The 57,671-nt window shown below is 68.3% G+C and carries 39 protein-coding genes (2 of these 39 cut by a window edge); 22 read left to right on the top strand and 17 right to left on the bottom strand.

The features are described from left to right. Together DB354_RS21990 and DB354_RS11980 are read right to left on the bottom strand one after the other, a co-directional pair. Positions 1–175: the 5' portion of a hypothetical protein gene (locus DB354_RS21990; RefSeq protein WP_146180211.1), read on the bottom strand. 44 nt of this gene lie to the left of the window's left edge; the window shows 175 of its 219 coding nt (coding positions 1–175); it begins with the start codon at positions 173–175; the stop codon falls past the left edge of the window. A 194-nt stretch (positions 176–369) separates the two neighbouring features. Further along, positions 370–1,440: an aldo/keto reductase gene (locus DB354_RS11980; protein ID WP_107835853.1), complete on the bottom strand. Its 1,071-nt coding sequence runs from the start codon at positions 1,438–1,440 to the stop codon at positions 370–372. A 687-nt stretch (positions 1,441–2,127) separates the two neighbouring features. Between DB354_RS11980 and DB354_RS11985 the strand changes: the two genes are divergently transcribed. Beyond that, on the top strand, positions 2,128–3,573 hold the full coding sequence (locus tag DB354_RS11985; RefSeq protein ID WP_107835854.1) for a saccharopine dehydrogenase C-terminal domain-containing protein: 1,446 nt from the start codon (positions 2,128–2,130) through the stop codon (positions 3,571–3,573). Between the two features lie 33 nt (positions 3,574–3,606). Here the strand turns inward: DB354_RS11985 and glpQ are convergent, their stop codons facing one another. Next, positions 3,607–4,623, bottom strand: coding sequence for a glycerophosphodiester phosphodiesterase (gene glpQ, locus DB354_RS11990; protein ID WP_107835855.1), 1,017 nt, complete (start codon positions 4,621–4,623; stop codon positions 3,607–3,609). 51 nt (positions 4,624–4,674) lie between these two features. Next, complete coding sequence (locus DB354_RS11995; protein WP_107835856.1) at positions 4,675–5,748, bottom strand: uroporphyrinogen decarboxylase family protein; 1,074 nt, start codon at positions 5,746–5,748, stop codon at positions 4,675–4,677. A 194-nt stretch (positions 5,749–5,942) separates the two neighbouring features. On the opposite strand from DB354_RS11995, the gene DB354_RS12000 reads away from it, so the two are divergent. From DB354_RS12000 to DB354_RS12015, 4 genes are read left to right on the top strand one after another with little or no spacing between them, the layout of a single operon-like run. Further along, on the top strand, positions 5,943–6,965 hold the full coding sequence (locus DB354_RS12000) for an NAD-dependent epimerase/dehydratase family protein (protein WP_107835857.1): 1,023 nt from the start codon (positions 5,943–5,945) through the stop codon (positions 6,963–6,965). A gap of 8 nt (positions 6,966–6,973) precedes the next feature. After that, a complete protein-coding gene (locus DB354_RS12005) occupies positions 6,974–8,020 on the top strand; it encodes a dihydrodipicolinate synthase family protein (RefSeq protein ID WP_199226843.1) in 1,047 nt (348 codons plus the stop codon). A 5-nt stretch (positions 8,021–8,025) separates the two neighbouring features. Further along, a complete protein-coding gene (locus DB354_RS12010) occupies positions 8,026–9,177 on the top strand; it encodes a M20/M25/M40 family metallo-hydrolase (protein ID WP_107835859.1) in 1,152 nt (383 codons plus the stop codon). Positions 9,178–9,184: 7 nt separating this feature from the next. Continuing rightward, the gene (locus DB354_RS12015; RefSeq protein ID WP_107835860.1) at positions 9,185–9,835 is read left to right on the top strand and encodes a TetR/AcrR family transcriptional regulator; all 651 of its coding nucleotides are present in this window, start codon (positions 9,185–9,187) and stop codon (positions 9,833–9,835) included. Positions 9,836–9,874: 39 nt separating this feature from the next. Here DB354_RS12015 and DB354_RS12020 read toward each other — a convergent pair whose 3' ends face one another. Further along, complete coding sequence (locus DB354_RS12020; RefSeq protein ID WP_107835861.1) at positions 9,875–12,301, bottom strand: hypothetical protein; 2,427 nt, start codon at positions 12,299–12,301, stop codon at positions 9,875–9,877. 216 nt (positions 12,302–12,517) lie between these two features. Here DB354_RS12020 and DB354_RS12025 point away from each other — a divergent pair, with 216 nt between their 5' ends. The 3 genes from DB354_RS12025 (at position 12,518) to DB354_RS12035 (ending at position 19,414) form a co-directional block, all read left to right on the top strand. Beyond that, the gene (locus DB354_RS12025) at positions 12,518–14,842 is read left to right on the top strand and encodes a hypothetical protein (RefSeq protein ID WP_146180212.1); all 2,325 of its coding nucleotides are present in this window, start codon (positions 12,518–12,520) and stop codon (positions 14,840–14,842) included. A gap of 17 nt (positions 14,843–14,859) precedes the next feature. Next, complete coding sequence (locus DB354_RS12030) at positions 14,860–17,118, top strand: right-handed parallel beta-helix repeat-containing protein (RefSeq protein ID WP_146180213.1); 2,259 nt, start codon at positions 14,860–14,862, stop codon at positions 17,116–17,118. 64 nt (positions 17,119–17,182) lie between these two features. Continuing rightward, complete coding sequence (locus tag DB354_RS12035; protein WP_107835864.1) at positions 17,183–19,414, top strand: right-handed parallel beta-helix repeat-containing protein; 2,232 nt, start codon at positions 17,183–17,185, stop codon at positions 19,412–19,414. A gap of 231 nt (positions 19,415–19,645) precedes the next feature. Here DB354_RS12035 and DB354_RS12040 read toward each other — a convergent pair whose 3' ends face one another. After that, on the bottom strand, positions 19,646–20,488 hold the full coding sequence (locus DB354_RS12040) for an AraC family transcriptional regulator (RefSeq protein ID WP_107835865.1): 843 nt from the start codon (positions 20,486–20,488) through the stop codon (positions 19,646–19,648). Positions 20,489–20,679: 191 nt separating this feature from the next. On the opposite strand from DB354_RS12040, the gene DB354_RS12045 reads away from it, so the two are divergent. Further along, complete coding sequence (locus DB354_RS12045) at positions 20,680–21,786, top strand: Gfo/Idh/MocA family oxidoreductase (RefSeq protein WP_107835866.1); 1,107 nt, start codon at positions 20,680–20,682, stop codon at positions 21,784–21,786. 45 nt (positions 21,787–21,831) lie between these two features. Beyond that, complete coding sequence (locus tag DB354_RS12050; RefSeq protein WP_107835867.1) at positions 21,832–22,689, top strand: hypothetical protein; 858 nt, start codon at positions 21,832–21,834, stop codon at positions 22,687–22,689. Positions 22,690–22,954: 265 nt separating this feature from the next. On the opposite strand, the gene DB354_RS12055 is transcribed toward DB354_RS12050, so the two are convergent. The 7 genes from DB354_RS12055 to DB354_RS12085 form a co-directional block, all read right to left on the bottom strand. After that, the gene (locus DB354_RS12055) at positions 22,955–25,069 is read right to left on the bottom strand and encodes a transporter (protein WP_107835868.1); all 2,115 of its coding nucleotides are present in this window, start codon (positions 25,067–25,069) and stop codon (positions 22,955–22,957) included. 48 nt (positions 25,070–25,117) lie between these two features. Continuing rightward, a complete protein-coding gene (locus tag DB354_RS12060; RefSeq protein WP_107835869.1) occupies positions 25,118–26,542 on the bottom strand; it encodes a M28 family peptidase in 1,425 nt (474 codons plus the stop codon). Then, the gene (locus DB354_RS12065) at positions 26,539–28,353 is read right to left on the bottom strand and encodes a hypothetical protein (protein ID WP_146180214.1); all 1,815 of its coding nucleotides are present in this window, start codon (positions 28,351–28,353) and stop codon (positions 26,539–26,541) included. The genes DB354_RS12060 and DB354_RS12065 overlap by 4 nt, the downstream gene beginning before the upstream one ends. Before the next feature lie 19 nt (positions 28,354–28,372). Then, entirely contained in the window at positions 28,373–29,371 is a 999-nt protein-coding gene (locus DB354_RS12070; RefSeq protein ID WP_158277501.1) for a YCF48-related protein, read from the bottom strand. Between the two features lie 106 nt (positions 29,372–29,477). After that, positions 29,478–30,761 carry an aminotransferase class V-fold PLP-dependent enzyme gene (locus tag DB354_RS12075; protein ID WP_107835872.1) on the bottom strand — a complete coding sequence of 428 codons (1,284 nt, stop codon included), beginning with the start codon at positions 30,759–30,761 and terminating at the stop codon, positions 29,478–29,480. Continuing rightward, a complete protein-coding gene (locus tag DB354_RS12080; protein WP_107835873.1) occupies positions 30,761–31,618 on the bottom strand; it encodes a PmoA family protein in 858 nt (285 codons plus the stop codon). The genes DB354_RS12075 and DB354_RS12080 overlap by 1 nt, the downstream gene beginning before the upstream one ends. After that, positions 31,615–34,038, bottom strand: coding sequence for a family 78 glycoside hydrolase catalytic domain (locus DB354_RS12085; protein WP_107835874.1), 2,424 nt, complete (start codon positions 34,036–34,038; stop codon positions 31,615–31,617). The genes DB354_RS12080 and DB354_RS12085 overlap by 4 nt, the downstream gene beginning before the upstream one ends. 312 nt (positions 34,039–34,350) lie before the next feature. Between DB354_RS12085 and DB354_RS12090 the strand changes: the two genes are divergently transcribed. From DB354_RS12090 to DB354_RS12145, 12 genes are all read left to right on the top strand, one after another. Continuing rightward, positions 34,351–35,397 (top strand): LacI family DNA-binding transcriptional regulator, encoded by a 1,047-nt coding sequence (locus tag DB354_RS12090; RefSeq protein ID WP_107835875.1) that lies wholly within the window; start codon positions 34,351–34,353, stop codon positions 35,395–35,397. 66 nt (positions 35,398–35,463) lie between these two features. Further along, positions 35,464–38,508 carry a TonB-dependent receptor plug domain-containing protein gene (locus DB354_RS12095; protein WP_146180215.1) on the top strand — a complete coding sequence of 1,015 codons (3,045 nt, stop codon included), beginning with the start codon at positions 35,464–35,466 and terminating at the stop codon, positions 38,506–38,508. 89 nt (positions 38,509–38,597) lie between these two features. Beyond that, on the top strand, positions 38,598–39,137 hold the full coding sequence (locus DB354_RS12100) for a hypothetical protein (protein ID WP_107835877.1): 540 nt from the start codon (positions 38,598–38,600) through the stop codon (positions 39,135–39,137). Then, positions 39,134–40,789 (top strand): GxGYxYP domain-containing protein, encoded by a 1,656-nt coding sequence (locus DB354_RS12105; protein WP_107835878.1) that lies wholly within the window; start codon positions 39,134–39,136, stop codon positions 40,787–40,789. Before DB354_RS12100 ends, DB354_RS12105 begins: the two co-directional genes overlap by 4 nt. A gap of 230 nt (positions 40,790–41,019) precedes the next feature. After that, positions 41,020–44,055, top strand: coding sequence for a prolyl oligopeptidase family serine peptidase (locus DB354_RS12110; RefSeq protein ID WP_107835879.1), 3,036 nt, complete (start codon positions 41,020–41,022; stop codon positions 44,053–44,055). 31 nt (positions 44,056–44,086) lie between these two features. After that, positions 44,087–44,611 carry a hypothetical protein gene (locus DB354_RS12115; protein WP_107835880.1) on the top strand — a complete coding sequence of 175 codons (525 nt, stop codon included), beginning with the start codon at positions 44,087–44,089 and terminating at the stop codon, positions 44,609–44,611. A gap of 4 nt (positions 44,612–44,615) precedes the next feature. Next, positions 44,616–46,250: a GxGYxYP domain-containing protein gene (locus DB354_RS12120; protein WP_107835881.1), complete on the top strand. Its 1,635-nt coding sequence runs from the start codon at positions 44,616–44,618 to the stop codon at positions 46,248–46,250. A 66-nt stretch (positions 46,251–46,316) separates the two neighbouring features. After that, positions 46,317–47,228 (top strand): ROK family protein, encoded by a 912-nt coding sequence (locus DB354_RS12125; protein WP_107836061.1) that lies wholly within the window; start codon positions 46,317–46,319, stop codon positions 47,226–47,228. A gap of 84 nt (positions 47,229–47,312) precedes the next feature. Beyond that, positions 47,313–49,403, top strand: coding sequence for a heparinase II/III family protein (locus DB354_RS12130; protein ID WP_107835882.1), 2,091 nt, complete (start codon positions 47,313–47,315; stop codon positions 49,401–49,403). Further along, positions 49,400–51,211 (top strand): hypothetical protein, encoded by a 1,812-nt coding sequence (locus DB354_RS12135; protein WP_107835883.1) that lies wholly within the window; start codon positions 49,400–49,402, stop codon positions 51,209–51,211. The genes DB354_RS12130 and DB354_RS12135 overlap by 4 nt, the downstream gene beginning before the upstream one ends. A 2-nt stretch (positions 51,212–51,213) precedes the next feature. Continuing rightward, positions 51,214–52,023, top strand: a complete 810-nt coding sequence (locus DB354_RS12140; RefSeq protein ID WP_107835884.1) for a hypothetical protein — start codon at positions 51,214–51,216, stop codon at positions 52,021–52,023. Further along, positions 52,020–53,255: a DegT/DnrJ/EryC1/StrS family aminotransferase gene (locus DB354_RS12145; protein ID WP_107835885.1), complete on the top strand. Its 1,236-nt coding sequence runs from the start codon at positions 52,020–52,022 to the stop codon at positions 53,253–53,255. The genes DB354_RS12140 and DB354_RS12145 overlap by 4 nt, the downstream gene beginning before the upstream one ends. Before the next feature lie 661 nt (positions 53,256–53,916). Here the strand turns inward: DB354_RS12145 and DB354_RS12150 are convergent. The 4 genes from DB354_RS12150 to DB354_RS12165 all read right to left on the bottom strand — a co-directional run. After that, complete coding sequence (locus DB354_RS12150) at positions 53,917–55,152, bottom strand: DegT/DnrJ/EryC1/StrS family aminotransferase (RefSeq protein ID WP_107835886.1); 1,236 nt, start codon at positions 55,150–55,152, stop codon at positions 53,917–53,919. Beyond that, the gene (locus tag DB354_RS12155) at positions 55,149–55,907 is read right to left on the bottom strand and encodes a hypothetical protein (protein ID WP_107835887.1); all 759 of its coding nucleotides are present in this window, start codon (positions 55,905–55,907) and stop codon (positions 55,149–55,151) included. The genes DB354_RS12150 and DB354_RS12155 overlap by 4 nt, the downstream gene beginning before the upstream one ends. Next, positions 55,904–56,671 (bottom strand): amidohydrolase family protein, encoded by a 768-nt coding sequence (locus DB354_RS12160; RefSeq protein ID WP_107835888.1) that lies wholly within the window; start codon positions 56,669–56,671, stop codon positions 55,904–55,906. Before DB354_RS12160 ends, DB354_RS12155 begins: the two co-directional genes overlap by 4 nt. 283 nt (positions 56,672–56,954) lie before the next feature. After that, a protein-coding gene (locus tag DB354_RS12165) for an AraC family transcriptional regulator (protein WP_107835889.1) crosses the window boundary here: on the bottom strand, positions 56,955–57,671 show its 3' portion. The gene runs 102 nt beyond the window's last position; only the last 717 of its 819 coding nucleotides appear in the window; the start codon falls outside the window, past its right edge — the gene reads right to left on this strand; its stop codon occupies positions 56,955–56,957.

Here is a 57,671-nt window from a genome sequence, read left to right on the forward strand (position 1 = left end):
CAAAGACGTCCGCCCAGCCGCGGGCGATCAAACCTGCCCGTTGCTCCGGCTCGAGCCGGGCCAAGTGGGCGACCGCGAGCTCGCAGCGTTCGAGCCAGGTGCCGGGATGGACCGCCTGGGCCCAGCCGCGCATCCGGCGAATCTGATTCTTACTCAAGGGTGATTCTTCGTTCATGGATCTTCTCTTTGGTTGTCTCGTTGGACGCTCGACGCCGTGCGCCCCACCCGCTTCTGCGCGGGAGGCGCCGGCAACGATCGAGCGTGGCGGCCATGCGGGCCCGCCGGCGCCGCGCGGTGCTTCACCGCGTCACGCCAGGCGGGCCCGTGCCCCATCGCAGACCAACGGTCCACGCCGGTTCGGCCGGCGGCTCATGGGCAAACCGGACGGTTCCAACGCGGTGGGAAGGCAGCGGACCAGGCCATCGGGCGGCGCTCCGCCGCCGCTGCCGCGGTCGCACTCGCCCGCACCCCAGGCGCACCCCGCGGCGGCATCAGCACCTGCTGCGCCGCCGATGCCGCGTGCAGGCGTTCGAGCTCCGGCGCCGACAAGGTCAGCGCGGCCGCCCGCACCAGTTCATGCAGCTGGCCGACGGCGTTCACGCCGAGGATGGCCGACGCGACCTGCCGGTTGTGCAGCACCCACGCGAGCGCAACCTGGGCCGTCGACTCGCCGCGCTCCCGCGCGATCTCGTGCAGCACGAAGGACACCCGCGAACGGCAACTGTCGGCGTAGCGCACGGCCAGCCAGTCCCGCCGCGCCGGCCGCAGCCCCTGCGAACCGCTGAGCGCACCCCCTGCCAGGGGCGAGCGCGCAATCACGGCCAATCGATGCGCGTCACACACCCGGGCCAGTTCGGGCTCGAGCCCCGTGCGCGCCAGCAGCGAGTAATCGACCTGCACGCCTTCGAAACGGCAGTGCACCTGCGCCAGGCCGTCGCGCATGAGCTCCACCACCCGCCAGGACGGCGCGTTCGCCAGCACGACATAGCGCACCAGCCCGCGACGAACGATCGCGTCGAGGGCCGTCCGCAAGGCCTCCGGCGCGCCGCCGTCGGGCCAGCGCACCACCAGGATATCGAGATAGTCGGTCTGCAGCCGGCGCAGCGACTCCTCCATCGTCGCGCGCACCTCCTCCGTCACGCCGGGGGTGCCGCGCCCGGTCGGAGGCGTCCACTGCGTGCCGAGCACGAGTTCGCGCCGCGCCACGCCCCGTCGGGTGTGCCAGCGGCCGACGACGATCTCCGAGAACGCCGACAACGCCTGGGCGTTTACGGCGTCGCGCGAGGCGCTCACGGCCTGGACATAGGTGCCGCCGCTGTCGTGAAAGGCGTCGAGAATCGCGCCGGACGTCGGTTCGTCCGTGCTCCAGCCGAAGTGCATCGTGCCGAGACAAAGTTCCGAGAGCGTGAGACTGGTGCAGCCAAAGGGGCGGTAATTCATGATCGATAGGTCCGAGGGTTCGAGGGTGTGCGCGCCGCTGGCGCGCGAGGACACGAGCCGCGGCGTCGGGCGCCGCTCTCGTCCATTCACTGGGACGGCCACGCCGGCGCGGTCCGTCCTCAACCTGCTCAGCTTATCGTCAGGTCAACGGACTCACCGCACCGGCCACACCGGGAAGATGGCACCCCGCGTGGGAATTTGCCGGTGGAAGATGCGTGAACGGGTCATGGCGGGAAAAGTCGCCGCGACCAACGGCCCTGTCGCAGGGCCTGTCAAGCCGTTTGTCGAATTTCCCATTGACATCCTCTTTTTCGGAGCGCGTGGTGCGGCATCACCATGCGCTTCGAACGTTCAGTGAACACTATTTTTGCGGCCCCCGTGCGCGGGGTGCATGCGGGAGTGGCGCTGATCTTTCTTGGGCACTCGGGTGCGCGGGCGTGACGGCTTAGCCGTCCGCGACCGCACCCATCCTGTTGAGGACGTTCCCGTGGCTTGAGCCACGGCTCTCCGTCCGCCCGGAGCCAGTCGCGGCGTCCTACCCTGCGCCTTGCGCGCAGTTGCCTCCGCCCGCGTCCGCTCGAGCCCGCCGTTTATCGGCGTGGTCTCCCGCGCCTCGTGCTCCCCGCCGGTCCCGCACCTTCCGCGGCGCACCCGGCGGCAACCGTCCACCTCAAGCCCAGCTCTGCCATGGAATTCACTCATCGCGTCGTCATGATCGGATTCGGTGTGGTCGCCCGCACCCTCCTTCCGCTCCTCCTCAAGCACCTGAAGCTCTCGCCCGCCCAGTTCGTCGTCATCGACCTGGCCGATCGGCGGGACGTCCTCGAGCCATGGATCGCCAAGGGCCTGACCTTCGTGCACGAGCGGATCACTCCGTTCAGCCTGGCCCGGCTCCTTTCCACGCACGCGCGCGCCGGTGACCTCATCATCGATCTCGCTTGGAGCGTCGACTGCTTCGACATCGTGCAGTGGGCCCGCGACAACGAGGTGCTATACGTCAACGCCTCCCTCGAGTCGTGGAACCCCGGCGACGAGATGGAGCGCAAGACGCCGCTCGAGAAGTCGCTCTACGCCCGCTACGCCCGCCTGCTGCCACTGCAGCAGCGCTGGCGCCATTCAACCACCGCGCTCATCGACCAGGGCGCGAATCCCGGCCTGATCTCCACCTTCGTCAAGACCGGCCTGCTCGACATCGCGACCGCAACCCTGCGCGAAAACAAGTTCGCCAGGCCCGCCGCCCGCCACCTCGAGCGCCTGCTCGAACGCGAGGATTTCGCGCCTCTCGCCCGCGCCCTCGGCGTCCGCGCCATCCATTGCAGCGAGTGCGACACCCAGCGCGCCAACGTCGCGAAGGCGCCCGACGAGTTTGTCTCCACCTGGAGCGTCGAAGCCATGTGGGAGGAGTCGATCTCGCCCTGCGAACTCGGCTGGGGCACGCACGAAACCTGGACGCCTCCCGCCGCCACGCGTCCGACCACCGGGCCGGGCAACCAGATCATCCTGCCCCAGATGGGCCTCAATTCCTGGGTGCGCTCGTGGGTGCCCCAGCAGGAAATCGTCGGCATGCTCGTCACCCACGGCGAGTCATTCAGCCTCTCGCACACGCTCTCCGTCGTGGCGCGCGGGCGCGTCGTCTATCGGCCCACCGTGAACTATGCCTACATGCCCTGCGGCGACACCCTCGTGTCACTGCATGAGCTGCGGGCCCGCAACTACGAGCTGCACCCGAGGACGCGCGTCCCCACCCATGAGCTTGTCGCGGGCACGGACACCGTCGGCGCGCTCATCATGGGCCATCCGTTCAAATCCTGGTGGACCGGCAGCATGCTCTCCATCGCCGAGGCCCGGAAGCATGTGCCCGGCGCCAACGCCACCACCGTGCAGGTTTCCGCCGGCGTCCTGGCCAGCGTCCTCTGGACTCTGCGCAATCCACGCCAGGGCATCCGGCTTCCGGAAGATCTGCCGCATAGCGAAATTCTGGCGACGGCGGCGCCGTACCTCGGCGAACTGGTGTCGATCCGGTCCGATTGGACGCCGCTCAGCCGCTACCGGAATTACTTCTCCGAGGAAACCGCGGCCGACGTCGACCACCAGGACCCGTGGCAGTTTCGGAACTTCCTCTTCCGTCCCTGACCTTCCGCCCTCGCCCGCCGCGCCGGCCTGCGCTCAACGGCCGGCGTGCGCGTGCTTCGCGAGGTAGACGAATGGTGCGTCAGGGAAATCCGAGAACAGGCCGTCGATGCCCACTTCGTTGAAGAAGAGATCGAAGAACGCTTCCGGGGTGGCGCAGAACTTCGGCAGCGCATCGCTCCGGAAGGTGTAGGGATGCACGACCAGCTTCCGTTCATGCGCGAGCCGCACGACGTCGTTCGGCCGCGCCTTGCCGTCGCTGTCCACCGTCACGAGCAGCGCGAGCGCCGGTCCGATGCCATCGGCATACTTCGCCACTTCGTCGAGCGCCGCCGCCGTCAGCAGCTTGCCGTTGTCCTCCGGCTTCGCCCCCTCGCCGTATTTGCCGACCAGCAACACCATTCGCCCGGCGAAGCCGAGCTCCGTCCGCAGCCGCTTGACCTCGGCGAACTCGAAACACTGGAGGAAAAAGGGATCAGCCTTCGTCCGATAGCCGTAGCGCGCGAGGATCGGCAGCACGATCGCGCTGATATCCTGCCCCTGCTCCCGGTGCCACGCCGGCGCCTTCAGTTCCGGGTAGATTCCCGCCACGCGCCCCGTGCTCTGGTTCAACCCCTGGATCAGCTGGAGCTCCTCCTCCAGCGTCGAGATGGAGAAGGTCGAACGGCCGGCCGGGAACCGACCGGGAAACACGCGTTCCCCCGTCTTCACGTCGAACCGCTCCGTCACCCGGAGCTGCTTCAGCTCCGCCAACGTGAAATCGATCGCGTAAAACCGCCCGTTCGCCCGGTGCCGGTCGGGGAATCGCTTCGCCACGTCCGTGACGTTGTCGATCTCGATGTCGTGGAGGACCACCGGCACGCCATCCTGGCTCAGCACCACGTCCTGCTCGATGAAGTCCGCCCCCAGGCCGTGCGCGAGCGCCTTCGCGGGCAGCGTGTGCTCGGGCAGGTAGCCGCTCGCCCCGCGATGCGCGATGACCAGCGGCCGCGCCGCGGCCACCGTCGCCGCGGCGCTCATCAGAGCCAGGAACAGAACCAGATGCTTCTTCATTCCCCGCACGCTAGTGCGGAGCCTGAGCCCTCGTCCACGCCGGACTCGTCCTCATCCGCTCGCCTGCGCCGCGCCGGCGCCCGCGTCGCGGCAGGCCTGCTTCACCGCCAGCACGTTCTCCAGCGGCGTGCCAAACGGGATCACCGCGGTGCCCATGATGAACCCGGGCAGCGTCGCGCCGCGCGCAATCTCCTCCCGCGCCGCCGCGTAGATTGCATCCGGCGTTCCCGTCTCGAGCAGATGCGGAGACAGGTTCCGCCGCAGTGCCCGGCCCGCGCGCCGCGCGACGCCCGCCCACGTGTCGTAGTCCGCCGTGAAGTCGCACAGGAGATTGTTGCCGCCCGTCGCCACCAACAGTTCGGCGATCGCGGTCGTGTTGCCGCCAATCACGAGCGGCACGTCCCGCACGCCCTGCGTCCCCGCCCACGCAATCAGGTCGCGCGTCACCGGCAGCACGAACTCCTCGTACATCGCGGGCGACAGCAGTTGGGGTGAGGCCTGCGAATCGAACACGATCAGCTCCACGCCGGCGTCCACATACCCGGTGGCGTACGCTCGAATCACGCGCGCCGCATAGTCCAGGCATTGGTGCACCCACTCCGGCTGCTCCAGGCAGGCGATGAACAGGTCCTCGGCCCCGACCAGCGCCACCGCGAGCGAGAAGGGCCCCGAGATCGCCCCCCGGATCCAATGCTCCCCGCCGAGCGCGCGCCGCACGTTCCGCGCGGCCTCGAGATTCACCGGCATCCGCCCCGCGCGCCCCGGATGCGGGATCGCCGCGGCGCTCAGGTCGTCCCCCGGCCGCAGAATGTGGCGCGTGATGCCGGGAATGCTCGCATCCTTTCCCTCGTAGAAGGCCACCTCGCAGCCCACCGCCTCGGCCTCGACGTTATAGACGTCGACGCCCACCGCGAGGGCATCCGCCCCGATCGCCTCCTGCTCCGCCAGCAGTGCGCGGGTCAGCAGCGCCGGATCGCGCGCAATCGCCGAGGGCGTCTGGTCAATGAACCACGCCTTCTGCTCATAGATCGCCGGCAGAAACAGCGGCGCCGGCGCCGGCGCCACACAGCGCAGGACGCGTTCAACCTGGGCCCGGGTGGCCGGCAGACGGGGTGAGCAAGGCATGGCTCAGCCTAGCAGGAATCCGGCGCCGGTGTCTTGGCGCATCAGGCCGGCCCGGATTGGCGGATCGGGCAGTCGCGGCGCGCCCGATTGTGTAACCAGGTAGTTACTTGGCTTGACGCCGCGGCCCCCCCGGCCTGATCCTGCCGTCCACACCTCCGCCCTGCCGGCGCCCCGCCACCCCAAACCATCCTGCCGTGAATCCCGCCGCCGCCTCGCTCGACGCCCTCACTTCCACGCCCCTGCCCCCGGCGACCGACGCCGTCCGCCGGCTCGACGGGGACTACATCGTCCTCGGCGTCGGCGGCAAGATGGGCACCTGCCTCGCCCTCATGCTGCGGCGCGCCCTCGACGCCGCCGGTCGCACCGCCGCCCGGGTCACCGGCGTCTCCCGGTTCAGCCGCGGCGATCTCCGCGCCTACCTCGAGGGCCAGGGCATCACGACGGTCGCCTGCGACCTCGCCGATCCCGCCCAGGTTGCCGCGCTGCCGCGCGCCGCCAACGTGCTCTTCCTGGCCGGCCAGAAGTTCGGCACCAGCGACGCCCCGGGGGACACCTGGGTGCAGAACACGTTCGTGCCCGCGCTCGTCGCGCGCCATTACGCCGGGAGCCGGCTCGTCGCGTTCTCCACCGGCTGCGTGTACCCCTTCGCCCCGGTCACCGGCCCCGGCTCCCGCGAGTCCGATCCGCTGGCCATCATCGGCGAATACGCCGGCTCCTGCGTCGGTCGCGAGCGCATCTTCGATCACTACGCCCGCCGCCTCGGCTCCCGGCTCCTGCTCTTCCGGCTCTATTACGCCGTCGACCTTCGCTATGGCGTGCTCGTCGACATCGCCCGCCGCGTCCATGCCGGCGAGCCGGTGGACGTGACCTCGGGCTGGTTCAACTGCATCTGGCAGGGCGACGCCTGCGCCCGCGCGATCGCCTGCCTCGAGCAGGCCGACAATCCCCCCCGCGCCCTCAATGTGACCGGTTCCGAGAAACTCTCCGTGCGGGCGGTCGCCGCCGAATTTGGCCGCCGTTTCAACCGGCCTGCGGTTCTTGTCGGCCAGGAGGCCGAGACGGCCTGGATCGGTGATGCCAGCGCCTCGTTCCGGCTTTTCGGTCCGCCCACCGTCCCCGCCGCCCAGCTCATCGAAAGGGTCGCCGACCACATCAGTACTGGCGGCGAACTCTGGGACAAACCCACGCACTTCGAATCCCGCGACGGTCGCTTCTGATCACGCCCATGAACGTCCGCCAATACCTCCTCGAGGGTCACGCCATCCCCGCTCACCCGCTCGCGCTGGACGCCCGGCGCCGGTTCTCCGAACGCCACCAGCGCGCCCTCACGCGCTACTACGTCGCCGCCGGGTGCGGCGGCCTCGCGGTCGGCGTCCATTCCACGCAGTTCGAGATCCGCGCCCCCGAACACGGGCTGCTCCGACCGGTGCTGCAACTCGCCGCCGAGACGGCCCGCGCCGAACAAGTGCGCTCCGGCCGCCCGCTTGCCCTCATCGCCGGCGTTTGCGGCGACCGCGCGACGGCCCTCGCCGAGGCCGCCCAGGCGCGCGAGCTCGGCTATGACGCCGCCCTCGTCAGCACCACCGCGCTTCGCGACCGGCCCGAACCCGAGGTGGCCGCCCACCTCGCCGCGATCTCCGAGGTCATCCCGGTCATCGGCTTCTACCTGCAGCCCGCCGCCGGCGGTCGGGTCTTCTCCCTCGATTTCTGGCGCGCCGTCGCGGCCATCCCCAACGTCGTCGCGATCAAGATCGCCCCGTTCAACCGCTACCAGACGCTCGAGGTCATCCGCGCGGTCGTCGAGGCCGGCCGCGACGACCTCGCCCTCTATACCGGCAATGACGACACGATCATCGCCGACCTCCTCACGCCGTTCACGTTCGCCCATGCGGGTCATCCCGTCCGCCGCCAGATTGTCGGCGGCCTGCTCGGCCACTGGGGCGTTTGGACCGAGGCGTCCGTGCGCCTCTACCGCGAGGCGCGCGCGCACCTCGCCGGCCAGCCCTCCGGGCGCGACTGGCTCGCCACCGCCGCCGCGGTCACCGACATGAACGGCGCGCTGTTCGATGCCGCCCACCGGTTTGCCGGCTGCATCCCGGGCATCCTCGAGGTGCTCCGGCGCCAGGGGCTCGTCGCAACCAACTTCTGCCTCAACCCGCACGAAACGCTCTCGTCCGGCCAGGCCGAGGAGCTTACCCGCGTCGCCCGCGCGTATCCGGACTTGGTGGACGACACCTTTGTTGCCACCCACCGCGACGCCTGGCTGCGTTGACTCCCATGCAACCGGAAGACGTCGAGGCCCTGCTCGCGTGGATGGTGTCGGTCGACACCGTCAACCCCGCGTACGGTGGTCGCCCAGGCGGCGAAGTTGAGCTCGCCACCGGGCTCGAGGCCCGCGCCACGCGCTGGGGATTCACGGCCCGGCGGTTCCCGCTTCCCGATGGCCGCTTCAACCTCCTGATCGCCCACGCGCCCAACCCCGGCGGCAGTTGGCTCCTCTGCGAAAGCCACCTCGACACCGTCGCCACCACCGGGATGACCGTGCCGCCGCTACAGCTCACCCGACGGGGCTCGCGGCTCCACGGACGCGGCGCCTGCGACACCAAGGGCTCCGGCGCCGCCATGCTGGCCGCCCTGCAGCTCGCCGCCCGCTCCGGCCAGACCCAACGCAACCTGGGCGTCCTTTTCACGATCGACGAGGAGTCGGGCATGACCGGCGCGCGCACCCTGGCCGCCGAGGTCCTGCCGCGGTGGTCCGGCCCGATCGAGGCCATCATCGTCGGCGAACCCACCGGGCTTCAGCCCGTGGTCTCCCACAACGGGGTGATCCGTTGGACAACGGTCGCCCACGGCCGGGCCGCCCATTCCTCCGATCCTTCCCGCGGCCAATCCGCCATCAGCACGCTGGTGCGGGTCGTGGCCGAGCTCGAAGCCCGGTATGTGCCGGCCGTCGCCGCGCGCACCGACCGCCTCACCGGCGCCGCCGCCTGCAGCATCAACGTCATCCGCGGCGGCGCCCAGGTGAACATCGTGCCCGCCCGCGCCGAGATCGAGGTCGACCGCCGCATGATTCCCGGGGAGACCGCCGAAAGCGTCCTCGCCGAGCGCGACGCGCTCCTCGCCGGCATCCAGCCGCCGCTGCCTGGTCGCATCGAACACCTCCCGGCCCTCTGCATCCCGCCGCTGCCGGCCGCCGCAAACCTGCGCTTCCTCGAAACCATCGCCCCGGAGTTCGCCCGGCTCGGCCTTGCGGCGACGCCCACCGGCGCGCGCTACGCCACCAACGCGAGCTACTACGGCGCCGCCGGGATTCCCGCGCTCGTCCTCGGACCGGGCGACATCGCCCAGGCGCACACCGCCGACGAGTGGCTCGACCGCGCGCAACTCGCCCGGGCCGTCCAGTTGTACTCCGCGCTGATGCTCCGCTGATCCCGCCATGCCTCGCCGCCTCCGCTCCCCGTCCGCTTCCCGCCCCCGTCACGTCCGCGAGCGCCTCCTGCGCGCGGCCACCGCCCTGTTCGCCCGCGCGGGGTACGATGGGACCACCGTCGACGAGGTCGTCGCCCGTGCCCGCGTCAACAAGCGGATGGTGTACCACTATTTTGGCGACAAGGACGGCTTGTACGAGGCGGTGCTCGGCGAGGCGTACCGCTCCCTCGAGGTGCTCGAGCACGACGCCTTCGCCCGGGGCAAGGACCTCGAAAACGCCACCGCCCAGATCGTCCGGCTGTATTTCGAATTCAACGACGCCCACCCCCAGTTTCTCCGTCTCCTCCTGTGGGAGAATCTCAACGGCGGCCGCGGGCTCCGACGCGCGGGGCACGGCGTCACCAAGGACCCCGTCCTGCGGGCGCTCGACGCGTTTCTCCACCAGGGCATCGCCGCCGGCCGCATTCGGTCCGACATGGATGCCCGGCAACTCCTGATCAGCCTCATCGGGCTGTGCCAGGTCTACAGCTCCAACCGCTACACGCTCTCGAGCGCGCTGGGCGTGGATATCGGCGCGCCCGTTTTTCGCGAACAGGGCATCCGCCACGTCACGCGGCTCCTCCTCGAGGGGGTAAAGGCGCCGCCGCGCGCCCACTGAGCCGGCGTTGCCGGCGCTCGCGCCGACAATTGGGCCGCGCTAGTCAGGTCGGCCCGCGCGCTCCTTCGTCCGCCCGCCCCAGCGCGCGTAGATCGCTTCCAGCACGCCGAACTGGTCTGTGAGCAGCCCTTCGTACCCGCACGGCCGGTCGTCCCAATACCGCCAGTCGACGCCGCTTTGGTTGCCGCCGAACACCCGGGCCTCGGCGAAGCCGACGCACAGGCGTTCCAGCAACCAGTCCGCTTCCGCCTGCAGTCCGCATCGGTACAGACCCATGACCAGGTGCCGGGTCTGCGAATGCGTCCGGCCGCCGTTCTGGTAATAGCCCAGCGGGTAGCCCTGCATGATGTCCGCCAGATCGTAGTCGGGGATCGGCCAGAGGCTCCCCGGCAGGCCCAGCGCCGGGTCGGGCATGCCCACCCGCTTCGCTTCGGCGAGCAGGCGAAGGAGCATCGCTTTCGCCTCCTCGCCTTCCACCAGTCCGGCCGCCACCGCGGCCCCGTTGACCGGCAGAAAAGCGTAGTCGTGCAGCTTGCCTTCACGACACCGCCAGCCGCCCAGCCAGCCCGTGGCCGGATTCCAGAAGGTCTGCCGGTAGTTGTTGTGCAGCAGATCGGCCCACCGCGTCAGCGTGCGCGCCACGTCGGTCTCGCTCAGCCGCTCCAACCCGGCCGCCAGACTGCGCAATGCGCCGTACAGGATCGCGTTCGCAAACGCGTCCTTCCACCCGAACGAAATCACGTCGAACCAGCAGGTGCTCCACTGGTTCGTGCCGCTCACCCCGGTACGGTACGCGCTCTCGATCAGCCCGTCCTGATCGAGGTCGCGCCCCCGCGCGGCCTGCAACTTCTCCAGGATCCAGGGCCGAAACTCGCGGTACCACGCCGCCGTCGCACCTGCCCGCAGGTAATCCCCCAGGCCCCGCAACGCCGACGCCCCGGTCATCAGGTACTCATCGTCGGCATCGTGCGCCTTTCCGTCCTGGATGAGTTTTCCCGCCGCGTACCCCGGACCCCCAGTGAGCCACCGTTCCAGCGAAAGCCGGAGGAACTCCGTCGCCGGCAGCCCCGGCAGCACGTCTCCCATCGGCCGCGTCACCGCCGCCCACGTGTCCATGCAGATCGGGCAGTGCATCGACGCGCCGTTGTTGCTCAGCGTCGCCGTGTCGGCCCGCAGCGTCAGCGCGGTCCATTGCGTCCGGCCCAGCGCCCGGCGCACCACCGCCGGCGCGCCCCGCCGCAGCCGCGACGCCGGCCGCGCCGGCTCCAGGGTGAATGTCGCGCGGTGCGTGCCGGCCGGCAGCCGGTACACGCCCTCCGCGGTCCGCTCCTCGCCGACCTTGAGCTCGAGCGTATTGAGATCCTGATGACGGAAGCAGTCGCTGCGCCCCCAGCCGTCCGGCGTGTCCGCGGCGACCCGCCACGCGCCGTACTTCGGCAGCACCAGCAGCGCGGGCAGGGCCACCGCCCCGCTCTCGCCGTCCGGGATGAGCTGGCCCAGCACGTGGGCGGGCGACGCGCTGTTCCGCAGTCCGATGCACCAGGCGGCACTGTGCCAGCCGTATTCCGTCTTCGCCGCCGTGCGCACCGCCTCGAGCCGGAGCCCCGCCGCGCTCACGCGCCAGGTGAGATCGTACGCCTGCCCGCCCGCCTTGAACGTGTACCGCACCGTGGCGCCCCGTACCACGGTCCGCCCCTCGAGCGCGCAACGCACGGTCGGCGCGATCACCGGCGCCGCCGCGACCGGATGCCACTGCGGCCCCTGGGGAAACTGCGGCGGGCGGCTCGCCACGAGGTTCGTCCCGGCATTCGCCGGATCCTCGACGTGCAGCCCGAGGAAGGAGAATCCCGGCCGGTTCAGCGTGAAGCCGACCTCAAAATCGCGCGTGCGATACCGCACCGCACCGTCGACCACCTGCGCGCTCACCCCGCGCGGCAACCGGCGCAGGTCCACCCGGTCGATGGCCAGGACCCGTTCGCACCGTGGCGGTAGCCCGGCCACGAGTTCGCCCTCCAGCACGAACGCCGACATCACGAGGTTCCACGGCGTCCACCCCCCGTCGATCCCGCTGCGGCGCAGTTCGATGATTACGCCCGCGACCTCGACGCCGCCGAGCTCGATCCACTGCGTGGCCCCCGCCCGCGGCGCCTTGAGGTCGTCGCGCCGGCACAACTCCTGCCAGCGTCCGCCCCGCCAACCGAGCACGCGGAGCCCCACCACCCAGTCGAGGTCCTGCCGGCTCCCGCATTTGTGATAGCCCTGGCCCCGGCGCACCCCGAGCCGAAGCAGCCGCGCCGCCCCTGGCAACCGCACCACGCGCTGGTGGATGATGCGTTTTTTGGCCATCCCTTGTTCCGCCGGCAGGGGCGACGTCCAGACCGCGCGACCCCGGTCGAAGCGGGCGTGCGTGAACAGGTCCCCCATCGGGGGTTCGAGGTCGGAAAGGGCGAGCAGGTCTTGCGGCATCGGGGGGAGATTGGAGGGTGGTGCGCCGGGCGTCGTCGCGTGGTCGGCCCATCCGCCGAGCGGGCGCGCGCGTTCGTCCCAGCCGCTCCATCCTAGGCGGTTTGCGCGGCGGCCGGAATGTACGATTTGGGAAATGTTTGGTGCGCCTTGGGGATTCCCGCGCTTTGCCATTGCCCGGCCCCGCCGGTTGACCTCAGCCGTTTCGCCATGCCCGTCATGGAACTCCCCAATCTGACCGTCACTGCGATCCATTACCCGGCGAAGGCCACGCCCGCCGAGATCACCGCCGCCCGGGAGCTCGCCCGGCTCACCGGCGGCACCGCGACCGCCGCGGCGAGCGCCCCGCGCCGGGGCGTGGGCATCGCCCTCGCCTCCCGCCGCTGGTCCCGCCGGCTGCCCGCCGCCGCCCGCACCGAAGCCGCATGGATGTGGCTCCGCCTCGATGAAAACGGCTCCGGCGAGATCTGCGCCACCCACGGTTCCTTCCTGTTCGCCGCCGTCCGCCTGCTCGCCAGCGGCCTCACCGAGGTGAGCCGCGAGAAGCTGGCCCGCGGCCTGTGGCTGCCGGCCTCGTTCCGCTGGCACCGCCCGCATTTCGACGCCTGCTACACCCAGTACTGGCGCTCCGCCCGCAAGTTCGACCCGGAGCGCTACGTCGCGACGCTCGCGGAGGCCGGCTTCACCCATGTCGAGGTCAATGGCCTGCAGGCCCATCTTCCGCATGAGGACTTCGTCGCCTGGGAATACTACCCGCAGTTCTACACCTACGCGCCGGGCTTCAACCACTTCGTCGACACCGAACTCACGCGCGGCGTCTGGCCCGCGTTCTACCTCGACGCCAATCTCAACCACCTCAAGTCGCTGGCCGCGCTCGGCCGGCAATACGGGCTGCTGCCTGGCGTCTGCATGTTCGAGCCGCGCTCCATGCCCGAGCGGTTCTTCCAGAAGTACCCGACGCTCCGCGGCGCGCGCGTCGACCACCCGTTCCGCTCCCGCCTCCCGCGCTACACCATGGCGCAGGACCATCCGATCGTGCAGCGCCACTATCGCGAGGCGCTCCAGGCGCTCATGCGCGCCGTGCCGGACCTCAGCTACATGTCGGTGTGGACCAATGACAGCGGCGCCGGCTTCGAACACACCGCCTCCCTCTACGTCGGCCGCAACGGCGGCCCGTACATGATCCGCGAGTGGCGCAACCACGAGAAGGTCGCCGAGGCCGCCGGCCAGAGCATCGTCCGCTACCTGCAGAATCTCCGCGGCGCCGCGGCCGAGATCAACCCGGACTTCGACGTCGTGCTCCGCATCGAGCCGTTCAAGGTCGAGCACGATCACATCAAGAAGGGCATGAGCGAACACATCACCTGGGAGGCCCCTTCGCTTCTCGTCCGCGGCTACGCCCTGCCCTACGCCCACCCGAAGTATCCGGACAACGCCGGCGTCGCCGGCAGCATCTTCCACTCGTGGCTCGATGCCTCCGAGGCCAAGCCGCTCGCCGAATCTCGCCAGGCCGGCGCCGAGCCCGCGCTCAACTACGCCGCCTCCGGCGTCAACAACCACGAGCCACTCCTCGGCCTGCCCTTCCCGCGCCTGCTGCACTCCAAGCTCAAGGCCATGCACGAGCTCGGCCTCCAGCGTGCGAGCTGCATGGGCGGCCTCAGCAATGTCAGCCAGGCCCCCTACTGGCCGCACCCCGCGGTGATCCAGGCCGCGCAGTTCTTCCCCGAGAAACCGGTCGAGGACGTCCTCACCGAAACTGCCACCCGCTTCGTCGGCACGGACCACGCCAAGACCCTCACCGCCGCCTGGCAGGAGTTCGAGGACGCCCTCGTCTGGCAGCCCGCCGTCGGCCTCTACTGCGTGTTCGGCTTCTGCTGGCAGCGCACCTGGGACCGGCCGATCGTGCCCGACATCGAGGCCATTCCGGCCGGCGAGCGCGCGTACTACGAGCGCCACGGCTGCTTCCAGCACAACAACCCCAGCCTCGGCGATCTCGGCAAGGATGTCCTCTTCGACCTGATGACGCGCGACTCCGCGACCAAGATGGCCGGCGACATGGACCGCGAGCTCCTGCCCCGCGTCCGCATGCTCCTCCGCCGGCTCGACGGCATCTGCGGCGCCGCCACCGGCCAGCCCGCGACGGTCTTCAACGACCTGCGCGACCGCGTCCGCGCCTACCTGCACTGGGCCACCGCGCTGCGCAACGTCTGCGCGTGGTGTGAGTGCGTGTACGGTTATCGCGCCAGCACCAAGCAGGCCGACAAACGGGCCTACGAGAAGAAGCTCCAGGCCGTCATCGACCTCGACGTCGCCAACACCAAGGGGCTCATCGAGCTCCTCAGTGCCGGGCGCACCGAGGTCACGGTCGTCTCCGGCATCGCCGACAACACGTTCTTCTACGGCGAGAATCTCGTCGAGAACCTGCAGACCAAGCTTCGGCTCACCGAGAAGTACCGGCATCGGAAGCCGCGCATCGATCCGGACGCCTACTGGCGGCCGATCCCCGGCACCGCGTGGCCCAAGGGCTGGCTCAAGACGTCCTGACCCGCGCCACTCCGATCATGCCGTCGCCCGCCCGACTTCTCGGCACCGTTCTCCTGCTCGGCCTCGGCGTCGCCCTCCGCGGCGCCGAGGGACCTCGCTTCTACGTCGCGCCGAACGGTTCCGATCAGTGGAGCGGGCGCTTGGCGGACCCCGCCGCCGATCGCAAGGACGGGCCGTTCGCCACGCTCGAACGGGCCCGCGAGGCCGTGCGGGCGAGCGACCGCTCCCTCGGAATCACCGTCACGCTCCGCGGCGGCACGTACAGCCGCACCACCGCGCTGCGCCTGGACGCCGCCGACTCCGGCCTGCCGTCCGCGCCCGTCTTCTGGCAGGCCGCGGCCGGCGAACGACCGGTCCTTTCCGGCGCTGTCACGCTCGCCGTCTTCGATCGCGTCACGGACGAGGCCATCCGGCAGCGACTCCCGGCCGCAGTGCGCGACCGCGTGCTGCGAATTGACCTGCGCGCGCTCGGCCTCACCTCGTTCCCCGGCTTCGACCCCCGCGGCTCGCCGGGCCTCGAGCTGTTCTTCCACGGGCAGCGGCTCCCGCTCGCCCGCTATCCCAACGAAGGCTGGCTGCTCACCGGTCCCGTGCCGCAGACGGGTCTGCGTCGCTTTCACGAGGGCCTCGACCGCGAGAAGCGTTTCGACGGCATCCCCGCCGGTCGCCACTACGGCCGCGTGAAGCTCACCGATCCGCGGCCCGCGCAGTGGGCGCCGGACGCCAATCGGTACGCGCACGGCTTCTGGACCTGGGACTGGTTCGATGCCTTCCAGCGGGTGGAGTCGATCGATGCCGCCAACCAGGAGCTGATCTTCGCCGAGCCGCATCACCAATACGGCTACACCCAGAACCAGCGGTTCTATTTCCTCAACGTCCTCGAGGAACTCGATCGCCCCGGCGAGTGGTACCTGGATCGCGCCCACGGCGTGGCCTATGTGTATCCCCCAGAACCCATCCACGCCGGCGCACTCGAGGCCTCAGTGCTCGCCGAGCCGTTCATCCAGCTCGACGGCGCCAGCTATGTTTGCCTCGGCGGGTTGGGCTTCGAGGCCGGCCAGGCTGGCGGGGTCGTCATCCGCGGCGGCCAGGCGTGCCGCGTCGTCGGCAGTTCGTTCCGTAATCTCGGTGCGCTCGCGGTCGAAATCGACGGCGGCACTGGCCACGAGATCCGCAGTTGCGACTTCAGCGAACTGGCGCGCGGCGCCATTCGCGTCAGCGCCGGCGACCGCCCCACGCTCGCGCCCGGCGGCCACCGCATCGTGAACAACCACATCCACCACTTCATGCGGTGGCTGAAGACCGGTCAGGCTGGCATCCACATCGAGGGCGTCGGCCAGTACGTCGCCCACAATCTCATTCACGACACGCCGTTCGAGGCCATCCAGGTCCGCGGCAATGATCATGTGATCGAGTACAACGAGATCCACCACGTGACCCAGGAGACGGGCGACGCGGGAGCGATCTACACCGGCCGCGACTGGACGTACCGCGGCAACGTCATTCGCTCCAACTACCTCCACGACCTCAAGGGCCCCGGCCTGCACGGTGGCACCGCCATCTATCTCGACGACAACTGCAGCGGCTTTCTGGTAACGGGGAATGTCTTCGTCCGCGCGGGCCGCGCGATCCAGGTCGGCGGCGGCCGGGACAATCACGTCATCGGCAACGTCTTCATCGGTTGCGAACCCGCGGTGCACATCGACGCCCGCGGCCTCGGCTGGGCCGCCAAGAACTTCAACGGCCAGGATACCGTCCTGTTCGATCGCTTCCACGCCATGCACGCTGACCGCCCGCCCTACTCCGTCCGCTACCCGGAGTTGGGCCGCCTGCTCGCCGAACAGCCCGCCGAGCCCCGCGGCACCCGCGTCATCGGCAACATCTCCTGGGGCGGGCGCTGGCTCGATGTGTATGACTACTTCGCCTTCGACTTTCGCTCCTGCGTCGAACTGCGCGGCAACGTCATCGCCGATCCGCTGCTCTGGCGTCGGCTCGCCCAGAACGACGGCAAGCCCGACCCGTACTTTCTCAACATCGACCGCCAGGAGGGGTACGTGATGATCCGCCAGGGCGACCCCACCGCCGCCCAGGAACTCGCGGGCAACCGCCTGCAGGAGAAGCCGCCGGCCAAGCTCGACGAGCGCACGCTCGTTTTCTCCGCCCGCGACGAGGCCCGCCTCCGCCAGGACGGCTTCCCCGGCATTCCCGCCGCGCGCATCGGCCTGCAGACCGACGAATGGCGCCGCAAGGTGCCCGCCCGCGTCGCGGCCCGCTGAGCCGCTCGCTCCGGCGCTCTTCCGCTTCACCTCCAGCCCGGCCGCTCCTCCGGCCCCTTTCGTCATGCGTTCATTCTCCGCTTTCATCCTGTTCCTCATCGGCGCGTCGTGCGCTCTCCACGCCGGCGAGCCCGCGCGCTTCTACGTCGCCACGGACGGCTCCGACGCCTGGAGCGGCCGCCTCGCGGCGCCGAATGCCGCGCGGACCGACGGTCCGTTTGCCAGTCTGGAACGCGCCCAGTCCGCCGTGCGCGCGGCCGGCCCATCGGGCGGCGTCGAAGTCAACGTGCGCGGCGGCGTGTACGCCCGCCGGCAAGCGCTGCGACTCGAAGCCGCCGACTCCGGCACCGGCGATCATCCGGTCGTCTGGCGGGCTTTTCCCGGCGAACATCCCGTGCTCTCCGGCTCCGTCGGCCTGACCCGCTTTGACCCGGTCACCGCGCCCGCTGTCCGCCAGCGCCTGCGGCCCGAGGTCGTCGCCCACGTGCTTCACGCCAGCCTGCCGGCCCACGGCGTGAGCGACTACGGCCAACTGGAGCAGCGCGGCTCGCCCGGCCTCGAGTTGTTCTACCGCGGCGAGCGCATGCAACTGGCCCGCTATCCCAACGCGGGCTGGCTCCTCATCGCCGACGTGCCGCAGACCGGCCCGCAACGGCTCAACGAGGGCCTCGACCGCGAGCGACGCTTCAAGGGCATTCCCGCCGGCCGGCACTATGGGCGGATCACGTTTTCGGATCCGCGCCCTGCGACCTGGGCCGCCGATCCCAACCTCTACGCCCACGGCTTCTGGACCTGGGACTGGAGCGACTCCTTCCAGCGGATCGCCGCGATCGACGCTGCGAAGCGCGAAATCACCTTTGCCGCACCGCATCATCACTACGGCTACACGCAGAACCAGCGGTTCTATTTCGTTAACGTCCTCGAGGAGCTCGACCGCCCCGGCGAATGGTACCTCGATCGCGCCTCCGGTGACCTGTACTTCTACCCGCCCGGCCCGGTGACCACGGGCGACGTCGAGGTCTCGGTGCTCAATGAGCCGTTCTTCACGCTCGTCGGTGCCCACGACGTCCAGGTCGTCGGTTTCGCCTGCCACACCAGCCGCGGCGGCGGTGCCCGCATCAGCGGCGGCGAAAGCTGCGCCTTCCTCGGCTGCGAGTTTCGCAACCTGGGCGCCTTCGCGGTCGAAATCGACGGCGGTCGCAGCCACGAGGTCCGCAGTTGCGACGCCTTCGATCTCGCGCTCGGCGCCATTCGCGTGGCCGGCGGCGACCGTCCGACGCTCACGCCGTCCGGTCACCGCATCCACAACAACCACCTCCACCATATCAGCCGGTGGCTCCGCGCCGGTCCGGCCGGCATCGCCATCGAGGGCGTGGGCCAGCAGATCGCCCACAACCTGATCCACGACACTCCGTTCGAGGGACTCACGCTCAAGGGCAACGACCACGTGCTCGAGTTCAACGAGGTCCATCACGTCACGCTCGAAACCGGCGACGCCGGCGCGATCCACACGGGTCGCGACTACACCTGGCGCGGAAACGTCATCCGCCACAACTACTGGCACGACCTCAAAGGCCCCGGGCTCCACGGCGCCACCGCCGTGTACCTGGACGACTTCTCCAGCGGATTCACCGTATCCGGAAACCTGTTCTACCGTGCCGGTCGGGGCATCCAGATCGGCGGCGGCCGCGACAATATCGTTGCCGGCAACGTGTTCATCGAGTGCGAGCCGGCCGTGCACCTCGACGCCCGCGGGCTCGGCTGGGCCAGCAACTACTTCGACGGCCGCTATCCGTACCTGACGGAGCAGTTCGCCGCGGTCCACGGCGACCGGCCGCCCTACACCGACCGTTATCCCGCGCTGCGCACCCTGCTCGGCGACCAGCCCGCGCACCCGAAGGGCAACCGCATCGTCAACAACCTCTCCTGGGGCGGCCGCTGGCTCGATGTCTACGACTTCTTCGCCTTCGATTTCGCGCGCTGCGTCGAGCTGCGGGACGACGCCATCGCCGACCCGGTGCTGCTCCGGCGCCGTGCGCAGGACGACGGCAAGCCCGACCCATACTTCCTCAACATTGACGCCACCGAAGGCTACCTCGCGATCCGCCGCGACGACCCCGCCGCCTCCCGGGAGCTGCCCGGCAATGCGTTCTTCGCCGAACCTCCCGCCCGCTTCGATCCCGTCACCCGCACCTTCGTGGTGACGAATCCCGCCGCCCTCGAGCGCCTCGGCATCGCGCGCCTCCCCATCGAGAAGATGGGTCTGCAACCCGACGAGTTTCGCCGCCGTCGCTGACGCGAAGACCGCCCTGCTCAAGCCCGCCCCGCCGACACCGGTGCGAGGATCCAGAGAGCACGAGGGCAACAATTATATCCACCCCGTCGGCAATGCCTTGCTGAATAATGTCCAGATACTCCGAATAATGTCCGGATACTCCGGCGATAATGTCCAGATACTCGCCCCGGACATCAGCCGTGGGGGCTTCCTTCTTCTGCATTCTACATTCTCAATTCTGCATTTGCCTTCTCACCGCCCCCGCACCCGCCGGCGGTACTCCGACGGCGTCACGCTCATGGTCTGCTTGAAGGCCTTGGAGAAGTGGTACACATCGCAGAACTCCAGTTCGTCCGCGATGCGCTTCAGCGAGTGCTCGCCGTGGTAGATCGCCGCGCAGGCCCAGTCGATCCGCCGGCGGCGCTGGTAATGCCCGGGCGACTCCCCCGTCAGCGCCGCAAACCGCTTCCGGAAGTTCTCGTAGCTTAGCCCGACTTCCCGCGCCACCTGCTGCGGTGACGTCCAGCCGCCTTCGCTGCGATCGCCCAGCAGGCGCAGGCTCTTCTCCAGCCACGTCGCGCCCGCGCCCAGCCGCTCGTTCTCGAGATCCGCCGCCCGGAGTTCCGTCAGCACCTGCAGAAAGCGCCCCATCGCCCGCAACGGCGCCCCGACCGCGTGGTGGGCATCGCTCTTCACGACTTCAAACAGCCGCTGCTTCCAATAGTCCGGCATGCCCACGCGCAGCACCGGGCGCGCCGGGTCCAGCAGTTGCTGCTCGCGCCACAGGTCGAATTGGGCCCCAGCAAATACAAAGTAGACTTGCGTCCATTCCCCCTGGTCCAGCGGACCGTAGGCGTGCGCCAGCCCGGGGAACACCAGGATCACGTCCCCGGGCGCCAGTTCCGTCCTCACCCCGCCGCGATCCTGGTAATACGCCCGTCCGCTCACGAGCAGCACGAGGGTAAAGTAGTGCAGCACGCGCATCGCCGCCGGATCGATCCCGTGCACGTTGTGCAACATGCCCGCCAGTTCGATCTGCCCGGTCGCCGTGCGCAGGGGACTCTCCAGCCAGGGCTGGGCCCGGAATTTCAACATGGTCCCAAAATCTACATTTCTTCTCCCAGTTCAACCATTTCGTCCGCGCGCCCGCCCGTGTACCCTCTGCCCCGTGTCCGTATCCAGCTCCCCGCTTCGACGTCCCGCCCGCGCCCGGCACCGGCGGCCCGCCGGCTGACCACGGACTTGCCCGCTCCACGCTTGCCGTCTGACATAACGCCTCCCCTTTGATGAAAACCTATCACGCCGCGATCATCGGCACCGGTTCGATCAGCGACGCCCATCTGCGCGCGATCGACAGCACCCAGGGCCGCGTCGTGCTCGACGCTGCGGTGGACATCAACGCCGCCCGCGTCGGCGAGTTCGTCCGCCGCCACGGCATCGAACGGCAGTACACCGACTACGCGAAGATGCTCGCCGAGGTGAAGCCGGACATCGTGTTCGTCGCCACCCCGCCCGCCCAGCACGCGCCGATCAGCATCGCCGCCATGGAGGCCGGCGCCTGGGTCTTCTGCGAAAAGCCCCTGTGCGGCTCGCTCGCCGAGCTCGACCAGATCCGCGCCGCCGAGGCCCGCACCGGCTGCCACACCGCGTGCATCTTCCAGATGCGCTTCGGTTCGTCGTCGGACCACGTCCGCCGCCTCGCCAGCGCCGGCCACTTCGGCCGCCCGCTCGTCGGCATCTGCAACACCCTTTGGTTCCGCGATCCCGCGTACTACGCCGAGCCGTGGCGCGGCCGGTGGGAAACCGCCCTTGGCGGGCCCACCATGGTCCTCGGCATCCACGCCATGGATCACTTCCTCCACCTGTTCGGCGAATGGACCGAGGTCCGCGCCGTCGCCGCCCGGCTCGACCGCGATATCGAGGTCGAGGACATCTCCATGGCGATCGTCACCTTCGCCAATGGCGCCCTCGGCTCGATCGTCAACAGCGCCCTCAGCCCGCGCCAGGAAACCTACGTGCGGCTCGACTACCAGCGCGCCACCGTCGAGCTCACCCACCTCTACGGCTACAACCGGGATCACTGGAAACTCACGCCGGTGCCGCCTGTTCACGATGACGACCTCGTCCAGGCCTGGCAGTCCTTCCCGCCCGACGTGCCCTGTTCGCACGGCGCCCAGCTCAATGCGTTTGTCGCGGACATGGACGCCGGCCGCCGGCCGCTGACGTCGGGCCCCGAGGCGTACAAGACGCTCGACCTGCTCGCCTCGATCTACAAATCCGCGTTCACCGGCCAGATCGTCCTGCGCGGGTCGATCAAGCCGGGCGATCCCTTTTACGAGAAGATGCACGGCTCGTGCTCCCCGCGCCGGCTTGGGCCCCAGGCGGAGAAATGAGTCGCCTTCGCGGCTGAGCGTTCCTCGGCTGTCGCGCTCCCGCCCTTGCTCTCGCTCGCCAACCCGTACCTCCGCGTCGACCTCCTCGATCCCACCGGCATCGAGGATGCCGCGACCCTCGGCCAGCGATTCGGCTGGGGTGGCTATATCTGGCAGGTCTACGAGCACGGCCGCACGCCGCTGCTCGCCGGGCCGCAATGGCCGGACCCGCAGCCCTCGCCGTTCAACGGCCAGGGACTCCCGGAAGCACTGCGCCATCGGACGCGCGACGGCCAGCCGTTGACCTGGTCCGGCAGCGAGGGCGCCGCCTTTGGCATCGGCGCCCTGCGCGCCGATGCGGACGGCACCACCCACCTCACCGCCTCCTGCGCGTGGGAAATCGAATGCACGCCTCATCGCGCCGTCTTCTTCACGCGCGACGCGGTCGCCGGCTTCAGCTACTCCCTGCGGCGCGAGATCGAACTGGCCGGCCGCACCTTGCACTCGCGCACGCTCCTCAAGAACGAGGGCCGGTCTCCCATCGCGTTGCAGTGGTTCGCGCATCCGTTCTTCCCGCTCGTGGACGGCCTCGCGTCCGCCGTCCTCCCACGCGGCGCCACGCTCCCCGAGAATCCAGGTTTCACCGTGCAGGACGGCCGTCTGCTCCAGCGCCGCCGTTTCACCGGCGAAAAGGACGGCCATTTCGACGTGCTGCAGTTTGACCCCGCGCAGCCGTTTCAGGTCCGGTTCGCGCACCCGCGGCTCGAATACGTCGACCTGATCGCGGACTTCCCCCCGTCTGAGGTCGTGCTCTGGGGGAACAGCAACACCTTCTCGATCGAGCCCTACCTCGCCCTGCGGCTCGCGCCCGGCGAAAGCCGCGCATGGGGGCTGCGCTACGACTTCGGCCGCGCCAAGGTCTAGGCGCCCGTCGGACTTCTTCAGGCAGGCCGCCAATCAAAAGGGCTGCGCCCCACTGGAATCCCGACGCGCGCTGCTCGTTGTTCCAGCAGCTGTGGGCGATGTCCGTCCGGCCTCTGGACCGCACCTCCCGTACGCGATCGATGCCACGCCCTGAACGGTGCGGCGGAGCCTGAGCCCCGCAGGGTTGCAGGGGAAAACCTGCAACCTGCAACTTTCCAACCTGCAACGTTCCGTCGCCTGCGATTTTTCGCGCCTGCCGCCAGCGCTACGCGCCGATCGTCAGGACGAACTTGAAGACGACGATCACCAGAATCACCAGGCCCCAGCACGCCACGAACCCGATCGCGTCCTGCCGGTTCCACTTCGTGAATTCCCAGTTCGTGCCGGGAAACAGCTTCGTGTGCTCGAACCGCTGCGGGTTCGCATAGCTCATCTCCACGTCCATCGCGTCCTGCTCGAGCGTCGGCGCCACCGGCGTCTTCATGCGCGCATAGAACCGCGCCACGCGCTCCGGCTCGGTCGGCTTCGTCAGCAGGCTGACCACAAAGAGAATCGCCAGCGGGAACAGCGCATCGACGACGAAGCGGGTCGTCATCAACTGCGCCGCCGAGAAGCCCGCGACGTCCACGCCACAGAGCGAGAGCAGGTAGACCTCGACCCGGAAGAGTCCGACGCCAGTACGGGGTGATTTCGGATCCAGCGGATTCGTCCGCACCACGCCTTCCTCGAAGTAGAGCGAGATCGGCTCGATGCGGCGGGTCTTGGTGATCGTGGTCCCGACCGTTTGGGCGCGGCCCGCCGCCACATCGGCCTCCGTCGCCGACACCGTCGTGGTCACGACTCGCTCCCGCGTCATCTGCGTGAGCGTCTCCGACTGCGCCAGCTTCGGCGTGGCCGACACCACCCACGGGATCACCGCGATGAAGATGAGGGTGGCGATCACCTGCACGCGCACCGCCATTTCCGTCACTCGGCGCCAGCAGAAGATCATCGTGATCGGCGCGCCCCACACGACGAGCAGCACGATCGTGAACTTCAGGAGCGCGATCACGCTGTTCAGGTACAGCGCCACGTAAATGCCGGCGCCAAGCGCGATCGGCACCGCCAGCCGCGCCACGACCATGTAGTGGCGTTCCGAGCGGCCGGGATTCAGGGGCTCGTACAGGTTCTTCAGCACCAGGCCCGACAGCACCACTGACTGCGCGCCGAGCAGCGCCAGCTTGCCGCCGAGAAGGCCGATAATCATCAGCCCGATCAGGCCGACTGGGAGCAACGTGCGAGTCATCAGCCCCCAGGTCTGGTCGGGATCCGCGAGGTTCGGCCCGAACAGCGCCAGCGCGATCAAGCCGCAATAGCACCACGCGATCGTGATGAACCGCTTGCTGAATCCGCCGGTCACCGCGCCAAGGCGCGCCGCCATCTCATTCTTCGCCGCCCCGGCGATCGTCATGTTCGCCTGCGATCCCACGATGCCCACCACCTGGATCAGCAGGAGCGCCCCGATGGAGTACCAGGTGTACTCGCTCGCGCTGTCGCCGCCAAAGACGTTGAACAACACCGCGGGCACCTTCGCGTGCAGCCCCGCCACGCCGCCTATTCGGGCGAGGCCAAAGGGTATCAGCACAAACGAGATGATGATCACCAGCGACGCCTGCACCGCATCCACCACCGCCGAGGCCTTCAGCCCGCCCAGCATCACGAACACCGCCACGACCGCCGAGGAGATCATATAGAAGATCACCGGATGAAGGTAGGTGACGTAAGGCTGCAACTCGCCCCGCTCGTAATAGCCCTTGAGCACGTCGTAACGCTGGGCCTGCTCCGCCGCGAGCGGCGCGGCCTGGCGCGCCTTCCGCAGCTCCACGAACTGGCTGTAATCCGCCACCATCTGCTGCTCAGCCGCCGTGTAGTTCGCCGGCGCTTTCGCGAGCAGCGGCTGCAGCGTCTTCAGGGCGACCACGTTGCCGGCCGCGATGGTGATGACGATCATCAGCACCGTCGTGACGGCATAGAGCGAGGCCAGGAACTTGCGCCCAAACCGGTCGGCGAAGAGGTCGGCCATCGTGGTCAGCCGCACGCGCCGGAACCACACGCAGCTGAACCAGTAGTACGGCGTCAGGAACAGCGTGATCAGGGCGAGCCACGCCCCGCCCGCGCCCTGCCGGTACACCGAGCTCGCGGTCGTCGTGGCCTGGCTCGGATCGGCCATCGTGCCGAACGAGAGAAAGAACTGGAACCATTTTCCCAGCGAACGGCCGCCCAGCAGATAGTCCTTCTCGCTCTTCACCCGCCGCGAGGCGATCTGGCCGATCGCGAGGACGGCAATGAGGTAGGCGATCACGATGATCGCATCGATGAGGTGCAGGCCGAGCAGGGTCATGGCGGAAAGCAGGAGTGAAGCGAGGTCGGGATAGGGTTGAGGAAAGGCTCAGGGTTCGCGGCGGTCGCTCCCGGCGGGCGGCGCGGGGAACGGCCACCAGCCCACGTCGCGCATGCGCTCCTCGATTCCCGTCTCGGCCAGGAACGCGCGCACCTCCCCGGGCGCCCGGCGTTCCGGCCGGAGCGCGCTGTCGCTGGCCAGCGCCAGCACGAGGGACGTGATCACCGCGGACGAGTCGTGCACGAGCTTCTCGGGCAGCTTGTCGATCGTATCCGCGAAATCGTGATAGTACCGCACCGCCGCGGGATCGATCGGGCCGTGAAAGGTCACCGTGCGGATCCCCGCCACCTGGTACGGCGTGTGGTCGCTGCCGAACCAGTTCTGGTTCTGCACCCCGCCCGGGAGCCGCTCCGCCCCGCGCGCGTCATTCCAGCGCTCGAGCCAGGCCACGAGCGACTCGTTGCCCAGCGCATTCACCGCCTGCGGCACGCCGACCATGTCGAGATTCATCATCGCCACCACCGGCGCTTCGCCGAGCTGCCCGGCTGCGTGAATGGAACCCCAGAGCCCGAGCTCCTCGCCGTTGAACCACACCAGCTCGATCGTCCGCCGCAGCCGCTCGCCGCGCAGCGCGTGCGCCAGCGCGAACAACTGCGCCGTGCCCAGGCCGTTGTCGATCGCGCCCTGCCCCTGGTCCCAACTGTCGAAGTGCGCGCCCACGATCACGCGCTCCGCCGTCTTGCCCGGCAGCCGCACGATCACGTTCGCGGTCTCCACCGGCCGACAGTGCGAGCGGATCTCCACCCGCACCCGGACGTCTTTGCCGCGCGCCAGCAGGCGCTGCATCCAGCTGCCCTCCTCCTGGGTGAGGCTGAGCGCCGGCACGGCCAGCGGCTCGCCAATAAAGCTTCCAGTGCGCGCCAGCAGCCGGCCGCCGTCCACCCGGTTGACGAAAAGCAGCGCCCGCAGGCCGCGCTCGCGCGCCACGCGCACGATGTCCCGCAGGGGCACGCCGCGTCCGCCATCGAGGAGCCCCACTTTGCCCGCCACGTCACCGACCGGGTACTCGCTCGCCCGCCCATTCCCGATTGCCACGACCGCCGCCTCGAACGGCCCCGCCGGCTGGCTGTAGCCGAAGGCCACCGCCCGCAGCTCACGCGCGACCGGCGTCAGGAGCGCCACCTCGTCCCGCCCCCGCTCCCAGCCCGGCATCGAGAACGTCGACACTTCCGGCTGCAGCCCGAGCCCGCGCAACTCCTGCACGAGGCGCTCGAGCGCCGCCTGGTTGGCGGGACGGCCTGTCACCCGGCCACCAAAATCATCACAAAGCCGCGTCAGCATCGCGTGCGCCGCCTGCGCCGCGGGGCCCACCCGGTCCACCTGCTCCACGGGATCCGCCCGCAACAGGTTCGCCCCGAGGGCCGCCACGACGAACATCGCCGCCAGCGCCTGATTTCGGCTCCGTCCGGTCATGGCTGCGTCACCCGGTCGGTCACCGTCAGCGTGTTGAAGTCGACCACGTGCTCGAGGCGACCATGGGTCATCCGCAGCTTGCGGCTGCCGACGTCCGCATGGAGATACGGGCTCTCAAAGAGCGGCCACTTGGCGAAGTCCACCGGCTTCCCGTCAATCTGCGGCGTCTCGCCATAGGCGCACACCATCGTGTGCCCGCGCAACGTCTTGAAGGTCACCTTGGGTTTCGGCTCGAGCGCCACCGTCAGCGGCAGCGCGCGAATCGCCGCCTTGAACGCGTCCCAACTGGCGAACTCATGCGCAGCCGCGACCTGCAGGATCGTACCGTTGCGCCGGTGCGGGCTCACGAGCCGCTTGCCGCCCGCCGCGATCGGCCGCCACTCGTACGGCGCGAGCGGCCGGTACGCGAGGTAGGCGTTTCCGCCCTGGGCGAAGATCCAGCCCGACGCGTCTTCCTCGAGGCGGACGAGGTCCTTCGAGAAGAAGCCGTTCACCTGCTCGTACTTGGTGCCCGGGCGGATGTCATACAGCGCCACGATCGTGTCGTGGTCCTGGCAGACCTGCTCGAACTCCGATCCGCCGAGGAGTTTGTCCTCCTTGTCGTAGGACGGCTTGTTCTGGAGCGTCACCAGGGTCGGCATCCAGTCGGGGAACTCCGTGAAGTACATCTGCATCTCGTCGATCGAGACGTGCGGGTGCATCGAGAACATCGTGTTGTGCACGCCGCGGGGATCCGCCACCGCCCAGGTCACGTCCCACGAATGCTGCTGGATCGGCTGCAGCATGCCGCCTTGATCCGAGCCCACCGCGTAGTCGCGCGTCACATACGTTTGTTTGTACACCGGCGCGTTGCGCACGTCGCTGTTCCGCCACCGGTGCCGCGTCCGTTTGTGCTCCCGGCTCAGGTACGGTCCGGCGCGATCCGTGCCGAGACGATAGATGACCTCAGGGAGCGTGTAGTCGGAGGCACTCGCCGCCGCGGCGAAGAAGATGCCCCAACCACCGTAGCCCGCGGGCGCCGGGCAGTTGTCCAGGAACAGCCAGCCGAAGAACGAGGACAGCCCGTTCCACTTCTCCAGCACCTGGCGGTCGTCGGTCCGCGCATGGGCGCCCACGTACGCGCCGTTCAGCGTGTCGATCGCGTAATCCGCGAGAATCCAGTCGAGCATCATCCGTCCGCGCTGCCGCATCTCCGGATCCTTCGCCCACGTCGCCAGATAAAGCATCGGGATGCAGTATTCGCCGAGGTAGTGCGTGCAGTCGTACTCCCCCTGCCCGACCGTGGTCGCGAGGTCCATCCAGCTGATCAGGTACGCCTTGGCTTCCGCCAGGTTCTCGGCCGAGGACTTGCCGGAGAACCAGGTCTCGCCCGGCTCGTTCGGCCACAGCTCGGCCATCAGGTAAAGCGAGGTGTAGTACATCGCCCAGTGGTTCTCCGTGTCGCCGCGCAGCGGCATGTACTCGCGCCACGCGCGACGCATCGCCGCCTTCGCCTCCGGGGTGAGCTGGTCCCGCCCGAGGTACGCGATCGAGACGCACGGAAACATCCAGAACATGTCGCCTGAGGGCGCCTTCATCAGCTCGACCACCTGCGCGGAACACCAGGCGGCGTCCTCGTGCCGCGCGAGCTTGGCGGCGATCCCCGGCAGCCCCGCCGTCTTGGGATCGTCGGGCTTCACCTGGGCGGCGCGCCAGTCGAGCACCTCCCGCACGCGGGCGCGGTAGCCGACGAAGCGATCACTGGGCGTATCCGCGCCGAAGGCGTGGGCCGCAAACGCGGCGAGCAGAAGAATCGAAGTAACGAGCTTCACGGGCAAAGGGGGTTGGGGGTTACGAGCGCGGCACAAAGACGAAATCCCAGACGGTGGCGGCGGTGAACCACTGCACCTTCCACGTGCGGCCGAAATCGTCGGAGGCATAGACCGGGCTCTGGTTCACCGAGGCATACAGCCGTCCCGGGAAATCCGGATCCACGCCCACCCGCCAAACCTGGGCGTTGGGCAGACCGTCGTTCCGCGGGGTCCAGGTGGCGCCGTCATCCTCCGACACCAGCACGCCGCAATTCCACCCGGCCACGATCAACCGGCGCGGGTCCGCCGGATCGAAACCGACATTATGCAGGGTATGCGCCCGGCCGACACCGGTCAGCTCCTGCCACGTCTTCCCGCCATCCGTCGAGCGCTGCAGGCCCTCGGCCTGCGTCGCCGCCAGAAACACCCGCGGGTCGTGCGGAGACTGGCGGACGTCGTGCACCGTCTTCGTGGAGGCGAACACCTTGGTCCACGTGGTCGCGCCATCCTCGCTGAGATAAATCCCGAGTTCCGTGCCCGCGAGCACCCGGCCCGCCCGCGTGCGATCCACGATGATGCTCTGGGTATAGGCACGTTTGATTCCTGCCTGCGCCCGATGCCAGGTCTCCCCGGCATCGCGCGAGACCGCGATGCCGTCCGGCAGCGCCACATACACGTGGTCCGGAGCGTGGGGATCGACGTTGATGTCCTTGCCTTCGGTCATGTCCCAGCTCGTCACGATTTTCCAAGTACGGCCGGCATCGGTCGAACGCATGACCCCGTTGTTGCCGGCAATGTAGATGCGTCGCGGATCGCGCGGATCGACCGCGACCGCGTCGATTCGCGGATGGTTGAACCCGATGTGCACGGGGTTCGCCCGATCCTCGACTTGGTAGAGCCCGTTCCGCAGCACGACCTGCGACCCGATGATGAACGGCTTCGACTGGCTTACGCAGACAAACAACGTATGCGGCGGCGGCGGCGCCGCGTTGGCGGTCAGCGCGACGAGGCCGAGGAACAGGATCCAGGGGTGTTTCATGCTTGTTTTGGGAATGGGACCGACACTGCCGCGCCGGAGCTTCTCCCCCGTGCGGAACGGCGTGGTGCCGGCGGCAGTGAAAGGGGGATGCAGGCGCGACATTGGGTTAGGCTCGGGCGAGTGCCGAAACGGCCGCGACCACGCGGTCGCACTCGTCCGGCGTGTTGAAGACGTGGGTGGATACGCGCAGCGCGTCGAGTTTCTCCTCCGTCACCGTCCGGCAGCGCAGCCGGTCACGGCGCATCAGTTCGCGCTGGAGCACCTCACCGGCATGGCCGGCGAGCTTGAAGGTGGTCATCGCGCCGCACAGCTCCGGCCGCGAGGGCGTCAGGACCGTCACGCCCTTGATGGAGGCCAGCCCTTCGCGCACCCGCCGCGCGAGTTCCCCGGCCCGGCGCGCGATGCGCTCGCGGCCAATGGCCTGCTGCCAGCGCACGGCCTCAGCGAGCGCGCCGATCGCCGCCGCGTTGCGGGTGCCAAACTCGTGCCGGCGCGCCCCCGCCGCGTAAACCAGCCGTCCGCAGAAATCGAAATCGCAGCTCGTGTACGCGCCCGCGTCCGTCGGCGCCACGTCGTCAAGCCGCGCCGCGCGGATCCAGAGCACCCCCGTCTCCCGTGGCCCGCCCAGCCATTTGTGCCCGCTCGCCGCGTACGAGTCACAGCCGAGCGCCTGCACGTCGATCGGCAGCACGCCCAGCGACTGGGCACCGTCCACATGGAACCAGATGTTGCGCTTCCGGAGCTCCGCCGCCATCTCGGCCACCGGCATGACGACGCCGGTCGGCGCCGTCACGTGGCTCACCTGCACGGCCTTCGTGCGCGGGGTGACGAGTTGCAGCATGCGGCGCACGTTCTCCCCCGCCGATGCCGCATCCGGCTCAAACACGCGTACCACCACGCCCCGTCGCCGCGCCTGATTCAGCCACGGCAGCGAACCGCCGGGATGCGCGTGGGTCTCGAAGATCACCTCGTCGCCCGGCGCGAGCGCCAGCCCCGCGGCGATGATCGAGTTTCCCTCGGTCGCGTTGCGGGTGAAACACACCTCGTCTGGCATCCCGCCAAGGAACCCCGCCATCACCTTCCGGGCTTCGTCAAAAGTGCCGTGAGCCGCGTCGACCCGCTCGTTCAGTGCCTCGGTCATCGTGCCCAGCTTCGCCCGCACCGGCGCCGGCATCGGCCCCAGTCCGCCGCAATTCAGGTACGCCAGGTCCGGCGCGATGCCGTAGGCGGCGCGCACTTCCCGCCAGAAGTTCTCCGGCGCGGCGTCGTCATACCCGGGCAATGCCCGCGCAACGGCGGTCCCCGGCTCCGCCGCCGCGACGCGCCCGGCCAACGCCCACGCCGCCGCCCCGGCGCCCACTCCGCGGAGAAACTGTTTGCGGTTCAGCATCACGGCAGATCGGTGAACACCAGTCGGTGGTGAAGCCGGAGTTCGCCCCCCGGCGCCAACCCGCGATCCCGGTCAAACTGGAACGCCAGCGCCGCGAGGGGATTGTTGCGGCGCACAAACCAGTGCACCGGCTCGCCCCCGTTCTCAAAGCGCACCTTCACCCGTCGCAGCGTCGTGTCCATCTGTCCCCGCCACTCCATCCAGGCCGAGGACAAGCCATGGACCGCGGCTTCACCGCTAACCTCACCATCCGCCCAGATGCCGACTTCCGCGTCGCCATGGTCGTCGAGCAGTTCGCGGCGCCCGCGGAACTGCAGCCCGGTGTAGTGCGAGCCCTTCAGGCCCTGCCCGGAGTGATAGTTCGACAAAACGAGTTCGCGCGCGGTCACGTTCCGCAGCACGGATTGCCAGCCGAGGGCCCACGCGTGGTCGGTCACGTCCTCGACGGTGAGCACCCGGCGCTCGTTCAACAGCCGCTCTCCTTTCCCGGTCTCCCAGGCCACGCTCTGCTCGAGCCGCCGCGGCGCCAGGCCCACCCATTCGAGGTGACGCTGCACTCCGTGGTTCTCCTGCCAGCGATAACCCTCGCCCGCGCGGTAGGTCGGCCCGCCCCAGAAGTTCCAGCCATCAACCTGGTTGATGGTGAGGCTGAGCCCGTGATGCCACGGGTGGTCGTTCGGGCGGAAGTTCGTCAGAATCTCGCCCGACCGCGCATACACGGGATGCAGATAGGGGCGCGGGGCCTCGCGCGCCGGCGTGGCGGGAGCATAAACGTAACGAAACAGCGCCGGACCATCGACCTCGCGAACCTCGAGCGCCTCGTCGGCATCGGTGATCAAGTACAGCTCGACGCTCATGGCAGTTCGACCTCCTGGGCGAAGTGCCCGCGCCGGAACTGGCGCCGGGCCCCGTTCGGCAGCACCACCCGCACCCGCGTGTCCTTCGGCGCCTCGATGCGAAGGCCGAATCTTCCCGCCTCGCGCCGCCACTGCACGCGCACCGGCCCACGGGGTGTACACACGGTTCCGGCGGCGTGGCTGAGCCCGCAGCCATGCGGCGCCACTTCGATTTCGGCGAAGCCGGGCGCCAGCGGGCTCACCCCCAGCACGCCCGTGATGAACTCGAGCGCCGGGTGCGCACTCCACGCGTGGCAAAGCGAACGCCAGTAGCTGTTCTCCTCGACGAACGTATCCAGGCCGTACCCGACGGTCTCATGCCACGGCCCGAGGAACTCCGGCATGCGGTCGTACTTGCCGGCCAGGCGCAGCGCCCGGAACACCGCGTGCCAGCAGAAGAACGAGCCCCGCGCCAGCCGCGGATCCTGCGGGAACCGCTCCATCATCCGCGCGCGCTGCTGCTCCCCCGCGGCGCCGCACAGCACCGCCCACGCGTTGCCGTACTGGCTGAGCGTCGTGTGCTCCGACTGGTCGAAGTAGAGTCCCTCGGTCTCGGACCAGAAGCGGCGGTGCAACGCGAGCCGCAGTCGGTCCGCCTCGCGTTTCAGCCGGCGGTGGAGTCCGCGCTCGCCCAGCCAGCGGCACAGGTCGGCCACTTCGTCGAGGGCGACGATGAACTGCGCGCCGATGATGCAGGTCGCGCCGGTGTCCGCCCCCGGCACCACGCCCCGCGGCCAGTCCGCGCACCAGTCGGTGATATTCCAGAACGGCAGCCGCGCCGGCAGCCCATCCGCGTCCCCGTGGCGCCGGAACCAGTCCAGCACCGCCTGCATCCCGGGGAGCAGCGTGCGGACCGTATCCAGGTCTCCCGCACAATAGGCGTAGTCGCGGACCGCGGTGATCCAGTGCAGCGACCACGAGGGAATCACCTGCGTGAGCCGCGAGGGATAACGACTCTGGGTCAGCCCCTCCGGCAGCCGTGACCAGTCGAAGTGGTGCAGCGCCTGCCGGGTCAGCGCGTAGTCGCCGCCGGTCAGCATCACCAGCTTGGAGGTGATCATCGTGTCCCCGGCATACTGCATCTGCTCGTAATGCGGACAGTCCTCGAAGGTCTCGTGCGCGCACAGCCGCATCGTGTGCAGCCCCGTGCGCCAGATCGCCTCCAGCCGGGGGTCGGAACACGCGAAGCTCCCCTGGGCCGTCACCGGGTACGCGGTGAATCGATGCCCCAGCTCCCGGAGCTCGAGCGGCTCGGTGCCCGTCGTGATCTCGACGCCCACAAAGCGAAACGCCCGCCAGTGCAGCGGCTCCCACGTCTCCGCGACCCCCGTCGGTTCCCAGCGGTCCGACCAGCCGGAGATCAGGCCGCGCCGGTCATGCGTCCAGCCGGTCGACTCATCGGCGAAATGCGAGGCGAGATTCGCCAGCGACTGCTGCCGGCCGAAGAGCGTCGCGCCGGGCGTCGACCACGGCAGCCGCAGCGCCTCCGCATACGTCAGGCGAATCTCCGCCCCTCGGCCGCCGGCCACCGTGAGTCGTGGATACGCGGTCGTCATGGCGCCGACATCCAGGATGACCTGCCGCTTGCTCTGCGGGGGCACGCGCAGGGCTGCCCCCTCCCCCAGCAGTTCCGCCCAGCCCGCCGGGGCTGCCGCGCCTCCGGGCGCAAAGACCGCCGCGAACCGCTGCGGCGCGCCTTCCTCCAGCGGCGGAATCATCCGCGGCACCAGCCCGTAGGGGCTCGTCGGATCACGCCGTTCCTCCCGCCGCTCCGCCCGGTAAAGCACCGTCGCCTCCGCCCACGCGCGGTCGTCTTCCTGCACCTGCATCCAGGTTGGCGACCATTCCGCCGCCGTCCGGTGCTCGAAATAGCCGTGGTAGCCTTCGAAGCGCGTGCCGTCGTTGTGAAACCGATACGCCCGATCCGCGCGCACCTTCCAACCCGGCAGCCCGGTGTCGAGGCGCTCGCCCCCCGGCACTTCGCCCTCGAGCAGGAACCCGCCCGCGTCGGTCATCACCGAACACGGCGCGCCCAAGCCGGTCGGCCGGTGCGCCACCCGCGACATGTCCAGCACCAGCGCCGCCAGCACGTTCGCCCCGGCCACCAGATGCGGCGCGAGGTCGTACGTCTCGTAAAAGTGATGCTGCACGTCGCCCTTGGCCGGCCCGCGCCCCACCCGCTCGCCGTTGCAGAAAAACAGATACCGGCTGTCCGCGGTCACATGCACCAGCGCCTGCGCCGGGCGCTCCGCCACCTCGAAACGCCGCCGGAAAAGCCGCACCTGATAATGCGAAGGCGACCCCGCCGCTCCGGCCACGGCATGCGTCCCCTCCGCGGACCAAATCCAGGAGGCACGCTGAACGAACGGAAGGGGTAACATAGGAGGGAGGGGGCCGTCGGGATGAGAACGGCCGGCACGCAAAATTCAACCCCGATTTCACTATTTTTCATCGCGCGTCATGCAAATTACATCGCAGCCCGCTTGCGCGCCGCGTGATTTAGCGGCCAATCGCCCAAAGTGCCATCGTTGAGAGCGCGACACGAGAGAAGCACTCGTCCACAGGCACGTCATAATCTCAGGTTCAAACGCGGTTGGCAGGCTATTGGCTTGACACAAATTCCAACCGTTTTCATCCGTGGCCCTGCAACTTTCATCCGGAACCTCTGCAATTTTCATCCGGATCCTTCCCCAATGCTCCTCACCGAACTCGCCCGCAAAGCCCGTGTGTCCCCCGCCACGGTCTCGCGCGCCATCAACCAGCCGCATCGGGTCGCCCCCGAAAGCCTCGCCCGGATTCGCGCGGTGATGAAGGAGCACAACTACGTCCCCGCTCCGGTGAACCGCCGCCCGGGACCCAAGTCCCGCAAGCCTGAGCAGCGCCGCATCGGCGTGTGGTTCGTCGGCGGCCGCGCGACAAATCCCAACCTCAGCTGGTTCGAACACCAGTTGATGCAGATCCAATCACAGGAGGAGAGCGATCGCACCGACGTCCGCCTGCTGTTCTCCAACACCGCGAACGAACTTCCGCGCAATCTCGGGCAGGAACGCGTCGAAGGCCTGATCATCCAGGGCATGGAGCCCGCGCCGGAGTGCCTCGCGAAACTGCGCGAGACCCCGCACGTCTGGTTCATGACCCGGCGGTCGGCGTCCTACCCCGGCGACTACGTCGAGCCGAACAACGAGGAGAACGGCGAACTCGCGGCAGAATATCTTCATCAACGCGGGCACAAGAGCGTCGCCGTCGTTGCCGTCGATCCGGAGTACAGCGCCATCGTCACCCGCAACCAGGCCTTCACCCGCCGGGCCACGGAGCTGGGCCTGACCGTCCATCCCGTGCTGGGCCGGTCCAACCCGGGCGTCAGCTACCTCGAGATCGCGCCGCTGCACAGCGAGAGCAACCAGCTCGCCCGGCGCCTCCTCGAGCGCACCCCGCGCGCCACGGGCATCTACCTGCCCGCCGATCACTTTTGCGGTTCGTTCTTCCGCGCCCTCCGCGAGGCGGGCCAGCAGCCGGGCCGCGATTACGACGCCATCCTCGGCAACTACAACGAGGTCATCTACCACAACCTCGACCATTCCCCGGCCGCCATCGACATCAACCTCACGACCCTCGTCCGCCGGGTGATCGATCAGGTGCTGTGGCGGATCCAGAATCCGGGCGCCCCCGGCCGCGTGGGCATCAAGGTGTCCCCACGGCTTGTCCTGCCCGGCACCGTCCCCCCCGCCCATCCATTCTGAGCTTTCTTTCACGCCGGCCGACGCCCCCACGGCACCGACCGGCAAAACAAAACCAAGCGACACCCCATGAACACCACTGAGCGTCCAGCCACTGGCCTCTTCAGGAATATCCTGACGGCCGGTATCGTGGCTTGCATGACGGTCGGCACGGTCTCGGCGCAATCCGCCGAGCCTGACGTCCGCCAGCTTCAGCAGGAGAACGCCGCGCTGCGTAAGCAGCTCGCGGAATTGAACGCGCGCCTCGGCGCCCTCGCCCAACCCGCCCCCGCCTCCACCCCCGCTGCCGCCAGCACCGGCCCGGCCCCGCGGACGGTCACCACCGTCTCGGCCCCGGAGACGGCCGCCACCACCAAGCTGGACGACGACACGATCATGCTGTCGCCCTTCGAGGTGAAGAGTGAGAAGGACCGCGGTTACCTGAAGACCAATGCCGTCACCGCGACGCGCATCGGCGCCGAAATCCAGAACATCCCGATGAACATTTCGGTGATGAGCTCGGACTTCATCCAGGACACCGGCCTCCAGACGATCACCGACATCCTCCGCTACACGGCGTCGGGTTCCGGTGACTCGCGCTTCGCCATGCGCGTGCCGACCAATTCGGCCACGCCTCAGGGCACGTTCACGATGCGCGGCTTCACGGTGAATTCGCTCCTGCGTAACGGCGTCAACCGCTACGTCTCTCATAATTTCGACAACGTGGAGCGCGTCGAAATCGTCAAGGGTCCCGCCGCCGTCTTCTTCGGCCAGGGTTACCCCGGCGGCGTCATCAACTACATCACCAAGAAGCCTGACTTCGCCAAGACGTTCGGCTCTATCAGCTATCAGATCGATGACAACGGCGGCGACAAGGCCACCCTCGACCAGAATCTCGCCCTCAATCGCCGCGCGGCCATGCGCGTCGTCGGCGCCTGGACCGACTTCACCGGCGACCGCCGGCACGAGTTCCGCCGCGGCTTCAATGTCACGCCCAGCGTCACGCTCGTGCCGTTCGACAGTGGCAAGCTGAAGGTCAACCTCGAGTTCGAGTACCTGCAGGAAAAGTTCAACGAGAACGACGGCGCGTGGACTTGGCCGCAGGGCTGGTTCGACGCCTATCAGAATCCCAGCGCGGCACTCATCGCTGCTGCTGGAGTCGCCGACGCGGCCGCGTACAAGACCCGTATCTTCAATAACGTCACGAACTACATCAACGACCTCCGCAAGTCGACGAACGACTATACGATGGCGATCTATACCAAGGACGTCATCAAGCCCTACGGCTATTGGACCAATCTCAGTGGCAAACGCATCGAAGACCAGGCGTTCAACTACACGAACTCCGGCGCCTTCACCAGCAACGAGGTCAAGACGTTCACTGCGACGGTCGACCTGGCGCCGGTTTCCTGGATGGACGCCCGGTACGTCCTCACCAACGACAACAGCCGGTTTGACAACGTCAGCGGCACGCTCGCACCCAATGCCGACGGCATCACGTTCAACTGGAATCCCGCTTCCAGCGCGTCCGCCGGCTACTATCGCCGCCAGACGGACCATCAGCTCGATCTGATCTTCAAGAAGGACATCTGGGGCACCAAGCAGAAGCTCCTCATCGGCGGCCAGCACAACCGCACCTTCCAGCAGTACATGGCCTCCGCCGGCGTGGTTTACTACGCCGTCCCCGGTTACAACTATCCTTCCGCCCCCGTTAACAACGTGCCCAATCCGACCGGCACGAACGGCATGGTGCTCATCAACCAGGTGCTCCGTGACCGCACCGGCACGGTTCTCACCGCGACCGAAGTTTACTCGAAGTGGGATCCGGCCATCCACCCCACGCCCCCGCTGAGCAAGCTGCACCCGATCAACCGCAACCTGCTCGACGGCTACAAACCCGAAAACGAGTCCTTCTACGTCAATTGGCAGGGGCAGTTCTTCAAGGACCGGCTCACCACCATTGCCGGCTATCGCAAGGAATCCAGCACCGGCTACGGCCAGTTCCTCACCGCCAATGAGCCGTGGTTCATCACGCCGCCGGATGCGTATCTGCACCAGGACGTCTATCCGACGAACGTGTACAACTACTCCGCCAGCTATGCGGGCGATCCGGAGAACTTCCGCACCCGCAAGGGCGACTCCTGGATGGGCGGCGCCTCGTTCCAGATTCGCCCAGGTCTGTCCGTTTACGCCAGCGTCTCGAAGACGTTCAAGATCAACTCCGGCCTGGCCGGCGGCTTCGATGAACTCACCCTCGACCAACTGCTGACGGACGCGCTCACCAAAAATGGCGGCTCGTTTAACTACCGTGGCACCACGGTGACCAGCGTCGCCTCCGGCCGCGAGGCCCTGGCCAAGAACGGCGCCTTCGACGCCATTCCCAATGAGTCCGGCATGAATTACGAAATCGGCGTCAAGACCTCGCTGTGGGACGAGAAACTCGTGTCCACCTTCTCGCTCTTCCGCGGCATCCGGAAGAACCAGAAGCTCGACGACAGCCAGAAGATCTCCTCGGACCCGCTAAACTACTCGACCACGATGTTCGACTCGACGTCGGCCTTCTACGGTTCCACGAAGCGCAACTTCCGCTGGCGTACGGTCGGTCTGAAGAACCAGATTGAAGGCGCCGAGTTCGACATGATCTGGTCTCCGAACCGCAACTACCAGGCCGTCATCAACGGCGCTTGGCTGTGGTACGCCCAAACCGTGGATTATCCGGTCTATCCGCAGCCGGGCACCGAGAAGTTCAATGCCGCCACCGCGACCAACCAGGCACTGTATCGGATGTACTATGACAACCGCATCGAGAACGTCCCGGAGTTCCGGCTCAATGTGTTCAACAAGTACACCTTCACCGACACGGTTGTGCGCGGCCTCGCCCTCGCCCTCGGCGCGCGCTACTCGTCGGAGACGGTCTATTCCCGCACGTTCGACTGGAATCCGGACCGCGGCGGCTTCATGGCCGGCGACTTCCTGGTGTTCGACGCCAGCGTCTCCTATCCCTGGAAGGCCCTCGGCTACAACCTGACCACGTCCCTCAATATCCAGAACCTGACCGACAAGGTTTACTACGAGGGCACGTACGTCCCGGCCAACCCGCGGACCTGGCAGCTGCGCACCACGCTCCACTTCTGAGCGTAGCGTCAGCTTTGTAAGCTAGCCTTCGAAAAGGCGGAGGCCACCAACGGCCTCCGCCTTTTCTTTGCCCCTTTCGTCCTCCTCCCATGTCTCTCCGTCGTCTTCTCTCGCTCCTTCCGCTCCTCGGCGCCCTGCTCCTCCCGAGCCTTCACGCCGCCGACAGCTCCCCCCTTTCCGGTCAGTGGCGCTATGACGCCACCCGCAGCACCGAGCTCAGCCCGTGGAAATCGTTCGACCTCACCCTCGCCATCGACGGCGACAAGGTCACCATCCACCGCCGCCTCGGTTGGGCCCGCCGCGACTACGAAGACACCACTGAGTTTCGTCTGAACCAGCCGCCGATCGTCGTCCCCGCCCCGTGGTGGCCCGACAACCGCCACCTCGGCGCCTACGCCACCGGCGACAAAACCAAGCGCGTCAGCGGCGTCCTCCTCGAAAAGGGCCGTATCCTGCGCCTCAACACCGACCAGGTCCTCGGCACCCAGCAGGGCCCGCGCGAGGTCAATGTCCTCACCGACTTCAAGGTCTCCGTCAGCGGCACCCAGCTCACCGTGATCGAGCTCCGCAGCACGCGCAGCCGCCCGATCGTGTACGTCTTCAACCGCGTTCCCGCCGCCACCAAATGAAGCGCCTCCTTTCCCTCCTCGCCCTCTGCCTGCTCGCCGCCCCGCTGCGCGCGCAGCATCTCGCCCCGCGCCAGCTCGAGCGGGCCCCCGCGTCCGCCACGCTCATTCCCCTCTCGGAAAACTGGCGGCTCGACGGCGATGTCCCCGTCCACGCCCTCCTCATCTCCCTCCAGGGCCTCGCCAACCGCGGCGACGCCCGTCTCTACCTCGAATACCCGAAGAACTGGCAATGGGAGATCGTTCACCCGCTCATTGGTTTCCTCGCCAAACGCCACGGCGTGAAATGGGACCGCCTCGCCGTCGATGACGCCGACACCGCTCTCTCCCGTTTTGCCCGCTACGCCAAGGGCTGCGTCGTCTGGGACAAACAGGTCCGCTCCTCTCTCATCGTCGCCTTCACCATCGCCGGCGTCGAAGACCTCGTCGTCGTCAACGAGGACCTCCTCCCGCTCGCGCAAAAGCACGGGCTCAAACCCGTCGTCGACCTGCGCGGCAAGTTCACCGGCCAGCCCGATCACCAAATCTACCAGTGGGCCTACGACCAGTACTTCGCCCGCTGCTCCCGCCACTACTACGTGGTCATGGGCGGCGAGTCCGGCGCCCAGATGCAGCCAGGCATCGCCGACTTCGGCATCCAGCAGCGCGCCTTCTTCTCCGACCTCTCCGCCAACCCCAAGCACGTCGAAGAGATCGCCCTCCTGAAGAAGATCCTGTCGCAGCAGAAACCCGCCAGCGTCGTGCTCGGCTGGCACTCCTACGCCAAGGACACCGAGGGCCAGCACACCACGCTCGTCGGCAACTACGGCCTGATCATGGAGGGCCTGCACAACCTCCCCAACGTCTCCTTCACCTCCCAGATCCCGCTCACGCCGGACTTCAAGTTCACCAACAACCACCACGTGAAACCCGACGAGAAACTCGTCGCAGAGAACAAGGTGTACGTCTGCGCCGTCTCCACCGACTCCATCGGCATCGGCACTTGGACGAAGCCCGGCCGCGGCAAGGTGCCCTACACTTGGCAGGTGATGATGAACTGGACGTGGATGAACCCGCCCGCGCTCCAGTTCTTCTACGAGGACAAGTCCCCCAACGACTACTTCATCGGCGGCCTCTCCGGCCCGGGCTACATGTACCCCAAGGCCATCCCGGCCGACAAATTCCCCGCACTCATGCAGTTCGGCGCGAAGCTCATGCAGCAGCTTGATCTGCGCGTTCTCGAAATCATGGACTACTCCGAGGGCAACCGGCACATCGGCAACACCGACCTGCCCAAGGAAGTCGTCGATCGCTATTACGAGCAGTACCCCAACGCCATCGGCTTCATCAACGGCTACGGCACCGCCCGCACCTTCGACCTGCGCCACGGCGTCCCGTTCATCAGCTACGACTACTACCTCGCCGTCGACCGCTCCATCGAGGAGGCCACCGCCGACATCGAGGAACTCATCCAGCTCAACGACCAGCGCCCGTACTTCCTCCTGATGCACGTGCGCGAATCGAACACCATCGAGAAGGTCGCCAACATCTTCAGCCGCCTCAGCGAGCGCGTCGAAGTCGTGCCCATGGACGTATTTCTCAAACTCGCCGCCAGCCGGAAGACCTACGAGACCAACTTCCAGAAGCCCAACGACCCGATCTCCCGGAATCCATAGCCCCCGACCTGACGCTCACCCGCCCGCGGCGCCGTTAGGCCTCGCCGTCGCATCGAGCGCCGCCCCGGCCGGTTCAGTTCCGTCTCACTCTCACTTTCACCCTCACTCTCACTCTGTCCGTGTGTGTGCTCCTGCCGGTCGCGCAGATCGCGGCCGGCAGGACGATGCGGGCTTCCCCAAGTTCGCCCCGCACAACCCAACCGCTTCCGAATCCGTCTTCCGGTCCGCTCATGGCTCCTTCCTTCCTCCGCTCCCGTCTCCTCGCCCTTGGCCTCGGCCTCCTGGCGTTCGGCACCGGCTTCGCCGCTGACACCCGCCGCGCCATCACCGACCAGGACTTCGATGCCTGGCGCACCATCGGCGCACCGATTGTCTCCCGCGACGGCGGCTGGACTGCCTATTCCTACATGCCGCTCGAAGGCGACGGCGACGTCGTCATCCGCTCCCTCACCAGCGAACGCGAACAACGCGTCCCCGTCGGCGCCCTGCCGCCTCCGCCGCTCACCGCCTCCGAGGCCAACCCCGAGCGCCCCGGGCCGCGCAAGGAGATCGGCCTCACGTTCTCCAGCGACTCCGCCTTTCTCGTTTCCACCACTTTCCCCACGCAGGCCCAGACCCTCGCCGCGAAACGCGCCAAGAAGAAGGCCGAGGAGCTGCCCAAGCAGGGGCTCGTGATCGTCCGCCTCGCCACCGGCGAGACCACCCGCATCGAGAACGTCAAGAGTCTCCAGCTCCCCGCGCTCGGCGGCGCCTGGCTCGCCTACCTCAAAGAACCTCTCCCCGAGAAGAAGCCGGCTGAATCGTCCGCCACCCCGAGCCCCGCCGCCACTTCCGCGAGCGGCTCGATGACGAACACCGCCAGCACGGCCACCGCGTCGACCGTCACCACCTCAACCGTCGCGCCCGCGTCAAAACCCGCCGCCAAGGACGCAAAGCAGAAGGAAAAGAAGTACGGCTCAGACCTCGTGCTCCGCAACCTCGCCACCGGCGCCGAACGCACCTTCGCCCACGTCCTCGAATATTCCTTCGCCCGCGACGGCCTCACTCTCGTCTACACGGTCGCCTCCCGCAACGAAGCGGAGAATGGCGTCTACGCCGTTATCCCCGGTAATCCCGCCGCGCCCACCGCCCTCGCCCAGGGCCCGGGCCAGTACGTGAAGTTCACCTGGGACCGCGAAGAGAAGCAGGCCGCCTTCGCGTCCGACCGCGCGGAGCCCAATGCCAAGGCTCCCCGCTTCGCGCTCTACCATTGGACGCGCGGCTCCACCGCCGCCATTGAGGTCGTCCGGCCCGGCACGCCCGGGCTCCCGGCCGAATTTGCCGTGAGTGGCGACGCCGCCGCGTCCTTCTCCTTCAACGGCGCGAAACTCTACGTTCCCGCCACCCCCGCCCCAAAAGCTCCCGACGAGCGCCTCGAGTCCCTGCTCGATGACGACAAGGTCTCCCTCGACCTCTGGCACTGGCGCGACGACTACGTGCAGCCGGTCCAGCGCCAGCGCGCCGACCGCGAGCGCAAACGCACTTTCCTCGGCGTCTTCGATCTCGCCACCCGCCGCTACACCCAGCTCGCCGATCCCGCCCTGCAGTCCGTCACCGCCAACGACGACGGCACCGCCGCGTGGGGCCAGGACGATCGCGACTACCGGCTCCGCGCCGACTACGACGGCAACTTCTTCGATCTTTACCTCGTCAACGCCGCGGGCGAACGCCGCCTCGTCACCCGCGAGCTGAGCGAGAAGTCCGGGGTCCGCTGGTCACACACCGGCCGCTGGCTCGCCTTCTTCAAGCAGCGCGAGTGGTACGCCGTCGACGCCCGCAACGGCACCATCATCCCGCTCACCCGCGGCCTGCCCGTCGCGTTCTATGATGAGACCGCCGACCACCCCGAGGATTACGCGCCGTACTTCAACGTCGCTTCCTACGGCACCGCCGGCTGGACCCGCGACGGCGAGTCCCTCCTCCTCTACGACCGCTTCGACCTCTGGCAGGTCTTCCCCGACGGCCGCCCTGCGCGCAACGTTACGAACGGTTTCGGCCGCGCCCAGCGCATCCAGCTCCGCGTCCAGTCCATCGAGCCCACCACTCCCGGCGAGGACCGCCGCGGGCTCGATCCGTCCCGTCCGCTCCATCTTCGCGGCGAGAGCGAGGACACCCACGCCAGCGGTTTCTTCCGTCAGGCGTTCGCCGCCACCACCGCCCCCGACCGGCTCTTCTGGGCCGACGCCAACGTCCGCTACGCCACCCGCGCCTTCAGCACCGACGCGCTCCTCATCACGAGTTCGCGCTTCGATGAGTATCCCGATCTGCAGCTGACCAACGCCGATTTCGCCGCGCCGCGGAAGATCAGCCAGGGCGGCGCCCAGCTCGCCCCGTACCTCTGGGGCTCGGCCGAACTGCTCACCTACCGCAACGCCGACGGCGTCACGCTGCCCGCCGCGCTCTACAAGCCCGCCAATTTCGACCCGAAGAAGAAGTATCCGATGATCGTGTACATCTACGAGCGCCTCTCGCAGGTCGTGCACACGTTCACGCCGCCGCTTCCGGGCACCGTCGTGAATCCGCCGCTCTACACCAGCAACGGCTACCTCATCCTGATGCCCGACATCACCTACACCGTCGGCTATCCCGGCCAGAGCGCGCTCAAGTGCGTCCTCCCCGCCGTGGACGAGATCGTGCGCCGCGGCTACGTCGACGAGAAGGCCATCGGCATTCAGGGCCACTCGTGGGGCGGTTACCAGATCGCCTACCTGCTCACCCAGACCGACCGCTTCGCCGCCGCCGAGGCCGGCGCGCCCGTCGGCAACATGACGAGCGCCTACTCCGGCATCCGCTGGGGCTCCGGTCGCCCGCGTCAGTTCCAGTACGAGCGCGCGCAGAGCCGGATCGGGCCGTCCCTCCAGGACGCTCCGCTCCTCTACCTCGAGAACTCGCCCGTCTTCTACGCCCACCGCGTCACGACGCCCGTTCTCCTCCTGCACAATGATCACGACGACGCTGTGCCGTGGTATCAGGGCATCGAGTACTTCCTGGCCCTCCGGCGCCACGGGAAGGAGGCCTACCTCCTGAATTACCTCAACGAGTTCCACGGCCTGCGCCGTCGCGCCGACCAGCGGGATTTTGCCCGCCGCATGCAGCAGTTCTTCGACCACCACCTGAAGGGCGCCCCCCGCCCCGACTGGATGGTGCGCGGCGTCCCCTTCCTCGAGTCCGAGGAGGAGAAGCTGCCGTCGCTGCCCGCTCCGGCCCCCGCCGCCGCCCAGCCCTGATCCCATTTCAACCAACCAACCGAGTCCGCCCATGCGCCTCCTTCTCTCCCTCCTCGCCTTCGCCGCCGTCGCGCTCAGCGCCGGCGCCGCCGATCCCGCCCCGGCCCTCGCCGGCCGCTGGCGCCTCGATCCCGACCGCAGCTCCGCCCTCGACGGATGGCAGAAATGGGACCTCGTCATCAGCCTCGACGGCACCCGCGTGAACCTCCGGCACGACATGCAGTGGATCGACACCAAGGTGTCCGAGACCAACGTCGTCGACACCGCCCGGCCCACCACCGTCGGCAACTTCTTCCGCGTCGAGCAACGCCACATGGCGCTCTACCCGGTGAAGGATCACCCCACGCCCGTGTCCGCCACCTGGCTCGACCACGGCCGCACGCTGCGGGTCGAGGCCGAACCGCTCATCGAGGGCTCGCAGGGCAACTTCCCCATCCGGATCTACGCCGAATACCGGCTCCTCGAGGGCGACTCCCAGCTTCTCCTCATCGAACTCCACAGCACGCGCCCGCGCCCGCTCGTGTACCGCTTCACCCGCGTCACCGCCGACCAATAGAGCCATGCGTCACTTTCTCCTTTCTCTCGCTTTCCTCCTCGGACTCACCGTCGCCTCCGCCGGCGAGCCGGCCCGCTCCGCGGCCTACATGCGCTGGGACCTCGACTGGCGCGTCGCCGGCGGCCTGCCCGAAAAGGTCATGCTCGTGAGCCTCCAGGGCCTCGCCAACCGCGAGTCGCCCCAGCTCTACATCATCCATCCGGCTGACTTCCAATGGGAGATCACCCAGCCGTTGTTCGAGTTCTACCAACGCAAGCACGGCGTCCAGTTCACCGAGCTCAAGACCGCCTCCGAGGCTCTCGCCCGCTTCGCCCATTTTGCCAAGGGCTACGTCATCTGGGAACCCGCGGTCAGCGCCTCCCTCAACGTCGCCTTCACCATCGCCGGCCTCGAGGACGCCATCGTCGTCACTGCCGAGCAGGTCCCGCTCGTCCAGGCCCAGGGACTCAAGCAGATCGACGACCTGCGCGGCCGCTACACGGGCCAGACCGACGCCCAGATCTACGGCGACGCCATCAACCGCTACTGGTCCCGTTGCACGCACGACGCCATCATGCTCATGGGCGGACACCGCGGCACCGTGCGCCAGCCCGCCGTCGCCGACTGGGGCATCCGCCGCCGGATGTTCTTCCACGATCTCTCCGCCAACCCCAAACACCCCGACGAGCTCGCGCTCGCCCAGCGGCTCTACAGCGAGCTCAACCCGCTCGCGTTCGTCTTTGGCTGGCACGCCTACGGCAAGGACACCGAGGAGCAGCACACCACCTTGCTCTCCACCTACGGCCTGAAAATGGAGGGCCTCCACAACCTTCCCAATCTCAGCTTCAACTGCCACTTCAGCTTCACCCCCGGCTTCAAGTTCAAGAACAACCACCGCGTCGCCCGCGACGCCAAGCTCACCGCCGAACCCAAGGTCTACCTCGCGTTCGTGCAGTCCGACAGCATCGGCATCGGCGTCTGGACCAAGCCCGGCCGCGGCAAGCTGCCGTTCGCCTGGCAGGTCACGATGAACTGGACGAAGTTCACCCCTGCCGCCCTCGAGTACTTCCACGAGAGCGCCACGCCCAACGACTACTTCATCGGCGGTCTCTCCGGTCCGGGCTACATGTACCCGAACCACATCCCCGCCGACCGCTTCCCGCTCCTCATGGCCGAGGCCCGCGAGATGATGGCCCAGCTCGATGAGCACGTCATGGAGATCATGGACAACTCCGCCGCCGACGGAAACGTGGGCAACGCGGACCTGACCAAGGAAGCCGTCGACCGCTACTACGCCGCGTTTCCCGACGTGATCGGGTTCATCAATGGCTACGGTCCCGCGCGCACCCGTGACCTCCGCGACTCCCGCCCGCTGATCTCGTACGACTATTACATCAGTCCCAAGCGGCCGCGCGAGGAGGTCGCCGCCGACCTCAACGAGCTCATCGCCGTCAACCGCAACCGGCCCTACTTCCTCCTGATTCACGTGCGCGAATCGAACGACGTGAACTCCCTCGTCGAGATCACCCGCCAGCTCGACGGGCCGACCGAGATCGTCCCCGTCGACGTCTTCCTGAAGCTCGCCGCCAGCCGGAAGACCTACACCACGCGCTATCAGGATCCGGCCGAACCGAAACACTTCTCCGGCTACCAGCGCTGATCGTCCCCGCCCCCGATGCCGCTCCTCTCCGTCTTCCGCCGCCGGCGCCCCGCCACCCCCGCCCCCATGCATGATCCCGCTCTCATCGGCATCGATCTTGGCGGCACCAAGTGCGCCGTCAGCGTCACCGACGGCGACAAGGTCCGCGAGGTTGCCCGCTTCGCCTCCGATCTCCCCCGGCCCACGCTCGAGCGCCTGCACCTCGAGATCGAGCGGCTGCATCCCGGACCCGACGTCGTCTTCGGCGTGTCCTGCGGCGGCCCGCTCGATGCCGCGCGCGGGCTGATCCTCTCCCCGCCGAATCTCCCCGGCTGGGATCGCGTCGACATCTGCCAGGCGCTCACCCGCCGTCACGGCGGCCGCGCCGCGCTCATGAACGACGCCAACGCCTGCGCCCTCGCCGAGTGGCAGTACGGCGCCGGCCGTGGCGCCCGGAACATGGTCTTCCTCACCATGGGCACGGGCATGGGCGCCGGTCTCATCCTTGACGGCCGCCTCTACGAGGGCACCAACGGCAATGCCGGCGAGGTCGGCCATATCCGACTCCAGCCCGAGGGTCCCATCGGCTACCACAAGGCCGGCTCCTTCGAGGGTTTCTGCTCTGGTGGCGGCATCGCCCAACTTGCCCACCGGGTCTGGCCCAAGGCCGCCGCCGGCGAGCTTTCCGCCCGCGAGGTCGCTACCGCTGCAAATCTCGGCGATCCCGCCGCGCTGCAACTTTGGACCGATGTCGGCACCCACCTCGGCGAGGCGCTCGCCATCCTCGTCGATGTCCTCAATCCCGACCGCATCGTCATCGGGAGCATCTACGCCCGCTGCGAACGCTTCATCGCCCGCGCGATGCAAGACGCCCTGCGCCGCGAGGCGCTCGCCCCCAGCCTCGCCGTTTGTTCCGTCGTGCCCGCCGCCCTCGGCGAGCAGATCGGCAGCTACGGCGCGATCTCCGTTGCCCGCCACGCCGCCCAGGCTCCGCGCTAGCGCGCCACCGTTCTCCTTTCCCCTCACGTCCGGTGCCCGGCCCGGCCGTCGTGCGTCAGTTTCCCTTTCACCCGATTCTTCGCCATGAACCCCTCGCGCCGCACGTTCCTGCAGACATCCGCCACCCTCGCCGCCACGCTCCCGCTGCTCCGCCTGCCGGCCCTCGGCGCCACGCCCGCCCCCGCCACGCCCGCCGCCTCCGCTGCCGACCCCGCGCGCGGGCTGCTCTTCGACCCGGCTGACCTGCCCCGCATGCGCGCCAACCTCGACCTCCCGCGGCTCGCCGAGGTCAAGGCCAAGCTCCTGGGCGTCAACTTCGCCGCTGAGACCCGGTTCCTGCGCGACGAGCTCCGGCTCAACAACCACGTCGCCGACTTCCTTCGCGCCTGGCAGGTGCTCGAAACGTGCAGCTTCGCGTACGCCGTTTACGGCGACCGCCGCCACCTCGACGTCGCGCTCCTCGCGCTCGAACGCCTCTGCGACTACAAGCGTTGGGACTACTTCCTCGAGGGCGGCAAGGACACGATCGGCCTGCAGCGCGCCCCCGAGGCCACGATCGCCGCGCTCTACGCGCTCGACTGGCTCCGCGACGCCGTGCCCGCCGCGCTCCGCCAGCGGGTTGAGGACAAGGTCCTCCACGAGGGCGCTCCCGCGTGCTACCGCACGTTGTACGGCATGCAGCACCCGGACCGCGTCCGCGGCTGGGGCTTCGACCCGGAGGACGACTACGCATTCCGTTTCGATCTGAGCCGGTGGCCGATCATCCTCAACTCGACCAACCTCAAGGTCATCCCGACCTGCGGCCTGGGCTTCGCCGGACTCTGGTTCCACGGTCGTCACCCCGATGCCGCCAAGTGGCTCGATCTCTCCCGTCAAAGCGCCCGCGCGTTCTCCGTCATGTACGGTACCGACGGCGCCTACGAGGAGGGCGTCGGCTACTGGGGCTACACCACGCTGCATATGGCGATGCTCGCGGAGGCCGTCTATCGGCGCCTCGGCCTCGATGACCGCACGCTCGTCAACTACCCCGGCACGATCCGGTACGCACTGTCCCTCGCCATGCCGTGCGGCGGCGCCGCCATCACCGATCCCAACGCGCAGCGGCCCTACAACGCCACGCCCAAGGGCAACTACGTTCCCGCGCTCGACATCGTGAATTTCTCGGATGCCGGTATCGGCATGGACGTCTCCGTCGCCGCCTGGGTCGGCCTCGCGGCGCAGGATCCACTGAGCAATTACGTCGCGAAGCACACCGGCTCGCTCAAGCAGTTGCACGCCGCGGTCTGGTACCGCGCCGACGCCCCGGAACAGGCGCCCGGCCCCGAGATGCTCGATGTGCGGCTCAGCAACGACTGGATCGTCTCGCGCACCGGCTGGGGTCCCGATGACACCGTCGTCGCCCTTCGCAGCGGCGGTCCGTCCAATCACGAGCACGCCGACCGCAACAGCGTCATTTTCAAGGCGCACGGCGAACGGCTCTTCAGCGACCCGTTCCGCGCCGGCTACTCCCCCAAGATTCCGCGCTGGCTGTTGCGCCAAACCCAGGCCCACACCGCCCTCCTGATCGATGGCCACGGCCACCAGTATCACGACGGCCGCGAGGGCACCAACTCCTCCTGGGCCAACGCCACCGTCGTCGACCACCGCACCGGCCCGTCCTGGATGACCGTCACCAGTGACGCCACCGAGGCCTACGCGCTCGTCGACCCCGACGTCCTCCTCGTCACGCGCACCCTCGTTTTCCTCAAGCCCGAGGTGCTCGTGATCGCCGACCACGTGAAGCTACGGCAGGCCAAGCCTGTGCAGATCCGCTTCCAGGTCTTCAACGACGACGGCCGCGGTGAGGCCGCCGTCACCGACGCAACCTTCCGCATCTCCCGCCCGCTCGCCTCCGCCCAGGCGGTCGTCGCCGGGTCCTCCGCGATCGTCCTGCGTCAAGCCCGCCTCGCCCTCGAGGACGAGACCGTCTTCCCGTTCGTCGAGGCCGCGTTCGCCGCCGCCACCGAACACGTGATCCTCACCGTCGCCACCGCCGCCCCGGCCACGAGTGCCCACGGCATCGCGACCATCGATCGCGCCGGCACCACCTGGCGTATCGGCGGCACGCACCGTGACCACGCGATCAAGGCCACCCTCACGTTCGACGCGACGAATCGCCCGACCCTCACTTTGTGACCTTACCTCTCGCCTCCTCGCTCGTCGGCCGGGTCCAGCATTCGGACTTCAATACGGTCAACGCGTACGACTACGCGTTGATCGGCCTCTACTTTGCCGTGGTCATCTTCGTCGGCTTCTTCGCCGCCCGACAGACTCGCGGCACCGACGACTACTTCAAGGCCGGCGGCAAGGTGCCGTGGGTCCTGGCCGGCTTGTCCAACTGGGTCACCGGCTTCTCGGCCTTCATGTTCGTCGCCGCCGCGGGCTTCACCTACCGGATCGGCCTTGGCGCGCTCCTCATCTTCACCATGGCCACGTGGGCTTACCTGGCCGGGTATTTCTACTTCGCCAAAATGTGGCGGCGCGCCCGGCTCGACTCGCCCCTCCAGTTCCTCACCAAGCGCTATTCGCCGTCCACGACCTACTTTTACTCCGTCACTTCGATTCTGCCCCAGATCGTCGGCATCGGCCAGGGCCTCTACATCCTCTGCATCTTCGTTTCCACCGCCCTTGGCTTCGGCGACCGCGTGTTCACGCTCCTCGGGGTCAGCTTCAACGGTCTGCAGGCCTCCATCCTCGTCGTCGGCGTCGTGGTCGTCCTCTACACCGTCGTCGGCGGCCTCTGGGCTGCCGTGCTCACCGACGCCGTCCAGTCGATCATCATCGTCGTCATGACGGTGATCATCTTCCCGGTCTCCTACGCGTACCTCGGCCACGGCGGCGTGTTCGCTGGTTTCCGCCGCATGCTCGCCGAGGTTCCGCCCGAGTATCTTCTCCCCAACGGCCCCGCCTCGAATCCGTGGTTTCTCCTCGGATACTTCGTCAACGTCATGCTCGGCTACAACGTCGCGTGGCACCTCGCCCAGCGCTACTACAGCGTGCCCGACGAACGCGGCGCCCGCAAAATGGCCCTGCTCTGCGCCGCGCTTTCCTTCCTCGCCCCCCTGATGTGGGTCCTGCCGGTCATGGCCGCCAAGGTAATCTTCCCCAACATCGACGCGCTCTGGCCCGCCCTCAAGGACCCCGCCGAGTCCTCCTACGTCAGCCTCGCCATGCTGCTCCTGCCGCACGGCATGGTCGGCTTCGCGGTCTCCGCCGTGCTCTCCGCCACCCTCGGCCAGGTCAACGACGCGTGCAATTGGCTCTCCGTCACCGTCACGCGCGACATCTACGTCCCGCTCCGCCGCCGCGCCCATGGCGTCGCGCCCACCGAGCGCCAGCAGATGCGCGTCGCCCGGCTCGCGATGTTCACCATCGGCGCTCTCGGCGTCGTCGTGGCCTTCTACATCCCGCGCTTCGGCGGCGCGTTCGAGTTCGCCCTGCAGTACTACTCGCTCACGTCCGGCTTCATGATGCCCGTCGCCCTCGGCATGATCTTCCGCCGCACGCCATGGTGGTCCGGCATCGCCTCCTGCTCCGCCGCCTTCGCCGTCGCCATCCCGCTCATGGTCTTCGGCGTCTGGTCCGAAAACGCCCTCGCCCGCAACGTCCTCAGCGAGGCCGTCGTCGCGACGCTCGTCTTCGCGCTGTCCTCCTTCTGGTACCGCGCGGACGCCCCGGGCCAGGAACAGCTCCACCAACTCGACCGCGACCTGCGCACGCCCGTCCCCGACGCCGCCCAGGTCACCGTCGCGGGCCTCGGTGTCTACGGCGTCATCGGCACGATCTCCATCATCCTCGGCGTCGTCCTCATCGCCTGCACTTGGCTGCCCGCGTCGCCCACCGCCCCCGGCTACTACAACGCGATCGCTGGCTCACTGCTCATCCTTCTCGGCTTCCTGCTCCGCCGCGTCGCGGCGCGCTCCCAGTCCGCGCCCCGCTCCTGACCATGCGCCTGCCGGCCCAGGTTTATCAGCAATTCGACGCCGACCCCGCCCGCGAGGTCCCCGGCGAGGGCTTTGGCGGCTGGCGCACGGTCGAGGTCGAGCTGGAGCCCGCCCGCACCGCGCTCGTCGTGATGCACGCGTGGGACTGCGGTCGCCCCGACGCATTTCCGGGCTGGCGGCGCGTCGTGGAATACATGCCGCGCGCGGACCAGATTCTCGCCGAGGTCTTTCCCCCGCTGCTCGCCGCCGTCCGTTCCTCGCCGCTGTCCGTCTTTCATGTCGTCGGCGGGGGTCGCGACTACTACCGCCACCTGCCCGGTTACCAGCGCGCCGTCGCGCTCACGGCGGCAGCGACCGCGCCGCTGCAGGTGACGCCCGACGCAACCCACGAACGCTTGTGCGCCCTCCGCCGCGCCACGGTCGTCCCCGGCCCGCACAACCAGGCCGATGTCGCCGCCGGTTTCGCCCAGATCGATTTTGCCCCTGCCGCGCGTCCCGTCGGCGATGAGGGCGTGGCCGAGAACGGCGACCAGCTCGCCGCCCTGTGCGCCGCTCAGGGCATCAACCATCTCATCTACGTCGGCTTCGCCCTCAACTGGTGCCTCCTCATGTCGCCCGGCGGCATGGTCGACATGGCCCGCCACGGCTGTCTCTGCTCCACCATCGCCGAGGCCACCACGGCCGTGGAGAACCACGAGACCGCCCGCGAGGAGCGCGAGAAACGCCAGGCGTTGTGGCGCGTCGCGGTCGAGTTCGGCTTTGTTTTTCACCTCCAGCCTTTTCTCCGGGCGCTTCCCGCCCGTTCTCCATGAATGCATCGCCTCGTCCGTGTCCGCCTCCCGGCCTGGGTTCCGCGGCCATCGGTCCTGAAGAAGAAGCCCTCGTTCTCGACGCGCTCCGGCGCGGCGAACTGTTCCGGTATTACGGCAACGATCCCGCGCACCCGCCTCCGTTCGCGGCACGACTTGAGGCCGAGGCCGCGACGTTGTTCGGCGTGCGCTACGCCCTCGCCGTCAGCAGCGGCACCGCCGCGCTCGAGACCATTCTCGCCGCCTCCGGCGTCGGCCCCGGCTCCGAGGTGATCGTCCCCGCCTGGAGCTGGATTTCCTGCTTCACCGCCATCGTTCGCTGCGGCGCCCGCCCGGTCCTCGCCGAGGTCGATGGCTCCCTCTGCCTCGACCCCGCCGAGATTGACCGGCTCACCACGCCGCGCACCCGCGCCGTCCTCGTCGTTCACTATCAGGGCGCCAGCGCGGACCTCGACGCCATCATCCCGGCGGCCCGCGCCCGCGGCTTGCTCGTGATCGAGGACTGTGCCGAGGCCCCCGGCGCCACCTACCGCGGCCGGCGCCTCGGCTCCCTGGGCGATGCCGGCATCTACAGCTTCCAACACAACAAGCCGATGACCGCCGGCGAGGGCGGCCTGGTCGTCACCAACAGCGCCTACCTCTACGAACGCGCGGTCCGCCTGCACGACCTTGGCCAGTTCCGGCCGTACCACGCCACCATCACCCCGCCGGTCGAAGCGGCCTTCTGCGGCGCACAATACCGGATGTCCGAGCTCACCGCCGCCGTGGCGCTCGCCCAACTGCGCAAGCTCGACGCCATCCGCGACCACTGCCGCGCGCTCAAGGCCCGGATCGTCGCCCAGCTCGCGAAGCTCCCGGGCATTCAGCTCCGGCCGCTCGCCGACCCCGAGGGCGATTTCGGCTTCGAGTTGTACTTCTACGCGCGCAATGCGGACACCGCCGGAACGTTTCGCGCCCGGCTCCAGCAGCGCGGCGTCGCCTGCCAGCAGCGCACGGGCACGTATCCCCAATACCGTCGCGACTACGTGATCTCCGGCCGCGCCGCCCACCGCGAACTCTCGCCGTTCCGCAATCTCGGTCCCTGGCCCGCCCCCGGTTACCGCGCCGAGGATTTTCCGAAAACCGAGGACCTCACCTCCCGCTTCGTCGCCCTCCCTCTCGGCTGGAAGTACACGACTGACGATGCCGACCACATCGCCGCCAGCGTTGCCGCCGTCCACCGGGACTTGGCCTAAAGCAGTTTTCGCTCCGCGAAAACTGAAGTAGGCCCGGTTCTCGTTCTCGCGCGCTCGTCTCGCGCTACCGAGCTCGCCACCTTTTCCCGTCCGCCCACTTTCACCCTCACTCTCACTTTCACTCCGAAGGTCATTTCGCAGGACACCCGCCACTCTGGGCGCGCGATTCTGCCGTCGATCCGCCCCTTTTGCGCCCCTTCGGGGCGCGCGAAATCCGTAGGGATTCGCATCGGGATCCCCAAACGGGGCGCGATCATCCGCCCGTGACGCGTCTCCGCTCTCGGAATGTCCGCCCCCCGCCTCCGCGAAAGCCGACGATCAGGAGGGGCCGAGGGTGACAATTATAAACGGCTACCCCGTCCCGACTTCCGGGATAATGTCCAGATACTGGATCATAATGTCCAGATACTCGGGAATAATGTCCGGATACTGCTTTCGGTTTTTCCGCAGGAAAAAACAAAAGACCGACGCAAAACCTGCGTGAACGACTCGAAGAATTCTCACGGACTCTCGCGCCGCGGTTCACACCAACGCACGAGTTCCGCGAAAAAATCGCCGATCCCATCGCCAGATTGAGAACGTGTGAAAACGAGAACGATCACTCGCCCCCAACTTTTCCACGTCGAACTTCGGCGCCTGCAACCTTTGAACCTGTAACCTTTCAACCTGTAACCCCGGCGCGCCGTTGCGCGCGCTCCGCCACCACACGAACCGCGCGCGCGACTTTCGCCACGTACGCTTCGCCCATCGCTTCGTTGATCGTGAGTTTGATGCTGTCCTTCAAGATGGCCTCGGCTTCCGGACAATGCACGGTCCGATAGTCCATCTGCGTCAGGCCGAACTCGCGAATGGGCCAGTGCCCACCGAAGAAATTGTGGTTCTGGAACACCGGATACTGGTACACCGGCCGCGGGATGTACCCCGCCGTGCAGCTCACGCCTTCCGCGTTCAACGCGGCCGCGAACTCGTCCCGACTGACGCGAAAGTGTCCCGGCTCCAGCCGCAGCAGGAAGAACCAGAAGCTGTGCGTGTCCCCGCGCCGAATCATCGGCAGCCGCAGCCCGGACGTCCCGTCGAGTTCGGCGAGCAGTTGCGAGCCCGCCCGCACGCGTGCCGTCACGATCTCCTCGAGCTTGCCCAACTGTGCCGTCGCCACCGCGGCCTGCGGCTCGCTGATCCGATAGTTCGGCGCCAGCTCCAGCGGATCCCGGCCGCCTGCCTCGCGATCGTAAAACTTGTCGCCCCACTTGCCGAGCCCGCGACCCAGCGCGTCGCGGTTCGTGCCCACCACGCCGCCATCGCCGCAGCTCACGTGCTTGAACTCGTTGAACGAGTAACACGCCAGATCCCCCTGCAGCCCCACGGGCTCGCCCTGCCAGCGCGCGCCCCAGGCCTGCGCACAGTCCTCGATCACGGCGAGCCGGTGCTCCCGCGCCAGCGCCATCAACGCCTGCATGTCGCAAGGATTCCCCGCCAGGTGCACCGGCATGATCGCCCGCGTCTTCGGCGTGATCCGTCGCCTCACGTCCGCCGGATCCAGGTTGTACGTGCCCGGCTCCAGGTCCGCGAACACCGGCACCGCTTGCTGATAGAGAATCCCGATCACCGATCCCATATCCGTGATCGCCGGCACGATCACTTCATCCCCCGGCTGCAGCCGCAACGCCGCCACCGCCACATGCAGCGCCGCCGACCCTGACGAGGTCGCGAAACAGTACGTCAGCGGATACCTCCGACGAAATGCCTCGTAGAGCGCCTCTGTCTGCGGCCCCTTCCAGTAAAACAGCGACCGCTGCTTCACCATCGTCGTCAGCCGCGCCAACTCCGCGTCCCCCCAGCGCACCGGCAGCGGCTGCGGTTCATCGACGATCGGGTGCCCGACTTCGGATGCGCTCATGGGGTCAGAAAGCTCTTCAGGTTCGCGGCGGCAATCTTGGCCTTCAGCCGCGCCGGCGCCCGCGCGGACTCCAGCTTCGCGCCCGCCGCCGCCGTAATCAGGAACGGCGTGTGCGAGGCAAACACGAGCTGCTCGGCCGCCACTTTCGCCAGCAGATAGTCCGTCGTGTCGAACCACTCGATAAACGAGGCGTCCGCCTGCAGCTGCCGGAATCGCGGCAACAGCGCCAGCACGTCCGGCCGGCCCAGCCCGCTCGCCAGCAGCAGAAGCCGCGGATGCCGTTCGAGAAACTGGGTCAGCTCCGCCACCGGCACGGGCCGGATCGCCACCGCATGGTGCTCATGGCGTTCATCGATCAACCGGATCGTCACCACCAGCCGCAACCCGCGGCGCGCCAACTCCGGCAGCAACGAGTCCACCGCCGCCGAATTCAGCCCGTACCCATGATACGCCGGCAGCAGCCGCACCGCCCGCACCCGCGGATCCGCCGCCACGTCCGCGACCCGCTCCCGCCAGTTGCCCAACGCCGGGTTGATCACGGGCACCGGATGCAGCCCCGTCACGCGCCGGGTGTCCCGCAGCAGCGCGCGATTCGCCGGCCCCGGCTCCGGCGCAAAGACCGCGTCCACCGGCGAGACCAGCGCGTCCGCGATCCCGTGACGCCGCAAATGCGCCGCCAGCGTCTTGGCGGAGAACGCCGGCTGGAAGGTGAATGGCCACCGGCCGATCCACGTGTTGGCATCAAAGAGCTTCATGGCAGCCGGAGAAGTTCGCGGGCATTGTCGTGCAGGATTCGCCGCTGCTCCGCCGCGCTGAGCGCCGAGCCCGTCACGCGCGCGATCGCCACCGCAAAGTCGCGCACCGGCACGTCGGACCCGTAAAGGATCCGCCCTGCGCCGAGCTGCTCGACTGCATACTCCACGATCCCGGACTCCGGCGCCGCGCCCGACGTGTCCACCCAGACATTCGGCAGGGACTTCACGGCCAGGACGCCCCGCACGCCGCAACCGGTGAGATGCGCCATGATGATGCGGACCTCCGGATGCCGGCGCGCCAGCGTCGCCACATCCTCCGGGTCGGTGTGAAAGCGCCGCTGCCGGATCTTGGTCATGCTCCAGGCGTGCTGCAGCACCACCAGGTCGTGCTCCGCCGCCGCCGCCATCACCGGCCGCATGCACGCGTCGCGCGCGTTGTTGGCGATCTCGAGCTTGATCCCGCGAAAACCAAGCGCGCGACAGCGCTCCACTTCGCGCCGCACTGCCCGCTCCCCGAGCACCGGGTTCAAATAGCAGAAGCCTGTGACGAACCCGGGATACGCCTGCATCAGCCAGGCGGTGTCATCGTTGACCCGCCGGACCTGCGCCTCATTTGGCAACCGTCCGTCGACGAGCACATCGCCCAACGCCACGAGGTGCACGATGCCCAGCGCCTTCGCCCGGGCGATCACGCCACCGACTTCCGCGCGACCGCAGAAGTTTTCCTGCATGATGGGGTGCGTGTGAACGTCGATGATGCGCATCAGGAACGGTCGCCAACTCTGCCGCCCCCTCCCGCAACGTCAACCGCCGAGTAACTCTCTGGTTACCTACCTTGGTTTCTTTCTCTTCCTCTTACTCTTCCTCTCGAGCAGTTTTCGCTCCGCGAAAACTGAGTAGGGTCGGTTCTCGTTCTCGTGAAGTCATCTCGCCCACCCCAGTCGCAGCCTCTCCCTTTCCGCCCACTTTCACTCTCACTTTCACTCTCACTCCGGGCGCCCCGCGCCCGGCCACTCTCACTTTCACTCCGGGCGCCCCCGCGCCCGGTCACTCCGGGCGCGCTCTGGCGCCCGGCCACCCCGACGGCTTGCTCCCCGTCTGCCGCCTGAACCAGCGCGCGAAGTACGCCTGGTCCGGCAGCCCCACGGCCGCGGCCGTTGCCGACACACTGTGCCCTCCCGCGAGTAGTTCTTTCGCCCGCTCCAGCCGCCGTCGCGCCCGGAACTGCCCGAGCGACAACCCCGTCTCCTCCTTCACCAACCGGTTCAGGTGGTCGCGCTGGTAGCCGCTCCTCCGCACCATCTCAGTGAGCGATCCGTCCAGGCTCACGTCCTCCAGCAGCTTCCGAATCGCCCACGAGGGGCGCCGCGCCGCCGGCATCGGCGTCGCCAGCCAGCCCGCCGCCCGCAAGCACAACAGCAGCGTCTGCAACACGATCGGCGCGCCTTCCCAGTGCACCGCCTCCCCCTGCGTCGCCTGCAGCCGCATCAGCCGCGCGATGTCGTCGCGGATCTGCGACAGCGCCGAGCGCTGCAGACTGCACACCGCCAGCGGATGCCGCCGCGCACCTTTCAGCCGGAAATTGATCATCAGGCAGAGCGGCGCCCGCCGCTCCGACGCCTGAAACGCATGCGAGATCCCCGGCGGCAGCAGGATCAGCGTCCCCGGCTCCACGTGCGCCTCCGTTTCCCCCAGCACCTGCCGGCCCTTGCTGCTCAGGTACAGAAGCGCCTGAGAATACCGGTGCTGATGCGGCTGGATCGA

This window comes from Opitutus sp. ER46 (assembly GCF_003054705.1).
Classification (GTDB): Bacteria; Verrucomicrobiota; Verrucomicrobiia; order Opitutales; family Opitutaceae; genus ER46.

Bases quoted from the DNA above. Each gene is read 5' to 3' on its own strand.
- DB354_RS11980 (WP_107835853.1), bottom strand. From the start codon at position 1,440: ATGAATTACCGCCCCTTTGGCTGCACCAGTCTCACGCTCTCGGAACTT.
- DB354_RS11985 (WP_107835854.1), top strand. From the start codon at position 2,128: ATGGAATTCACTCATCGCGTCGTCATGATCGGATTCGGTGTGGTCGCC.
- glpQ (WP_107835855.1), bottom strand. From the start codon at position 4,623: ATGAAGAAGCATCTGGTTCTGTTCCTGGCTCTGATGAGCGCCGCGGCG.
- DB354_RS11995 (WP_107835856.1), bottom strand. From the start codon at position 5,748: ATGCCTTGCTCACCCCGTCTGCCGGCCACCCGGGCCCAGGTTGAACGC.
- DB354_RS12005 (WP_199226843.1), top strand. From the start codon at position 6,974: ATGAACGTCCGCCAATACCTCCTCGAGGGTCACGCCATCCCCGCTCAC.
- DB354_RS12010 (WP_107835859.1), top strand. From the start codon at position 8,026: ATGCAACCGGAAGACGTCGAGGCCCTGCTCGCGTGGATGGTGTCGGTC.
- DB354_RS12015 (WP_107835860.1), top strand. From the start codon at position 9,185: ATGCCTCGCCGCCTCCGCTCCCCGTCCGCTTCCCGCCCCCGTCACGTC.
- DB354_RS12020 (WP_107835861.1), bottom strand. From the start codon at position 12,301: ATGCCGCAAGACCTGCTCGCCCTTTCCGACCTCGAACCCCCGATGGGG.
- DB354_RS12025 (WP_146180212.1), top strand. From the start codon at position 12,518: ATGGAACTCCCCAATCTGACCGTCACTGCGATCCATTACCCGGCGAAG.
- DB354_RS12030 (WP_146180213.1), top strand. From the start codon at position 14,860: ATGCCGTCGCCCGCCCGACTTCTCGGCACCGTTCTCCTGCTCGGCCTC.
- DB354_RS12035 (WP_107835864.1), top strand. From the start codon at position 17,183: ATGCGTTCATTCTCCGCTTTCATCCTGTTCCTCATCGGCGCGTCGTGC.
- DB354_RS12040 (WP_107835865.1), bottom strand. From the start codon at position 20,488: ATGTTGAAATTCCGGGCCCAGCCCTGGCTGGAGAGTCCCCTGCGCACG.
- DB354_RS12045 (WP_107835866.1), top strand. From the start codon at position 20,680: ATGAAAACCTATCACGCCGCGATCATCGGCACCGGTTCGATCAGCGAC.
- DB354_RS12055 (WP_107835868.1), bottom strand. From the start codon at position 25,069: ATGACCCTGCTCGGCCTGCACCTCATCGATGCGATCATCGTGATCGCC.
- DB354_RS12060 (WP_107835869.1), bottom strand. From the start codon at position 26,542: ATGACCGGACGGAGCCGAAATCAGGCGCTGGCGGCGATGTTCGTCGTG.
- DB354_RS12070 (WP_158277501.1), bottom strand. From the start codon at position 29,371: ATGAAACACCCCTGGATCCTGTTCCTCGGCCTCGTCGCGCTGACCGCC.
- DB354_RS12075 (WP_107835872.1), bottom strand. From the start codon at position 30,761: ATGCTGAACCGCAAACAGTTTCTCCGCGGAGTGGGCGCCGGGGCGGCG.
- DB354_RS12080 (WP_107835873.1), bottom strand. From the start codon at position 31,618: ATGAGCGTCGAGCTGTACTTGATCACCGATGCCGACGAGGCGCTCGAG.
- DB354_RS12085 (WP_107835874.1), bottom strand. From the start codon at position 34,038: ATGTTACCCCTTCCGTTCGTTCAGCGTGCCTCCTGGATTTGGTCCGCG.
- DB354_RS12090 (WP_107835875.1), top strand. From the start codon at position 34,351: ATGCTCCTCACCGAACTCGCCCGCAAAGCCCGTGTGTCCCCCGCCACG.
- DB354_RS12095 (WP_146180215.1), top strand. From the start codon at position 35,464: ATGAACACCACTGAGCGTCCAGCCACTGGCCTCTTCAGGAATATCCTG.
- DB354_RS12100 (WP_107835877.1), top strand. From the start codon at position 38,598: ATGTCTCTCCGTCGTCTTCTCTCGCTCCTTCCGCTCCTCGGCGCCCTG.
- DB354_RS12105 (WP_107835878.1), top strand. From the start codon at position 39,134: ATGAAGCGCCTCCTTTCCCTCCTCGCCCTCTGCCTGCTCGCCGCCCCG.
- DB354_RS12110 (WP_107835879.1), top strand. From the start codon at position 41,020: ATGGCTCCTTCCTTCCTCCGCTCCCGTCTCCTCGCCCTTGGCCTCGGC.
- DB354_RS12115 (WP_107835880.1), top strand. From the start codon at position 44,087: ATGCGCCTCCTTCTCTCCCTCCTCGCCTTCGCCGCCGTCGCGCTCAGC.
- DB354_RS12120 (WP_107835881.1), top strand. From the start codon at position 44,616: ATGCGTCACTTTCTCCTTTCTCTCGCTTTCCTCCTCGGACTCACCGTC.
- DB354_RS12125 (WP_107836061.1), top strand. From the start codon at position 46,317: ATGCATGATCCCGCTCTCATCGGCATCGATCTTGGCGGCACCAAGTGC.
- DB354_RS12130 (WP_107835882.1), top strand. From the start codon at position 47,313: ATGAACCCCTCGCGCCGCACGTTCCTGCAGACATCCGCCACCCTCGCC.
- DB354_RS12140 (WP_107835884.1), top strand. From the start codon at position 51,214: ATGCGCCTGCCGGCCCAGGTTTATCAGCAATTCGACGCCGACCCCGCC.
- DB354_RS12145 (WP_107835885.1), top strand. From the start codon at position 52,020: ATGAATGCATCGCCTCGTCCGTGTCCGCCTCCCGGCCTGGGTTCCGCG.
- DB354_RS12150 (WP_107835886.1), bottom strand. From the start codon at position 55,152: ATGAGCGCATCCGAAGTCGGGCACCCGATCGTCGATGAACCGCAGCCG.
- DB354_RS12155 (WP_107835887.1), bottom strand. From the start codon at position 55,907: ATGAAGCTCTTTGATGCCAACACGTGGATCGGCCGGTGGCCATTCACC.
- DB354_RS12160 (WP_107835888.1), bottom strand. From the start codon at position 56,671: ATGCGCATCATCGACGTTCACACGCACCCCATCATGCAGGAAAACTTC.